A 44487-nucleotide genomic window follows, 5' to 3' on the forward strand; every position below is an offset into this window, starting at 1 on the left:
CACGCTGTTGAGTTCTCAAGGAACGGACGCTTCCTTCGGACCGCCTTCCAGCGGGCCCTCCGGGCTTCGTTCTTTCGTGTTTCCAGCTTATCAGACGTTTTCCGCTCCGTTTTTCCGGAGTTTCGTTCATCCGATTCCCGCTGGCGGGATTTCCTGCAAACTTCGCTCCGGAGCTTATCAAAGCTTTCGGTCTGCTCAGTCCGAGGGATTTGCTTCGTCGGAGGGCGCGCATTTCGTGAAACGCGCTCGCCTCGATTCGGCGGTGTCGTAGACACTAACGCCCGGGCCTGACCGTTGTCCAGTCAGTCCCAACCGTTCAAACCTACTAGCCCACCCCCACCACGTCAATGGTTTGGCCGGGATGAGAGAAGACTAGCAGGTCAGAGGAGTGTTGATCACATCGCCTCAGGCTGCGACGGGCTGCAGGTCCGCCCGGTCGGACGCGTCCACGTCGCCGAACTCTCCGCCTTCCGCGGCCCTTCGGCCCAGCACCAGGGCGTACAGGAGGAAGGCCACCTCCGCCAGCACGCCGATGGAGATCCGGGCCCAGGTCGGCAGGCCGGACGGGGTGACGAAGGCTTCGAGGACGCCGGAGACCGCCAGGACCGTGGTGAGCCCCATCGACATTCCGATGATCGCGCGGCCCTGTTCCGCCAGGGCCACCGCTCGCGTGCGCGGACCGGGGTCGATGACGGTCCAGCCGAGGCGCAGTCCGAGGCCGCCGGCCACGAAGACCGCGGTCAGCTCCAGCAGCCCGTGCGGGACGAGCAGGCCCAGGAAGGTGTCGAGGCGTCCGGCGGAGGCCATCAGCCCGACGCCGAGGCCGAGGTTCACCACGTTTCCCCACATCACGTAGAGCACCGGGACACCCAGCGCGACCCCGTACAGCAGGCACTGCACGGCGATCCAGGCGTTGTTCGTCCAGACCTGCGCCGCGAAGGAGCTGGCCGGGCGGTCCGAGTAGTACGCCTCGTACTGCCCGCCGGGGCGGGTCAGCTCCCGCAGGCGGTCGGGAGCGATCAGGCTGTTGCGGACCTCCGGGTGGGTGGCCACCCACCACGCGATCAGTGCGGTGGCGAGCAGCGAGAGGATCGCGACCGGCAGCCACCAGCGGCGCACGCGGTAGAGCGCGGCCGGGAAGCTCACCGTGTAGTAGCGGGCGACGTCCTGCCAGCCGTTGGTGCGGGCGCCGGTCACCGCGCTGCGGGCGCGCGAGACCAGGCCGGTCAGCCGGCTGAGCAGTGCCGGGTCCGGCGCCGCGGCCTGGACCTTGGCGAGGTGTCCGGTGGCGCGCTGGTAGAGGGTGACGAGTTCGTCGGCCTCCTCGCCGCTGAGTCGGCGCCTTCGGGCGAGGGCGTCCAGCCGGGCCCACTCCCCCTGGTGGGTGGCGACGAAGACGTCCAGGTCCATTCGGCGGCTCCATGATCGGCGGTGGGCGCGGACGTGCGTGCGCGGGTGGGCGAGCGGGCGGGTACGTACGGACGGACACGTGCGGCCCAGCATGCCAGCAGCGGCCCGGGCCGCGGCCTCCGGGGATCTCACTTCCCGTGCGCCCGCCGGGCCCCGTATGTTTGCGGCTGCGGATCAGACTGCGGAGAGCGGGTCGTGGGGGCCGATCCCGGACGATCCCCTCCCCGGCGCTGCCGCCCTCGGCGGTCCCGGCGTCTGCATGGGCGAGCCGTACGGGGGCTCCAAGAGCGTGAACGGACAGGTGTCTTGAGCGACCTGGTGACGGGTGAGGCGGTCGTCCTCGGCCTGCAGACGGCGAAGCTTCCGAGTCGGGCGCTGGCGGTCGTGCTCGACCTGCTCGTGGAGTTCGCCGCCATGCTGGTGGTCACGGTGCTGCTGAGCCTCCTCCTGGTCGACCTCGACGGCGCCGCGCTGGCCGCGACGATGATCGGTCTGATGGTGTTCTTCCTGGTCGCCGTCCCGGTGATGGTCGAGACGCTCAGCCACGGACGCTCGCTCGGCAAGGCCGCGCTCGGCCTGCGGGTGGTGCGCGCCGACGGCGGGCCGGTGCGGTTCCGGCACTCGCTGGTGCGCGGGCTGGTCGGCTTCTTCGAGCTGATCGCACTGTCCGGCTTCCCCGCGGTGATCACCTCGGCGGTGAACACGGAGGGCCGACGGCTCGGCGACCTCTTCGCCGGGACGGTGGTGGTCCGCGAGCGCACCCCAGGCGGTTCCGCCACTGCGCTGCCGCCGGTGCACCCGCACCTGCTGCAGACGATGGGCCATGAGCTGGTCGCGATGGACCTCTCCGCCGTTCCGGAGCCGCTCTGGCTCGCGGTTCGCCAACTGCTCGGCCGGATAAGCCAGTTGGACCCGGCGGTGATGGTCCGGATGACCTCCCGGCTGGCCGGGGACCTGTCCGACCGGATCGGGCAGCCGATGCCCCCGGGGCTGCACCCGGCGGCGTACCTGGGCGCGGTGCTCACCGAGCGCCAGCGGCGGGAGTGGGTTCGCGCCCAGGAACAGCTGTGGGCGGCCGGCCCGATACCCGGGCAGCCGTTCCCCGGACAGCCGTTCCCCGCGCAGGTGCCCGCTGTTCACCCGGTCTCCGGGCCGGTGACCGGCACGGCCGACGGACGGCCCCTGCGGGTCCTGGGCGTCCCGGCCGCAACCGCACCGACCGCGCCCACGACCGTCCCTGCACCGACCGGCCCGGCACCGACCGCCCCCACCCCGTCGGCCGCGCCGCCCGCCCCACCCGCGCCGCCGACGCCGACCGCCGCCCCCACGGCCCCCTCCTTCGAGAAGTCCGCCGCCGGCACCGGTTTCGCCCCGCCGTCCTGACGTTCCGGGCCTCCCGACGGCCGACGGCAGCACCCGCCCCCGGCTACTCCTCCGCCCCCACCCGCCAGGCGTTCGGCGGCGACTCCAGCTCCTCCAGCTCGACTCCGGCCGCCGACAGCACCACGTCCCCCGCCAGGTGCACGACCTGCTGTTCCCCCGTCTCCAGGTCCGCGACCTGGTACCGCTCGACGAGCAGCGGCCCGGAGTCCGTCCCGTGCGTGTCGACGCCCTCCAGCAGCCACCCCTGGTCGAGGGTGCGCGGCGCCAGCACCGGTTCGGTGAACGCCACCAGCCGCACCCGCGCGCTCGCCCCCTCGCGCAGTCTCAACAGCCGGGCGGTGGCGACCAGGAAGCCCGGGGAGCGGCCGGTGAAGGCGTGCGCCCGGTCGTGCCCCTCCACCGCGTGCTCGCCGGCCGGGTCCGCCGCGGCGGTGCGGACCCAGGCCACCCCGTCCACCGCCCCGCCGCGCACCTGCCAGCCGCCGGCCCGCAGTTCCATCCGCAGCGGCCGGGCCCGCGAGTCCAGCGTCAGGTCGACGCCGCCGATCACCCGGCCGTCCGGCGCGTAGGTCTTGGAGACGTACCGCCACCCGGCCGCCCCGGGCGCGCAGCTGAAGCGCTCCTCGCCGAGCAGGACGTGGTCGTGCGGGTCGTGGAGCGAGTATCGGCCGTTGGGCATGCCCGAAAGCCTACGTGCGCGTCCCGCATGCAACGTTCCCCGGTGGTCCGCGCATTAGGTGGGTGGACGGCACCGGACCGGTGCCGCCGCCATGACGAGAGGGGGTGCAGATGGCGAAGCAGACGCGCGACGAGGAGTTCACGGAGTACGTGGCCTCCAGGAGCGGCTGGCTGCGGAAGGTCGCCTATCTGCTGTGCGGGGACTGGCACCGGGCCGACGACCTGGTCCAGGAGACGATCACCAAGCTGTACGTGAACTGGGCGAGAGCCGGCCGGATGGAGAACCGGGACGGCTACGCCCGCCGGGTCCTGGTGAACACCTTCCTGGCCGAGCAGCGCTCCCCGTGGTGGCGGCGCACCGTGCGGTCGGGGGCCGGCCCGGACACGACGGCGGACGGCGGCGAGCCGGACGCGACCGCCCGCCACGTCGACCTGGACACCGCGCTCGACCTGCGCCGGGCCCTCGCCGCCCTGCCGCCCCGCCAGCGGGCCACGGTGGTGCTCCGCTACTACTGCGACCTGTCGATCGAGCAGGCCGCCGAGGCCCTGGGCTGCTCCTCCGGCAACGTCAAGAGCCAGAGCTCCCGCGCCCTGGACGCGCTGCGCGGCCACCTCGCCCTCCGTCCCACCGTCGCCGAGAGGACGCCATGACCAGCAAGGATCACGACGACCTGGCCACCAGGCTGACGGCCATCGCCGACGGGCCCGCGCCGCCGACGGGCATCGACGCCGGCCGGTCCATCGCCGAGGGCACCACCCGGCTGCGCCGCCGCAGGACCGCCCTGGTCGGCGCCGTGGCCGTCGTCACCGCCGCGGTGATCACGACCACCGCGCTGCTGGCCCCGGGGGGCGGTTCCGCCACCCCCGCCCCACCGGCCGGCCCCACCGCGACCACCTCGCCCTCGCCGTCCGCCTCCGCGGCCCCGACCCCGGTCGGCTTCGACCCGCTGACCACCGAGGTCCACTTCGGCTGGCTGCCCGACTGGGCCCACGGCGAGCGGAGCATCGGCTACGAGACCGGCTACCACGGCATCTACGCCCAGGCCCGCGGCGACGGGGACGACGCCCCGCGGATCCTGCTCTCGCAGTACAAGGCGGGAGAGGAACCGCCGATGACCGACTCGGTCGGCGACAAGTTCGCCAGGGTCGAGGCCGAACCGATCGACGGACGGACGGCCTACTACCTCATCGACGACCCGTCACACCGGGGAGCCCCCCGACAGCCCACGCTGCGCTGGCTGACCGCCTCCGGGCGCTGGGCGGAGATCAGCGGCTACGGCGGCAAGTCCGGCGACGTCACCCAGGAGGTCCTGCACCGGGCCGCCCAGGACGTGAAGTTCGGGAACTGGAAGGTCCCGCTGCCGGTGCAGTTCACCGGCCTGCCGGAGGCGTTCAAGGCCACCGACGTCCAGCTCTCGGTGCCGGACCTGGACGGTGCCGGCGCCTGGAGCCTGTGGCTGATGTTCCAGCTCGACGGCAAGAACGTCTCGGTCAACATGCGCCCCGACGGACCGCGCCCGACCTTCACCAGCACGGACGGCTCGCCCTACACGGACCCGAACCCGCCGCTGGTCACCGTGCAGAACGGGGTGGAGGTCTCCATCGGCGCCGGGGCCGGCATGCCCGCCACCCTGGAACAGCTCGGCGGCCTGCCCTGGTTGCTCGCCCACACCAGGGCCCTCGGTCCTGACCCGAGCACCTGGACCACCGCGGTCGTCCGCTGACCGACCGCCGGAGAACGCCGGTGGCCGGCACCCCGCGCTGCGGGGTGCCGGCCACCGGCGTTCGCGTCACCGCATCAGTAGCGGTACTGCTCCGACTTGTACGGGCCCTCGACCGGAACGCCGATGTAGTCGGCCTGCTCCTGGGTCAGGGTGGTCAGCTTCACGCCCAGCGCGTCGAGGTGCAGGCGGGCGACCTTCTCGTCCAGGTGCTTCGGCAGCACGTAGACGCCGATCGGGTACTGCTCGGTCTTCGTGAACAGCTCGATCTGGGCGATCGTCTGGTTCGCGAAGGAGTTGGACATCACGAAGGACGGGTGGCCGGTCGCGTTGCCCAGGTTCAGCAGGCGGCCTTCGGAGAGCACGATGATGGTGCGGCCGTCGGCCTTGCGCCACTCGTGGACCTGCGGCTTGATCTCGGTCTTCACGACGCCGTCGAGCTTGGCCAGGCCGGCCATGTCGATCTCGTTGTCGAAGTGGCCGATGTTGCCCACGATGGCCTGGTGCTTCATCCGGGCCATGTGGGAGGCCATGATGATGTCCTTGTTGCCGGTGGTGGTGATGAAGATGTCGGCGGTCTCGACCACGTCGTCCAGGGTGGCGACCTGGTAGCCGTCCATCGCCGCCTGGAGCGCGCAGATCGGGTCGATCTCGGTGACGATGACGCGGGCGCCCTGGCCGCGCAGCGACTCGGCGCAGCCCTTGCCGACGTCGCCGTAGCCGCAGACGACGGCGACCTTGCCGCCGATCAGGACGTCGGTGGCGCGGTTGATGCCGTCGATGAGCGAGTGGCGGCAGCCGTACTTGTTGTCGAACTTCGACTTGGTGACCGAGTCGTTGACGTTGATCGCCGGGAACAGCAGCTGGCCGTCACGGTGCATCTCGTACAGGCGGTGGACACCGGTGGTGGTCTCCTCGGTCACGCCCTTGATGGTGGCGGCGACCTCGGTCCACTTGGTCGGGGTGTCCTTGAGAGTGCGGTTGAGCAGCTCCAGGATGATCCGGAACTCGTCGTTGTCCGCGGTGGACGGGTCCGGGGCGGCACCGGCCTTCTCGAACTCGACGCCCTTGTGGATCAGCAGGGTGGCGTCGCCGCCGTCGTCCAGGATCATGTTCGGGGTCTTGCCGTCAGGCCAGGTCAGGGCCTGCTCGGTGCACCACCAGTACTCCTCCAGGGTCTCGCCCTTCCAGGCGAAGACCGGCACGCCCTGCGGGTTCTCCGGGGTGCCCTCCGGGCCGACGGCGATGGCGGCCGCCGCGTGGTCCTGGGTCGAGAAGATGTTGCAGGAGCACCAGCGGACCTCGGCACCGAGCGCCGTCAGGGTCTCGATCAGCACGGCGGTCTGGACCGTCATGTGCAGCGAGCCGGTGATGCGGGCGCCGGCCAGCGGCTGCGACTCGGCGTACTCCGCGCGGATGGACATCAGACCGGGCATCTCGTGCTCGGCCAGCTGGATCTCCTTGCGGCCGAACGGCGCCAGGGAAAGGTCGGCGACCTTGAAGTCACCGGTGATGTCGGTCGACATGCGTCTGCTCCTCGCTGATGGGGGTGGGGCCAAAGGTCCGGGTGTGTGTCGCGCGTGGCGGGCCGTACGGGTGCACGGCTACGCCCGGGCCGCCGGATCCCCGCGGTGGCGGACCGGCTCCCTACTGCGCAGCACAAACCGTCGGAGGACCTCTCTCCCTCGACCGGCGCACACCCTACGGGCACGGACCGCCGATCGACCGCCATCAGCAGCGACGTTCTGGCTCTGGTGACGAATCTACACCGATGGCCCCACCGGCCGTCCGTCGATGACCGATTTCGACCCCGGATGCGACCGGCGCTCAAGCCGGGCCCGAGGCCGCCGGGCGCGGGACCGGTGCGGCCCCGGCGGCGCCGGGCTCAGTGGGCGGCCTGCGGCCCCGGCCCACCGGGCGTGGCGGCCGGGTCCTCGCCGGCCGCGGCCTTCTCCGCGCTGTAGACGTCGGGCTCCAGGTAGATCGCGCGCGCGATCGGCACGGCGGCCCGGACCCGCTCCTCCGCGGCGTCGATCGCCTCCGCCACCCGGGCGGCGCTGTCCTCCGCGTTGACGGCGATCTTGGCGGCGACCAGCAGCTCCTCCGGGCCGAGGTGCAGGGTCCGCATGTGGATCACCCCGGTGACCGAGCGGCCGTCCACCAGCGCCTCGCGGATCCGCCGCACCGAGTCCTTGTCGGCGGACTCGCCGAGCAGCAGCGACTTGGTCTCCAGTGCGAGCACCACGGCGATCACCACCAGCAGGGCCCCGATGCACAGGGTGCCGACGCCGTCCCAGACGCCGTCACCCGTGATCACGGTGAGCGAGACGCCGAACAGCGCGAGCACCAGGCCGATCAGCGCGCCGGTGTCCTCCAGCAGCACGACCGGCAGTTCCGGCGCCTTGGCGGTGCGGATGAACTGCGCCCAGCTCTGACCGCCCTTGACCTTCGCCGACTCGCGCATCGCGGTGAGGAAGGACCAGCCCTCCATCGCGATGGCGAAGACCAGCACGCCGACCGCCCAGGCCCAGGAGTCCAGCGGTTCGGGGTGGTTGACCTTGTGCCAGCCCTCGTAGATCGCGAACAGGCCGCCGACGCTGAACAGCACGATGGCCACCAGGAAGCCGTACACGTAGCGCTCGCGGCCGTACCCGAACGGGTGCTCCTCGTCCGCCGCCCGCCGCGCCCGCTTGCCGCCGACCAGCAGCAGCACCTGGTTGCCCGAGTCGGCCACCGAGTGCACGCCCTCGGCCAGCATCGAGGAGGAGCCGGTGAAACCGAAGGCGGTGAACTTGGCCGCCGCGATCGCCAGATTCGCGGACAGCGCCGCCACCAGTGCCTTGGTGCCGCCTTCGGTACTCATGTTCGGGAAACCTCACGGGGTGTCGGATCGGCGTCGTCGAGCGCCTACCGTACCGGCCGGGCGGCCCGGCCCGGCCGACCGTCTCAGGACTGCGCGGCGGCGAGGCCCAGGTAGACGACCGCGAAGTCGGTCAGCGCGACCAGGTCGGCCAGCGCCTGCAGGGTGTCCGAACGGGCGGTCGCGTACTCGGTCAGCCGGACGTCGTGCGCGGCGGCCAGCCGGTGCGCCCTGGTCACGCCGAAGCTGCGCGGGCCCGCGTCCTCCTCCGGCACCTCGACCGGGCCGTCCTGCTCCTCCGCCGATCCGGCCGGCCCGGGGACGTGCCGCAGCAGCAGGACCTGCAGGTGCAGCGGGTCCGGCTCCTCGACCCGGTCGCGGAAGAAGTCGTCCGGATCGGCGCCGGCGCCCAACTGCCCGGTGAACATGCCGCGGTGGGCGGTCAGCACCTGCGGCAGCGATCCGGCCAGCGCGGGCCGCCCGGCCCGGTCGGCCAGCTGGGCGGCGAAGCGGGTGGCGGCGGCCCCGGCGACCGGGCCCTCGGCCCAGAGCAGCGGGACCGTCCCGGCCAGCCGCGCGGCCAGGCCCTTCGCCGGGTTGGTGTACGCGGCGGCGTCCGGGCGGCAGCGCACGGCGGTGGCGTCCAGCAGGTCGGCGACCCCGGGCAGCGCGTCGTACGGCAGCTGGGTCAGGCCGATCTTCTGGGCGAGCGCCAGCAGCGGGGTGAGGTGCGACCAGAGCGCGGCCGGGTCCTCGGCCGGCAGGTCGGGTTCGGCGGCCGCGGCGGGCGGGCCGTCCTCCGGCAGCACCGAGGTCACGTACGGCAGCGGCAGCGCGCGCACCTGCAGCGCCGCCTCGGCCAGCGGACTGCCGGCCGGGGCGGTCACGACGATCGCGCAGCCCCGCGCGTAGGCCTGCTCGGCGAGGCCGACCAGGCCCTGTTCGCCGCCGTCCGCGGAGCTGATCACCAGCAGGTCGAGCGGGCCGGCCCAGCCGGGCAGCTGCCAGCCGAGCCCGGCGGTGAAGACGGGCGGGGCGCCGGCCCGGTCGGCGCGCGGGGCGGCCGCCTCGGTCGGCGGCAGCGGCACGACCAGGCTGGCGGTGCCGGCCAGCGCGGCCAGCATCTCCGCCGCGGTCAGCGCGCTGCCGTGCCCGGCGACCAGGACGGCGCGCGGACGGCCGTCCGGGCGCAGCCGGTCGAGGCCGGCCGCCTCGGCCTGCCGCAGCGCGGTGCGGACCCGGGCGCCGGCGCCGGCCAGGGCCAGCAGGGCGCGGTCCTGGTCGGCGCGCTGGAGGGCGGCCGGGTCGTCGAGCAGGGTGTCGTCGAGCATGCGGCGGGCCTCCGGCTGCGGTCCTGGACGGCTGTGCGGGTGGGGCTGCGCCCCGGGGACACGCCCCCAGGATCAGGCCGGGCGGCGGGCCTCGTCCACCAGGAGGACCGGAATGCCGTCGCGGACCGGGTACGCGAGGCCGCAGTCCGGGCCGGTGCAGACCAGCTCGGGCCGCTCCTCGGTGCCGCCCTCGGCGAGCGCGGCCCGGCACTGCGGGCAGACCAGGATCTCCAGCAGGAAGGATTCGAGCTTCATGGGGGCTCTCCAAAGTTCGGGGGTGGCACGGAGGTGCCCCGGCCGATAGGCAACCCTACCGGCCGGGGCACCGCGCGCCGGGGTCAGGCGCGTCCGCCCGGGCGGGTCAGCCGCGGACGATGGCGAGCACGCCGTCGCGCAGCTCGGCCATCTTCGCCGGGTCCTTCGCCTCGACGTTCAGGCGCAGCAGCGGCTCGGTGTTGGAGGCGCGCAGGTTGAACCACCAGTCCGGGCCGGCCACGGTCAGGCCGTCCAGCTCGTCCACGGTGGTGCCCTCCAGGCCGGCGTACGCGGCGCGGACGGCGGCGGTGCTGGCGGCCTGGTCGGCGACGGTGCTGTTGATCTCGCCGGAGGCGGCGTAGCGGTCGTACTCGGCGGTGAGCGCGGACAGCGTGCCCGGCTGCCCGCCGAGGGCGGCCAGCACGTGCAGCGCGGCCAGCATGCCGGTGTCGGCGCGCCAGAAGTCGCGGAAGTAGTAGTGCGCGGAGTGCTCGCCGCCGAAGACGGCGTCGGTGACGGCCATCTCCTGCTTGATGAAGGAGTGGCCGACCCGGGTGCGCACCGGCTTGGCGCCCAGCTCGCGGACCACCTCGGGGACGGTCCAGGAGGTGATCAGGTTGTGGATGACCGTCGGCTCGGCCTCGCCGGCGGCCCGGGCGCGGGCGATCTCGCGGGCGGCGACCAGGGCGGTGATCGCGGAGGGGGAGACCGGCTCGCCGCGCTCGTCGACGACGAAGCAGCGGTCGGCGTCGCCGTCGAAGGCCAGGCCGATGTCGGCGCCGACCTCGCGGACCTTGGCCTGCAGGTCGACGATGTTCTTCGGGTCGAGCGGGTTGGCCTCGTGGTTGGGGAAGGTGCCGTCCAGCTCGAAGTACATCGGGACGAGCTCGATCGGCAGGCCGTCGAAGACGGTCGGCACGGTGTGGCCGCCCATGCCGTTGCCGGCGTCCACGGCGACCTTGAGCGGGCGGATCGCGGTGAGGTCGACCAGGCCGAGCAGGTGGTCGGCGTAGCCGCGCAGGGTCTCCTCGGTGGAGAGCGCGCCGGGCTTCACGTCCTTGGCCGGGACGGTGACGGTGTCGTCCTCGCCGGTCCAGGACTCGACCAGCTCGCGGATCTCGGCCAGGCCGGTGTCCTGGCCGACCGGGGCGGCGCCGGCCCGGCACAGCTTGATGCCGTTGTACTGGGCCGGGTTGTGGCTGGCGGTGAACATCGCGCCGGGCAGGTCGAGCTTGCCGCTGGCGTAGTAGAGCTGGTCGGTCGAGCAGAGCCCGATCTGCACCACGTCGGCGCCGTAGGCCGCGGCGCCCTCGGCGAAGGCCAGGCTGAGCGACGGGGAGGAGGGGCGCATGTCGTGGCCGACCACGATCGCGGTCGCGCCGGTGACCTGCACGAACGCGGCACCGAAGGCCCGGGACAGGCTCTCGTCCCACTGGTCCGGGACGACGCCTCGGACGTCGTACGCCTTCACGAGCTGCTTGAGGTCGCGCACTGCGGCTCCACCCTGGTCTCTGTACTGATCACGATACGTCGGGGTCACCACCCGTTCGGTCGACGGGCCGCGGTGACGGTAGACGGGCAGCGTACCCGGGGCCGGACGAACGTCCCGTGCCGGGAGAGGCGTCAGTTGTCGGGCGAGCGCAGGACCCGGAGGTGGCCGCGGCGGCCGGCCTCGGTGGACTCCCCCTCGGGCGCGCGGCCCTGACGGGGGGTCTGCGGGCGGGCGGCCTCGCGCACGGCGTTGGCGAGGGCCTCCAGGTCGTCACTGCTGCGGCGCAGCGGGCCGGCCTCGGCGGCGAGCCGGACGACCTCCCAGCCGCGCGGGGCGGTGAGGCGCTCGGCGTGCTCGGCGCACAGGTCGTAGCAGTGCGGCTCGGCGTAGGTGGCGAGCGGGCCCAGGACGGCGGTGGAGTCCGCGTAGACGTACGTCAGCGTAGCGACGGCCGGCCGGCCGCACGCGGTCCGCGAACAACGACGTACAGAGCTCACGAGGGTGGACGGTACCGCACTCCCCGCCGGGGAGCGAAGACCGCCTGCCCGGAGGGTGTGCCGTGTCGTCCTCCGAGCGCCGGGGCCGTGTCTCGACCGCCCCGGGCGATTCCCCGTCGGAGTGGTCCACTTCCGACCGTCCAAGGACTACTCTCGGCAGTGATATGGACAGCTCCGCACCGCAGTCATCGACAGGCCCCGCGCGCCGCCCCCGGCACCGCGACCGGCACGGCAGGGGGCTGCGCGGCCCGCTGGCGCCGCCGCAGGTGCCGATCTCGCTCACCCGTTCCGAACTGTTCGACGACTACGTGCGCGAGTCGGTGGAACGGCTGGAGCGGCGTTGGCCGCAACTGATCGAGGTGGAGTTCGCCGTCCAGGAGGTGCCGCTGCACGATCCGGACGGCGCCGACGCCGAGGACGGCGTGCCGCTGGGGCGGGTGTCGCCGGGCAAGCAGGGGCACAAGAGTCAGATCGTGGTGTACCGGCGACCGGTGGAGATCCGGGCGAAGACCCGGGAGGACCGCGCGGCGCTGGTGCACGAGATCCTGATCGAGCAGGTCGCCGAGCTGCTGGGGCTCTCGCCGGACGCCATCGACCCGCGCTACGACGAGGAGTGACCCGGGGCGTCGACGAGCAGGGGCGGCACCGGACGGGTGCCGCCCCTTTCCGTCGGCCGGTCAGCGCAGGACGACGCCCGGGTCCTGGGCGGCCTGCGGGACCTTGACGGTGCTGCGGTCGTCGCGCAGCGCCTGGACGGTGAACATCGGCACGTCCTTGGCCGGCAGGGAGAGCATCCGGGCCGCGACCACCGGGCCGCCGGAGACCGTCTCGACGGTGAGCGCGAAGACGCCGTTCAGTCCGGCGGGCTCGGGCGCCGGGAGGGCGACGGTACCGCCCGCCGGGATCTGCACCTCCTTGGTGGCGGGGGTGCCGCCGCCGCTGCCGGCCGAGGCGGTGACCCGGACGGTGGCGGCCTCGCCGGCCGAGGTCAGGTAGAGCGTCGAGGCGCCGGCCCGGTTGTCGGCGACGGTGGCGCGGGCGCCGACCGGGTTGGTCCCGGCGAGCCAGGCCGCGTCCGTCTTGCCGTTGGCCGCCGCCCGGTCGATCCGCAGCCCGGCCACGATCGGGGTCGGGTGCTTGTCGTCGCTGGGCGACAGCCGCAGCCCGGCGACCTCCTCACGGGTGACCTTGCCGAGGTCGACGGCGGCCACCATGCCCGCCTTGACGTGGATCGACTCGTTGCCGGCCGGGGTGAACCAGCCGTTCTTGCCGGAGAGCTGGATCTTCAGGTCGGCGTCGTCCTCCGGCGGTGCCCAGACCACCAGGCGGGCGGACGCGGTGTCCGCGGGCAGGCCGGGCATCACCTGGGTGGCGGCCGGGGCGGCGGAGGCCGGGATCCAGTCGGCGCCCTTGTTGCCGTCGGCGGCGTGCAGGGCGGCGCCGATCCGGCCGGAGCGGACCACCACGTGCACGGCGAGGTCGGTGACGGCGCCCTTGGTGAGGGTGGACAGCAGGACGGACTGGGAGCTGCCGGGGGCGACGGTGAGGCCGTTGGCGGCGTCGTTGTCGATCAGGCCCTTGTCGCCGTACAGCTTGATGTCGACCACGGCGGCGGACGGCTCGGTGTTGACCAGGCTGAGGTAGTCGACCCGGTCGCCGGCCGTGCTGGCGCCGGCGAACCAGAAGCCGGTGCCGGCCGGGGTGCAGGTGAGGCCGGACAGGCCGAGGCCGCGCTGCTCGGTGACGACGGTGGTCTGGGTGACGGTGAAGCCCGGGGCGAGGGCGCCGGTGGCGACGGCGCCGGTGCCGGGCGCGGTGTCGCCGTTGGCCGCCGGGCCGGTGGCCGGGGTACCGGGCTTGGCCAGGGTCAGCCGCGCGTCCGCGGGCGCCGCGTTCTTGTCCTGGGCAGCGGCGCCCGGCGCGCCCGAGCCGGTCGGGGCGGGGGTGGCCGGCGGGGTGGCCGGCGGGCTCGCCGCGGCCGAGGGGGTGCCGGAGGGCTGGGCGGCGGGCACCGCGGGCGCGGCCGCGTCGGCGAGCCAGCCGGCGCCGCCGGTGGCGGAGCCCGACCCGGGCGGGGTGTAGGCGCTGAGCGTGGTCGAGCCGGTCAGGCCCTGCAGCGGCTGCGGGCAGACCGCCGCCGTCCGCTCGACCTGCGCGGTGGTCGGGGCCGCCGCGCCGTCGGCCTTGGCCGGGGCGGCCGGCTGGCGCACCTGGGCGATCCCGAACACCGCCGCGAGCACCACGGCCGCGGCGAGCAGGGACTGCGTGGTCTTCGTCCCCCCGGCCTGTCCGGCGAACCGGCCGGGCCGGTCGGCCGCGGCGGGCGCGGCCGACTCCGTCGGGTACCCGGCCTCGACGGGCTCGGGAGCCTCGTCGGCGCCGGACTTCTTCCTGAATGCGGGCTTCTTCATCGCGGGTCAGCTCCCCGATCCGGGCTGGTGCGGGTACCGGCCGGTGCCGTTGGGGTCGTTCGGGTCGTAGTACGGGTCGGCCTGCTGCTGCCCCGGCAGCCAGGGCTGCTGGTGCTCCGGCTGGTACGGCTCGTAGCCGTACGGCTGCTGCTCCTGCTGGTAGGACTCGTAGCCGTGCTGCTCGTAGCCCTGCTGGGAGTGCGGCTGCTGCTCGTAGCCGTGCTGGGGGTGGGCCTGCTGCTGGGACCCCCAGTCGCCCTGGCCGCCGTACGGCGCGGCCACCGGCTGCTGGGCCGCGTACTGGTCGTAGCTGTACGGATCGGCCTGCTGGTAGGTCTGGTACGGGTCGGTGTACGGCTCGGCCTCCTGGACGGCGGCGGCCGCCTGGACCGCCTCCGTCACCGGCTCCCCGGCCGGCTGTGCCGGGACGGCTCCCGGCCGGCCGTCGTACACCCCGGACTCGTCGGCGCCGGGCTCGCCCTCGCCGCGCTCGGCCATCCGGCGGGCCCGGCGGCTGCCGGGGGCGGGGGCCTGTGCCTGGGCGGCGGCGGCCAGCGCGGCGGCGGCGACCACCTCCTCGGGCAGGTCGTCGTCCTTGTGGCTGCGGCGGCCGGGCAGGGCCAGCACCAGGATGGTCAGGCCGAGCAGCACCTGGGCCCAGATCCAGCCGGTGTGGGCCAGACCGCTCTCCCGGGTGACGGTGAGCTTGCCGCCGCCGGCCGGGAGATTGAAGCCCTGCGCCCAGCCGTCCACCGTGGTGGGCTCCAGCGCGGTGCCGTCCAGGGTGGCCTTCCACTCGGGGGCGGCGGTCTCGGCGAGCCGCAGCACCCGGCCGTCCGGACCGGCCGGGACGGTGGTCGCGAGGTCGCGGACGCCGGAGGGGACGACCACCGGCTTGGCGCCGGGGCCGGTGATCACCGCGCGGACCGCGGGGGCGCCGCTGACCTGCCAGAGCGCGCTGCCGTTGTCCTGGTTGGCCTTGACCAGCCCGGGGGTGGTGTCCAGGACGTCCTTGAAGACGTCGATCACCGGCTGCTGGACCAGCACGTAGGCGATGCCGTAGCCGGCCAGCGCGGTGGCCTGGTCGGCGCCGGAGCCGGCCAGCAGGCTGCCGACCGCCTTGTTCAGGTCGCCCTGGGTGCCGGTCGCCGGGTCCACGGTGGACTCGGCCTGGCCGAGCGTCAGCCCGGCGCCGCGCAGCACGGTGTAGCGGACGGCGCCGCCGGTCTTCTCCCCGGTGACGACCAGGGTGCGGGCCCGGTCGGTGGTGCCGGCCTCCTCGGCGATGAAGGCGGGCACCTGGCCGGCCTCGGCGCGGTGCAGCGGCTTGCCGGCGCCGGTCAGCGCCCACCACAGGCCGGTGCCCAGCGGGGCCAGCACGGCCGCGGCCACCACCAGGGCGGCCACCGGCTGGCGCCAGCCGAACGCGATCCCGGCCACGCGGGCGTTGGCGCCGTCGGCGCCGATCGCGGCCGCGGCCAGCAGGGCGATCCCGGCGAGCAGGGTGGCCGGGCCGGCCCAGGCGGGCACCGCCTGGCCCCCGGAGGCCGGGGTGACGGAGGTGCCCGCCACCACGACCGAGAAGACCAGGCCGGCCCCGGCCGCACCCCAGGCGGCGAGCACCGCGCGGCGGCGGTCGGCGCGCAGCAGCGCGGCGAGCGCGGCCAGCACGACACCGGCGGACAGCCAGACCGGCGGCACACCGGCGCCGCCCGGGTTGACCAGCAGCAGGCCGGCCGCGCTCGCACCGGTGCCGTGCAGGCCGGGCAGCCCGGCCTCCAGCAGCAGCCACTGCGGGTGCGACAGCACCTTCAGCGACCACGGGGCCAGCACGCCGACCGGGACCGCGAGGATCACCAGGACGCGCAGGCCGAGCAGCCGCAGCGCCGCACCGCCGGAGCCGAAGGCACCGCCGCGCAGCACCGCGACGACCAGCGTCGCCAGGCAGAGCGGCACCGCGAGGGCCCAGGTCAGCGGGACGAAGGCGGTGGCCAGGGTGAGCAGCAGGACGGCCATCCAGACCGGCCGCCAGCCCGGGCGGGCGCCCTTGGCGGCGCTCTCGTCCCGGATGCCGAGGCCGGCCGCGATCGCGGCGGCGCGGGCCAGCGGCGGCAGCAGCACGGCGAGGACGGCGGTGCCGATCCGGCCCTGGGCGAGCGCCCCGGTCGCGGCGGGCAGCAGCGCGTAGGTGGCACTGGCCCAGGCCCGGACCAGCTTGGAGTCCAGCAGCGGCCGGGACACCAGGTAGGCGCTGACCGCGGACAGCGGGACGGTGAGCACGACGAGCAGGGTGAGCGCGAGGTCGGCGTGGCCGAACAGCAGCCAGGAGAGGGCGGCGAGCACGCCGAGGTACGGCGGTGCGGCGGCGGTGGAGCCGGTGCCGAGCGGGTGCCAGGCGTCCGCGTACATGGACCAGAGGCCGCCCGCGCCGTCGGAGGCGGGCAGCAGCGCGCCGCCGAACAGCTCGCCGCTGCCGAACAGGTCGCGGCAGGCGACCAGGGCGAACACCAGCAGCGCGGCGAACAGCACCGGCGCCGGGCGCCGGGCGAGCTTCTTGATCAGCGCGAACTGCTCGACGACCAGGTCCTCGGCGTCCTCGTCGCCGCCGGCCTCGGCCGAGCCGTGCCGGCCGACGGAGTCGTCGCCGCCCCCTATCCCGAGCGAGCCGATGACGCCCTCGACGGCCAGCCGGGTGGTGGCACCGGGCGCCGGGAAGAGCGTGCGGTCGTCCAGGGCGTCCGCCGTCCTGGTCCGGGAGCGGCGTTTGCGGGCGGCCAACAGCCGTGGGAACCGGACGAGTTCGTGGCCGAGGCCGGCGAGTTCGTCGAAGGCCTGGCGCGGGTCCTTGCCGAGCAGGTTGGTGACGGCCCGCACCAGGGTGCCGAGCACCAGCCGCAGCAGGACGTACGGGAACAGCGCGCCCCGGCAGTTGGCGAGCAGGGTGTAGACGGCGCCGGCCTTGTCCACCCGGTGCGGGTGGGAGGCGCCGCAGTCGATGGCGCGCCGCTCGCGGCTGGCCGCCTCGGCGTGCCGCAGCACGGCGTCGGGGGCGATGACGACGCGGTGGCCGGCGGCGTTGACCCGCCAGCAGAAGTCGGTGTCGTCCCGCATCAGCGGGAGGGCCTTGTCGAAGCCGCCGAGTTCCTCGAAGACGTCCCGGCGCACCAGCATGCCGGCGCTGGAGACGGCGAGCACCGGGCGGACCTGGTCGTGCTGGCCCTGGTCCTGCTCACGCCGGTCGAGGCCGGTCCAGCGCCGCCCGGAGCGGGCGATCGTCACGCCGACCTCGAGGAGCTGGCGGCGGTCGTACCAGCTGCGCAGCTTGGGGCCGACCACCGCGGCGCTGGGGGTGGAGTCGGCGACCTGGAGCAGACGGCGCAGCGCGTCGGTCTGCGGCTCGCAGTCGTCGTGCAGCAGCCAGAGCCACTCGACCGGCTCGGTCTCGCGCGGGCCGCCGCGGCCGAGGTCGTCCTCCTGGGCGAGCGGGTCGCCGAAGTCGTCCCAGCCGCCGGTGACCGGGTCGTAGCCGGAGGGGTCGAGCCGGTACGGCAGGTCCTCCGGGCGCAGCGGCGGGCTGTTGAAGACGGCCTCGGCGACGGCGGTGCCGAAGCCCGCCCGACGGCCGAGGACGAGCGGACCGCTCTCCGGCAGCCAGTCGGCGAGGGTGTCCGCGAGCAGCTGCGGCGAGTTGTCGGTGGAGCCGGTGTCGACCGCGAGGACGCGCTGGACCTGGCGGTCCTGGCCGAGCAGGCCGGCCAGCGCCTGCGGGAGCCAGCGGGCGCCGTCGTGCGAGACGATCACCGCGGTGACCAGGTGGCGCGGGTAGGCGGGCGGCCGGGAAGCGGTGAAGCCGCTCTGGTGGCTGTAGACGGTCATCGAGTGCGCGGGCCCCAGTTCTCGGTGGACACAGCCGGTGAACGGCAACCGGATGGCGCACCACACTAACGGCTCCTGGTGGACGGTTCGTCCGGGGTGCCGGTGCGGAGACGGTGAAGGAGGGGCCCGGGCGGCGGCCGGGAGGGGCCGGCAGGAGCCGGGAACACGAAAGCGCCCCACCACCACGGTGAGGCGCCCGTACAGCTGTGCGATTGTCCGACGTTGTCGTCGTCGGAAGGTCAGCGGGAGTCGGGGGCCGCCCGCTCAGACCACGCTTCAGACCGCGCTCTTCTTGAGCCGGCGGCGCTCGCGCTCGGACAGGCCGCCCCAGATGCCGAAGCGCTCGTCATTGGCGAGGGCGTACTCCAGGCACTCGGAGCGGACCTCGCAGGCGAGGCAGACCTTCTTGGCCTCGCGGGTCGAGCCGCCCTTCTCGGGGAAGAAGGACTCCGGGTCGGTCTGGGCGCACAACGCGCGCTCCTGCCAGCCGAGTTCCTCCTCGTCCTCCGCGATGCCGTCCCCGATCAACAGCTCAAAGAGCTCGCTCATGTGGCGCGCCTCCTCTGCCCCTACTTGGCGTCCCCGTGGTTGCCGTTGCCTCGTGCGGCTGACGACACGAGTGAAATTACAGTTGCGTCACTCTGGCCCAGTCAAGCCGAGCTCTGGTATTGGGGCCAGGATTCACTCCCCGGCACCAAGCCGTTACGAATAGTGTACATATCCGGACACAACGGACCTTTTGCCTCAAGGCCCTGAACAGCGCCGAACCGTCCGCAACCATTCGCCAGGTGACGCTCGGTCACCGCCACAGGCCGGTCATCGGCCTGCCTTCCCGGCGATCTTCCCATCGAAACATAGAGAGTGATGAATCACCCCATCAGGGAAAGATCCGGACCTAATCCACTCGAATGCCGCATCGATCGGTTTGACACCGGCCGCACGGATGCGGTGTCCTTTTCCCTATGTCAGAGTTCGCCAGCCCCCGGAGCGGTTCCACGCTTCGCCGTGCCGTGAACTCTTGTTGTCGCCTCTGTTCCTGCTGTATCTAGGCGCCCGCGTCCCACCGCGCGCCGCCCCCAGGAAGCACAGAGGCCGCCCGCGATTCCCGCCCCAGGACATCCCGGATCCGGCTGATCCCGACGAACCAGCCGACTCATCCGAGGACGACTCCCGTGCGCATGATCCGCATCCGCAAGCGGAACCGCGACCGCAACAAGCTCGCCCGCCTGGGCCTCGCCCCCGCCCGTACCGTCCGCCCGGCGGACCGCCGCCGCTGGGCGGACGGGCTCAGCGACGTCTCCATCGCCGGCGACCCGCTCGCCTTCCCGCACCTCGCCCGCACCGACCTGCCGAGCCACCCCACCACCGTCGCCGAGTACGCCCGGCTGGTCCGCGAGATCGCCGCCGACCGCGCCCGCTGGGAACCGCTGGTCCGCTACGACGCGCTGACCCGCTGGTACGCCCGGCTGGAGACCGGCCCCGGCTACGAGGTCTGGCTGCTCAGCTGGCTGCCCGGCCAGAGCAGCGGCTTCCACGACCACGGCGACTCCTCCGGCGTGATGACCGTCGTCCGGGGCGAGCTCAACGAGCGCTCCCTCACCGGCACCGGCGAGGACGCCCGGACCCTCAAGCCCGGCGGGCAGCGGGTGTTCTCCCCCGGGTACCTGCACGAGGTGGTCAACGGCGCGCTCGAACCCGCCGTCTCCATCCACCTCTACACCCCCGGCCTCACCGCGATGAACCAGTACGGCGCCGCCGCCGTCCCCGAGCAGCACCCGGAGCCGCAGGCGCGGGCCGGGGCGCACCGATCGCTGGGCTGACGGGCAGTCGGGCCGTGGCAGGATGAGCCCCATGCGCATCGTGGCACTGGCAGGCGGAATCGGCGGGGCGCGCTTCCTGCGCGGACTCCTCGCGGCGGTCGGCCCTCAGGACGAGATCACCGTCATCGGCAACACCGGCGACGACATCCACCTCTACGGGCTCAAGGTCTGCCCCGACCTCGACACCGTGATGTACACCCTCGGCGGCGGCATCCACGAGGAACAGGGCTGGGGCCGGACCGACGAGACCTGGTCGATCAAGGCCGAGATGAAGGAGTACGGCGTCGGCCCGGAGTGGTTCGGGCTCGGCGACCGGGACTTCGCCACCCACCTCGTCCGCAGCCAGATGCTCACCGCCGGGTACAGCCTCAGCCAGGTCACCGAGGCGCTGTGCGTGCGCTGGAAGCCCGGCGTGCGGCTGCTGCCGATGAGCGACGACCGGGTCGAGACCCACGTGCGGATCACCGACGAGCAGGGCACCCGGGCGGTCCACTTCCAGGAGTACTGGGTCAAGCTGCACGCCGCCGTGGACGCCGAGGCGATCATCCCGGTCGGCGCGGACACCGCCAAGCCCGCCCCCGGCGTGCTGGAGGCGATCGCCGAGGCCGACGTCATCCTCTTCCCGCCGTCCAACCCGGTCGTCTCGATCGGCAGCATCCTCGCCGTCCCCGGCATCCGGGAGGCCGTCGCGGCCGCCCCGGCGCCGGTCGTCGGGCTCTCCCCGATCATCGGCGGGGCGCCGGTGCGCGGCATGGCCGACAAGGTCCTCGCCGCCGTCGGCGTCGAGGCCACCGCGGAGGCGGTCGCGCTGAACTACGGCTCCGCGCTCATCGACGGCTGGCTGGTCGACACCGCCGACGAGGCGTCGGTCGCCGCCGTCGAGGGCGCCGGGATCGCCTGCCGGGCCGTCCCGCTGCTGATGACCGACGTCGAGGCCACCGCCGAGATGGCGCGGGCGGCGCTGGCGCTGGCCGAGCAGGTCCGCGCGTGACGCTGGAGATCCTGGGCGTCGAGGGCATCCCCGAGATCGACGCGGGGGCCGACCTCGGCGCGCTCATCGCCAAGGCGGGGACGTACCAGGACGGCGACATCCTGCTGGTCACCTCGAAGATCGTCAGCAAGGCCGAGGGCCGGCTGCTGCACGCCGCCGACCGCGAGGCCGCGATCGACGCCGAGACCGTCCGGCTGGTCGCCCGGCGCGGGCCGGTCCGGATCGTCGAGAACCGCAACGGCTTCGTCATGGCCGCCGCCGGGGTCGACGCCTCCAACACCCCCGGCGGCACCGTGCTGCTGCTGCCCGAGGACCCGGACGCCTCGGCGCGCGAGCTGCGGGCCCGGATCCAGCGGCTGACCGGCCGTCGGCTGGCCGTCGTCGTCACCGACACCTTCGGCCGCCCCTGGCGCAACGGGCTCACCGACGTGGCGATCGGCGCCGCCGGGCTCCAGGTGCTGGAGGACCACCGCGGCCGCACCGACAGCCACGGCAACCGGCTGGAGATGACCGTCACCGCGACCGCCGACGAGCTCGCCGCCGCCGCCGACCTGGTCAAGGGCAAGGCCAGCGGCGTACCGGTGGCGGTCGTGCGCGGGCTCGGGCACCTGGTCACCGACGAGGACGGCGCCGGCGCCCGGCCGCTGGTCCGGCCCTCCGAGGACGACATGTTCCGGCTCGGCACCTCCGAGGCCCTGCGCCAGGCCGTCACCCTGCGGCGCACCGTCCGCTCCTTCACCGCCGAACCGGTCGACCCGGCCGCCGTCCGCCGCGCCGTCGCGGCCGCCGTGACCGCGCCCGCCCCGCACCACACCACCCCGTGGCGGTTCGTCCTGCTGGAGTCTCCCGAGACCCGCACCCGGCTGCTCGACGCGATGCTCGCCGCCTGGCGGCGCGACCTGCGCGAGCTCGACGGCTGGGACGACGCCAGGATCGCCCGCCGCACCGCCCGCGGTGACGTCCTGCGCGACGCGCCGTACCTGGTGGTGCCCTGCCTGGTGACGGACGGCTCGCACGACTACCCCGACGCCCGGCGGGCCGGGGCCGAACGGGAGATGTTCACCGTCGCGGCCGGCGCCGCCGTGCAGAACCTGCTGGTCGCCCTCACCGGCGAGGGCTACGGCTCCGCCTGGGTCTCGTCCACCATGTTCTGCCGCGACACCGTCCGCGCCGCGCTGGACCTGCCCGACGGCTGGGACCCGATGGGCGCCGTCGCCGTCGGCCGCCCCGCCGAGGCACCCCGCGAACGCCCGGAACGCGACGCGGCCGCCTTCATCGAGGTGCGGTAACCGCCACCCCCGACGCCCTCCGCCGCCCTCCGGTCAGCGGTGGCGGTGGTCGTTGGGGGTGAGGCGGGGGCCGTAGCGGGGAGCCCGGGCGCCCGCCGCCAGCAGCAGGCGGCAGACCCGGTGGCGGTGCGGGCGGTAGGGCTCCAGCAGGGCCAGCATCTGGGCGTCGTCGCTGCGCGGGCGGCCCGCCAGGGCCCAGCCGACCAGGTTGGGCAGGTGGAAGTCGCCGACCGAGACCGCGTCCGGGTCGCCGTTGCTGCGCTGCAGGGTCTCGGCCGCCGTCCAGACTCCGATGCCCGGGACGGCGGTGAGCCGGGCGAAGGCCTCCTCGTGGCCCATCGCGGACGCCTCCTCCAGCCGCGGCGCCAGCCGGACGGCACGCATCACCGTCGCGGACCGCTTCGGGTCCACCCCCGCCCGGTGCCACTCCCAGCTCGGGACCAGCGCCCACTCCCGGGCCGACGGCGCCACCCGCATCCCCTCGGCCGGGCCGGGCGCCGGGGTGCCGAAGTCCCGCAGCAGGGTGCGCCAGGCGCGGTAGGCCTCGTCGGTGGTGACCTTCTGCTCCAGGATCGCCGGGACCAGGGACTCCAGCACCAGGCCCGTACGGGTCAGCCGCACCCCGGCGGTACGGCGCTGGACGTCCCGCAGCGGGCCGGGCGGCAGCACCAGCGCCTCCGGCTCGTCCTGCGCGCCCAGCAGCACCGGGAGGCGGTCGAGCAGCCAGTCCGCGGCCGGGCCCCAGGCCCACGCCTCGACCTCGCCGGACGCCGGCCGGGACAGCACCCGCAGCGTGCCGACGCCCGCCGGGGTGCGGGAGGCGCGCCAGACGGCGCCGTCACCCGCGGTCCGGTACGACGGGTCGGCGGGGCCCCGGCGCAGCGGCAGCAGGGTCCGGGCCGCGTCCAGCGGGAAGCCCGGCCGCCAGCGCCGCACCGAGCCGCCGCCCGTACCGTCCGTCCCGCCCGTCACTGCCGTCGCCTCCCGCGCCGCCGTCGCCCACCATGGGGATATGAACGATACGCGGCTGCCGGACCTGCCCTCCGGGGACGAGATCGCGGTGCGGGCGCTGTACCGCCGGATGCTGGACGGGTGGAACCGGCGGGACGGCGCGGCCTTCGCCGGACCGTTCGCGCCGGACGGCGAGGTGATCGGCTACGACGGGAGCGGGCACCGCGGCCGGTCGGTGATCGCCGCCGAGCTGGGTCGGATCTTCGCCGACCACCCGACGCCCCGGTACGTGGCCTCGGTGCGGCGGGTGCGGGCGCTGGGGCCGGGGGTGGCCCAGCTGGAGGCCGTCGCGGGGATGGTGCCGGACGGCGCGGAGGGGATCGACCCCGGGCTCAACGCGGTGCAGACGGTGATCGCGGTGAACGCCGGGGCCGGGTGGCGGATCGCGCTGCTGCAGAACACTCCGGCGCGGTACGACCTCCGGCCGGACCTGGGGACGGAGCTGACGGAGGAGTTGCGCGCCTTGGTGCGCCGGTGGGGCGACGTGGGGCCGGCGCAGGAGCGACCGGCCCGGCCGCGCGGGTGAGGACGGGGGCTCAGCGGCCCTGGAGGTGGGCGGCCCAGGAGCGGATGTCGCCGAGCCGGTTGTAGAGCCCGTCGCCCGGGCACTCGGTGGCGAAGGCGTCCCGGTGGCCGGAGACGGTGTCGAAGGAGACGACCGTGCCCTTGGGGTAGCGGCTCTGCGAGGAGCCGGACGTCAGGTTGGTCTGGCCGGACGCGTCCTGGCCGGTCAGGCCGAGCTTCCAGGCCGCGATCTTGCTCACGCCGTCCACCAGCTGCTGCGGCGGGCCGTCGGAGGTGAAGGTGCCGAGCGCGGCGACGCCGGTCGAGTCGGTGTTGAAGCCGAGGGTGTGCGCGCCGAGGACGGGCTGGGCGACGCCGCCGGCCCGGCCCTCGTAGATGGTGCCGCAGCGGTCGACCAGGAAGTTGTAGCCGATGTCCCGCCAGCCGTTGCTCTGGACGTGGTACTGGTAGATCGCCCGGATCATCTGCGGTGCGTCACTGCACGCGTAGTCCGTGGCGGTGGCGGTGTGGTGGACGAAGACCGCCTTGACCGTCCCGGTGTAGACGAAGCCCGGCTCGCGCAGCGACTCGTCGGCGCCCCAGCCCGCCCGGGTCACGATGCCCGGCCGCGGCCCCTCGTGGTCGGCCACGTCCCGGTGGGTCGCCGTTTCGCCCGGCAGGGTGCGCGGGGCGGAGGCCGGCGCGGAGGCGCCCTTGCCCGGGTCGACCAGTTCCGCGCGCAGGCCGGCGGGCAGCCCGTTCGGCCCTGGGGTGACCTCGATGGCCACGCCGTTGCTGGGACCGGTCCACAGCGGTGCGGTGGAGCCGCGGATGCCGGACCGGCCGTCCCGCTCGTCGGGGGCGTCCTCGCCCTCGACGTCCAGTCGGCGCCAGTCGCCCCAGGTGCCGGTGGCGAGGCTGCGGGTGCGGACCCGGATCGAAGTGCCGGCGAGGGACTGCCGGGGGTCGTCCCAGCTCACCCCGACGAGCGAGAACGGCTTGGTGGCGCGCTGGGTGACGCTGTGTTCGGCCGAGGCCAGCGACAGGCTCGTCACGGTGCCCCCGCCCGCGGAGGTCTGTTCGGTCGGCACCGGCTCCGCGACGGCGGCCGGGGCGAGGGTCGGTGGGAGGAGCAGGGCGGCGACGCAGCTCGCGGCGGCACCGACCAGAAGTGAGATACGCATAAAACGGATATTGAATGCAAATCCCCCCTGACGTCACCTCGGCTTGCGCCGCTCGCGTGCGCCGCCAGGCACCCCTCCCGGCCTCCCGCCCGAAGGCCTTAGGCTGGGGCGCACCATGACTGCGCCTTTCGCTGCCGATGCCCGCACCCCCGTCGAGCTGCTGCACGCATTCCTGCGCGGCGGCACCCCTTCGGTCGATCCCGCGGCCCCGCTGGTCACCTTCTACGACGACGCCACCGGCGAACGGGTGGAGCTCTCCGCCCGGACCTTCGACAACTGGGTGGCCAAGACCGCCAACCTCCTGCAGGACGAACTCAACGCCGGCCCCGGCGACCGGGCGGCGCTGCTGCTGCCCGCCCACTGGCAGAGCGCCGTCTGGCTGCTCGCCTGCTGGTCGGTCGGGGTGACGGCGGTGCCGGGCGGCGACCCGGCCACCGCCGACCTGGTGGTCAGCGGCCCGGACGGGCTGGCGGCCGCCCAGGCCTGCGAGGGCGAGCGGGTCGCGCTCGCGCTGCGGCCGCTCGGCGGCCGCTTCCCGCAACGCCCGGACGGCTTCCTGGACTACGCCGCCGAGGTGCCCGGCCAGGGCGACCGCTTCGCGCCGTACTCCCCCGTCGTCCCGGACGGGCAGGCGCTGGAGACCGCGGTGGACGGGCTGCCGCTGAAGCTGACGGGCGAGCAGACCGTCGCGCTGGCCCGGGAGGGGGCCGTCCGGCTCGGCCTCAAGCCCGGCGACCGGGTCCTGTCCACCCTCTCGTACGACGACTGGGCGGGCCTGGAGGCCGGCCTGCTGGCGCCGCTGGCGGCCGGCGCCTCGGTGGTGCTGTGCCGCAACTCGCAGGCCCTGGACGCCGAGCAGTGGGAGAAGCGGACGGAATCCGAACGGGTGACACTGCGCCTCGGGTGACCCCCGGGCCGGGGCCGGGCGGGTAGGGATCCCTGCCATGGCCGAGGACGAGACCGAGCACCCCCCGACCGCCGATCCCCCGACCAACGGTCCCCCGGCGGACACTCCCCCCGAGGACGCTCCCCCGGACGGGCCCGAACGCCCGCGCAGGCGCCGGCGGTGGCTGATGATCACCGCCGGCGTCGTCGCGTTCCTGCTGGTCGCCGGCGGGGTGCTGCTCTGGATCGCCTACCGCAAACTGGACGGCAACATCCGGACCGACGCGACCACCGACCGGCTGCTCGCCAAGCTGGAGGCCGAACGGCCCAGCCGCTCGGCCGGCGCGCGGGGCGCCGAGAACATCCTGCTGATCGGCAGCGACGACCGCTCCGGCACGAACGGCGCCTACGGGGGCCAGCCGGGCACCCAGCGCTCGGACACCACGATCCTGCTGCACCTGTCGGCCGACCGGCGGCACGCGACCGCGGTGTCCGTACCGCGCGACGTCATGGTCTCCGTGCCCGCCTGCGAGCGGCCGGACGGCACCCACAGCAAGCCGGGCCTGATGCAGTTCAACTGGGCCTTCGAGACGGGCGGTCCGGCCTGCTCCATCCGGACCGTCGAACAGCTCAGCGGGATCCGGATCGACCACTACCTGATCCTCGACTTCAGCGGCTTCAAGACGATGGTGGACGCGATCGGCGGGGTCGAGGTGTGCGTGCCGCAGCCGATCCACGACAAGGACGCCAAGCTCGACCTGCCCGCCGGCCGGCACACCCTGCACGGCGAGCAGGCGCTCGGCTACGTCCGGGCCCGGGAGAGCCTGGGGGACGGCAGCGACACCCAGCGGATGGGCCGTCAGCAGCAGTTCCTGGCCGCGCTGATCCGCAAGGTGGAGTCGCAGGGGGTGCTGCTGAACCCGGCCAGGCTGTGGCCGGTGCTGGACGCGGCCACCTCCTCGATCCAGGCGGACGGCGGGCTCTCCTCGCTCGGCGCGCTGTACGACCTCACCCAGGACCTGCGCGGCATCCCGTCCGCGGACGTGGTCTTCCTGACCGCGCCGCGCCGCCCGTACCGCTACGACTCGGACCGGGACGAGTTCGTGCAGCCGCAGACCACCCAGCTGTTCACGGCGCTGCGGGACGACCGGCCGGTGGCCGTCCGGCCGCCCGGGCCGACGCCGTCGGCGGGCCCGAGCGCGGGGCCGGGTGCCGGGCCGAGCGCGAGCCCGAGTGCGACCCCGAGTGCGGGCTCGGCGGAGGCGGCCTTCGCCGCGGCGTCACCCTCGGCGGGCGCCTCGCCCACGTTCGAGGGACGCACCGCCGACGTGGACGCCTGCGCGCAGCACTGAGCGCGGCCACGCGGGCCCGCTCCGGCCGGGCCGGACCGCGCCGCAGGTCGGCGCGGGTGTGCCGGTCGAACGCGTGGGAACGGACGGGATCCACCCCTGCTTCGTTCACACATGATGCAGATCACACCAGGAACGATTCCCCCGTTCGGCTCGTCTAGTGTGTCCGGATCGGCCCGTCAGGACGGGCGGGCCGGAGCCGTGACCGGTCGAAGGTAGGGAACCCCCGTGCACGAGGAGCAACCGGAAACCGGGCGGGCCCGGGTCGACCCGGCCCCCGGGGTCCCCCGGCAGCGCCGCCGCCGGGCCGCCGACGCCCCCGCGGCGCCGGCCGGGGAGGGCCGTCGGGACAGCCGGCGGCGGGCGGCCGCCGCCAAGCGGAACCGGCGCCGACGGGTGCTCAAGTGGACGGCCGGAACCGGCGCCCTGGTGCTGGTCGCGGGCTGCGGCGGGGCGTACTACCTGTACAAGCACTTCAACGACAACATCACCTCGGTCAAGGTCCAGCTGGGCGACGAGGCCGAGCGCCCCAAGGCCGCCGGGGACGCGCTGAACATCCTGGTGATCGGCACCGACAGCCGGGAGGGCCTCGGACGCCAGTACGGCGACGAGGGCAGCACCGGGCACGCCGACACCACGCTGCTGTTCCACATCGCCAAGGACCGCACCAACGCGACGGTGGTCAGCCTCCCGCGCGACCTGATGGTGCCGATCCCGGACTGCCAGACCGCCCAGGGGAAGAGGATCCCGGGCTCGCCGCGGGAGCAGTTCAACGAGAGCCTCGGCCAGGAGGGGCGGGACGCCGGCTGCACCTGGAAGACCGTCGAGAAGAACACCGGGATCCGGGTCGACCACTTCGTGCAGGTCAACTTCGAGGCGGTGAAGACCCTCTCCACCGCCGTCGGCGGGGTCGAGGTCTGCGCGGCCAAGGACATCGACGACTCGGGCTCCCACCTCAAGATGAGCAAGGGCCGGCACGTGGTCCAGGGCGAGGAGGCGCTGGCCTTCGTCCGCACCCGGCACGCGGTCGGGTTCGGCGGCGACCTCTCCCGGATCCCGCTGCAGCAGCAGTTCATCAGCTCGATGATCCGCAAGATCAAGAGCGACGACACCCTGACCAGCCCGACCAAGCTCTACAAGCTCGCGGACGCCGCCACCAAGGCGCTCACCGTGGACTCCGGCATCGGCAGCGTGGACAAGCTCAAGGACCTCGCGCTCGACATCAGCAAGGTCGACACCAAGAACATCACCTTCACCACCGCGCCCGTCCTGGACGACCCCAAGGAAAAGGGCCGGGTGATCTTCAAGCAGCCGGACGCCGGGCAGCTGTTCGCGATGGTCGCGGGCGACCGCTCGCTGACCGAGACGGCCGCCCCGCCCGCGCCCGCGGACACCGGTTCCGCCGCGCCGGGCACACCGGCCGCCACCGCCCCGGCGGTGGACACCAAGGACGTCCAGGTGACGGTGCGCAACGGCAGCGGCAAGCGCGGGCAGTCCGGGCCGACCGTCGAGAAGCTCCGCACGAAGGGCTTCGCCAAGGCCGAGGTCGGCAGCGACGCGCCGGTCGCCGCGGACACCACGGTGTCCTACCAGCCGGGCCAGGAGGCCGCGGCCGGTGCCCTGGCCACCGCCCTCGGGCTGCCGGGCGACGCCGTCCGGCCGGCCGCGAAGGCGGACCCCAAGGCCGGGCTGCTGCTGGTGCTCGGCAAGGACGTCCTGACCGCGTCCGCCGCCCCGTCGGCGGTGCCGACCGAGGCGCCCGAGGACCTGCAGAAGGTGCAGGCGGACGACACCGACGCCTGCGCCAAGTAGCCACGCCCGCACCCACGGAGGGGGGCGGGCGCGACGGGGCGTCAGCCGGTCTTGCGACGGGGGCGTCAGCCGGTCTTGGAGAGCACGTCCTCGGAGGCCGGGCCGACGCTGGCGATCACCCGGCGGGCCAGCGAGCGCGGCGAGGTGAGGAAGCCGAAGCCCCAGCTGAGGTGCATCGTCCCGAAGGCCACCGGCAGCATCGCCCTGGCCTTGAGGGACAGTCCGCGGCCCTCGGTCACGGCCCCGCCGACGATGCCCGCCAGATAGGCGCCGGGGACCGCGAGGAAGGCCGGGTGGACGGCGGCGCCGAGCACCAGCCCCAGGGTGACCGCGAGCAGCGCGGCCGGCGGGGCGAGGTAGCGCAGGTTGACCGAGCCGCGGTGGTAGCGGGTGACGACCCGGCGCCAGCGGCCGTAGTCCTTGTACTGCTTGGCCAGCGCCCGCACCGAGGGCCGGGGCCGGTACGTCACCTTGAGCTGCGGGGTGAACCAGACCAGGCCGCCGTCCTGGCGGATCCGGTAGTTCAGCTCCCAGTCCTGGGCGCGGATGAACTCCTCGTTGTACCCGCCGAGCTTCTCCAGCACCTCGCGCCGGAACACGCCGAGGTACACGGTGTCCGCCGGTCCGGCCAGGCCGCCGGTGTGGAAGGCCGCGTTGCCGACGCCGAGCTTGGAGGTCATCGCGGCGGCGACCGCGTTCTCCCACTCGGTCTCGCCCTCGGCGTGCATGATGCCGCCGACGTTGGCCGCCTCCATCTCGCCCAGCAGCCGGACGGCGGTCGCGATGTAGCCGGGGGTGAGCAGGCCGTGGCCGTCCACGCGCACCACTATCGGGTGGCGGGAGCCCCGGATCGCGGCGTTCAGCCCGGCGGGCGTCCGGCCGGTGGGGTTCGCCACCGTCCGCACCCGCGGGTCCTCGGCCACCAGCTCGGCGGCGATCTCGTCGGTCCGGTCGCCGGAGGGACCGAGGGCGATCACCACCTCCATCGGCCCCGGGTAGTCCTGGTCCAGGATGCGCCGGACGGCCGTGCGCAGGTGACGTTCCTCGTTGAGCACCGGCATGATCACGGAAACAGCCGGAAGCTCCTCAGCAGCCTTGGTGTTCATCGGGGCCCACCGTACCGGTGCGGACGCGTCCCCGTCTCGTCCCGGTCCGGGCGGCCGCGCGCACCTCGCGGCGCGGCACCGGCACTGTGATCGAGAACACGTCGCCAGGCCGCCGGTGCGGGCCTCCACCAGGGGGTACGACCCGGCTCGGAGCCCGGCTCAGATCGCGTAGTGGGCCACGGTGAACACCGCGTAGCCGACCAGGGCGAGCCGGTTCAGCAGGTGCTGCGGGGCGCCCAGCCGGTCCGGCAGGACGCCGGCCGGGCGCAGGTCCGGCCGGTGCGCGGCGGTGGCCACCGTCCTGGCCAGGGCCACCGGGTCGTACCGGTCGCCGAAGTGGCCCGCCAGCCAGACCGCCGGGCGGCTGGCGAAGGAGAACTCCCGGCCGCCGCGCAGCCGGATGGTGAGCAGGCCCCGGTGCACCGCCGCCGCGCTGATCTCCGGCCACCGGAAGGTGCGGGTGCGCAGCGCGGTGGCCACCCGCAGGCCGTTGCGGTCGGCCGCCATCTGCCAGGACAGCGTCTGGGCGCAGGCGAGGATCGCCAGCGAGCCGATCCAGAGCGGGCGCACCAGGTTCTCCCACCAGCCGTCGTCGTCCAGCAGCACGACGGCGGCGGCGACCAGCAGCGCCGTGACCGGCCCGGCCGCCGCCCGCAGCGGCAGCGGCATCTCCCAGCGGCGGGCGGCCACCGGCTCGGCGTCCGGCCCGGCCTCGGGGGCGGCCGCCACGGTCTCGGCGGTCAGCGCGGCGACGGCGAGCTCGCGCTCGCGGTAGCGCTCGGTGCGCCGACTGAGCCGCGGGGCCCGGGCGGCGGGCGCGACCAACGCCGCCACCCAGTACGGGTCGGTGTCCAACAGGCCCGGGCGGACGAGGAGTTGGCGGTCGGGGCCGTCGGGGCCGCGGTACAGCACGGCGGGCACGCTGCGGCCGGCGTGGGCCAGCCAGGCGGCGGCCTCGGCCGGGGTCGCCCGGTCGAAGAGCTCCTCGTGCTCCTCGTGCTCCTCGTACTCCTCGTCCTCGTACTCCTCGTCCTCGTCGGGGTCGAGGACCGGGTCGGGGTAGTCGTCGTCCTCGCTGCCGGTGTCCGCGTACTCGGGCACCCAGGCCGGGCCCTCCCGGCCCGGGACACCGCGCTGGGCCCAGCGGTAGCGGTCGCGCTCGACCAGGCGCCAGAGCCCGGGCCCCTCCGCCGGGCCGTCCAGCGGCTGGACCAGCAGGTCGCCGCGGGCGTCGGCGCGGACCCGGACGGCGAGCGCGGGGGCGGAGCCCTCGAAGGACGGCCGGGCGCGGCGGGCGCCGGCGACGGCGGCCGAGCCGAGCAGCACCAGGCCGGGCAGGGCGATCAGGCCGCCGGCGGCCAGCTGGCCGGAGAGGTCGTACTCGTCGCCCAGGGCGCGCACCGAGTCGCCGTCCACCAGCAGCGGGACGGGCTCGCCGGGCTGGGGCTGCCGCTGCCACCAGACGTCCAGGGCGGCGGTGCGCTCGGGGCCGCCGCCGGGCGGCTGGAAGCGGACGGTCAGGACCTCGTCCCGGTCGGTCGTGCCCGCGGTGCCGGTCACCCGGACGGCCCGCTCGGCGACGGCGTCCGCCCGGGCCTGCGCCCAGAGCCCGTACAGCGGGAAGGCCGCGGCGACCACGAGCAGCAGCACGCCGAGGGCGCGGCGCAGCACCGGCGGGCCGTCCCGCAGGACCGGCGAGGGCGCGCCGGCGGCCGTCCACGGGAAGGGGACGGGCGGGGCCATCAGCTCGTCCAGCTGCTGGCGGGCCCGGCGGCGGCCGGCCTCGGCGCCGAGCAGGACGGCGGTGAGCAGCACGTGGAGCAGCACCGCCGACCAGCGGGCGAGCGGGGTGACCAGGCCGTCCGGGAGGTACCAGAGCAGGGCCAGGACGACGGGCGGGACCAGCGCCCGGACCCGGACCCTGGCCGCCAGCAGGACGACCTCGGCCAGCACCGACCAGCCGGCCAGCGCCGAGCCCCAGGTGTCCCGGCAGATGCCCTGGGCGTTGCAGCGGGCGGCGCTGGGCTCCACCGCGGTGGCCAGGACCGCGAACGCGACCGGCAGCAGCGCGAGCCAGCGGCTGTCCAGCCGCCAGGCCGTGCGGGCGGCGCGCCAGCGGGCGGCCGTCGCGGCGGTGAGGGGCGCGGCGCTGGGCAGCGGCGGGGCGTCCGAGGGGAACATCGGACGATCATCTCAGCCCTCCGGAGACCGGACGTGCCGCAGGGGCCGGGCGCTGTGCGCACCCGGCCCCCGGCCCCGTGTTCCCCGATCCGGCGCCCCCCGGCGCCGGCTCAGTCCGTCGCGATGGCGGCGAGGACGTTCATCCGTCCGGCCCGGAAGGCCGGGACGAGCGCGGCGACCAGGCCGATCAGCACCGAGGAGACCAGGGTGATCGCGATCGTGGCGGTCGGCACGGAGAGCGTGCCGAGGCCCTGGTCCCGCAGGACGCCCTGGACGGTGACGCCCCAGGCGAGGCCCAGCCCGGTGCCGAGGACGGCGCCGAACAGCGCGATCACCACGGACTCCAGCCGGATCATCCGGCGCAGCTGGCGGCGGGAGAGGCCGATCGCCCGCAGCAGGCCGATCTCCCGGGTCCGCTCGACCACCGACAGCGCCAGGGTGTTGACCACGCCGAGCACGGCGACCGTGATCGAGAGGGCGACCAGCCCGTAGATCAGGTAGAGCAGGGTGTTGACCTGGGACTGCACCAGCTCCTTGTAGCCCGCCTGGTCCTTGACCGACAGCTGCGGGTACTCCTTGAGCGCGTCCTCCAGGGCGGTCAGCGTCCTGCCGGTGTCGGCGCCGGAGGAGGCCTTGGCGAAGAAGGTCCGGGGTTCGGGCACCTCGGCGGCCGGTACGGCCTCGGCCATGGTGGCGACGTCGACGAAGGAGGCGCCCCCGTAGAGCGAGCTCTTCGCGAACACGACCCCGACCTGCAGCACCTGGGTACGGCCCTTGAGGTAGGTGACGGTGACGCTGTCGCCGACCTTGAGGTTGTGGTCCTTGGCGAACTTCTCGCCGATCCCCAGCGCTCCGCGTCCGATCGAGTCGACCGTGCCGGAGGCGACCGGGAGGCGGAAGTCCGTGCCGAAGAAGGTCGGGGGCACGGCGGCCAGTCCGGTCCGCTCGGTCCGGCCGTCCGGCAGCTGGACCTTGGCGTCGAAGTCCTTCTCGGCGGTGACGTGGTCGACCCCCGGGGTCCTGCGGACCGCGTCCAGCATCTCGGCGGTGACCGCGGTGCGACCGCCGCTGATGATGTAGTCCACGCCCACCGACCGGTCGATCTGCTCGCTGGCGGAGGTGACCGCGGAGGAGCTGAACACCGAGGAGGCGATCACCAGCGCCAGGCCGATCATCAGCGCGGCGGCGGTGGCGCCGGTGCGGCGCGGGTTGCGCATCGCGTTGCGCTGGGCGAGCTTGCCGGACGGGCCGAACAGGGCCGGCAGCAGCGCGCCGAGCACCCGGATGACCGCGGTGGCCAGCAGCGGGCCGAGCACCACGAAGCCGATCAGGGTGAGCAGCACGCCCAGGCCGAGGTACTGGCCGCCGGTCGCCGCCTTCTCCGCCTTCGCGGCGAGCACCAGCAGACCGCCGCCGCCGGCCGTCAGGACCAGCCCGAGAACCGTACGGACCACGTTGGCGCGGGCCTCGGCCGGGGTGCCGTGGTCGCGCAGGGCGGCCATCGGCGAGATCCGGCTCGCCCGGCGGGCCGGGATCCAGGCCGCCACGACGGTGATCAGGATGCCCACCGCGTACCCGGCGACGAACACGTCCGGCCCGATCTGCAGGTCGCTCGCCCGCAGGTCCATGCCGATCGCGTTCATCAGCGCGATCAGGCCGACCGCGATGCCCAGGCCCGCCGCGATCCCGAGGGTCGAGCCGAGCACGCCCAGGATCAGCGCCTCGACCAGCACCGAGCGGTTGACCTGCCGGCGGCTGCCGCCGAGGGCGCGCAGCAGGCCGATCTCCCGGGTGCGCTGGGCGACCAGCATCGAGAAGGTGTTGATGATCAGGAAGCCGCCGACGATCAGCGAGACGCCGGCGAAGCCGAGCATCGCGTACTTCATGAAGTCCAGGCCGCTGCCGACGCTCTTGTTGTTCTCGTCCTTCTGCTCGGCCGCGGTCTTGACCTGGTAGCCGCCGCCGAGCTTGGCCAGGGCGTCGGCCTTGAGGCCGTCGTCGCTGCGGCTGCCGTCGCCGAAGGCCTCGATGGAGGTGAACGCCGGCTCGCCGAGCAGCACCTGCTGCGAGGTCGCGGTGTCCAGGAAGGCCAGCGCCGCGCCCGGGTTGGTGGTGGTGAAGGTGGCGATGCCCGCGATGGTGAACTCGTGCTTGCCGCCGGCGTTGTCGACCCGCAGCTTGTCGCCGAGGCCGAGCTTGGCCTTCTTCGCGGTGTCGGCGTCCAGCACCAGCTCGCCCGCGCCCCGCGGCACGTGGCCGGAGGTGATGGTGACTGGGTTGCGCGGGGTGTCGGTCCAGTTGCCGACCAGGGTCGGCGCCCCGCTGGTCGGGCCGACCAGCTTGTTGGTGGCCGGGTTGACCAGGGTCGCGTTGTGGACCATGACCTGGCCGACGGCCGTCTTGATGCCGGGCACCGCGGCGACCTGCCCGGCGAGCGCGGCCGGGACGGTGGCCGGCTTGTCGGCGAGCTCCGGGTCCTCGTCCTCGGCCGACTTGGGCGGCTGGACCGAGACGTCGGAGGCGGTCGCGGCGAAGAGCTTGTCGAAGGTACTGGTGGCGGTGTTCGAGAACACCAGGGTGCCGGAGACGAAGGCCACCGACAGCACGACGGCGATGAGCGAGAGCGCCATCCGGCCCTTGTGGGCGAAGAAGCTCCGCAGGGAGGTCTTGAGCAGCATGGTCGTGTCGCCCGCCGCTCAGCTGGTGCGCTTGCCGTCGAAACGGCGCATGCGTTCGAGGACGGAGTCGGCGGTGGGCGCGTGCATCTCGTCGACGATCACGCCGTCGGCGAGGAACAGCACGCGGTCCGCGTAGCCGGCGGCGACCGGGTCGTGGGTGACCATCACCATGGTCTGGCCCAGCTCGTCGACCGAGCGGCGCAGGAAGGTCAGCACCTCGGCGCCGGCCCGGGAGTCCAGGTTCCCGGTGGGCTCGTCGCCGAAGATGATCTCGGGGCGGGCGGCCAGCGCCCTGGCCACCGCGACGCGCTGCTGCTGGCCGCCGGAGAGCTGGGTCGGGCGGTGCTTGAGCCGGCCGGCCAGGCCGACGGTCTCCACCACCTGGTCCAGCCAGGCCTGGTCGGGCTTGCGGCCCGCGATGTCCATCGGCAGCGTGATGTTCTCCAGCGCGTTCAGGGTGGGCAGCAGGTTGAACGCCTGGAAGATGAAGCCGATCTTGTCCCGGCGCAGTCTGGTCAGCTGCTTGTCCTTGAGGCCGGTGATCTCGGTGTCACCGATCCAGATCCGACCGCCGCTGACCGTGTCCAGCCCGGCCAGGCAGTGCATCAGGGTGGACTTGCCGGAGCCCGAGGGGCCCATGATCGCGGTGAACCGGCCGCGCTGGATGTCGACGTCGACCGCGTCGAGCGCGGTGACCTTGGTCTCGCCGGAGCCGTACGCCTTGGTGACCTGACGGGCCGATGCGGCGACGGCGGAGGCTCCGCCGGGAAGCTGGGGGTCGTACACGGCTGCTGCTGCCGTCGTCACTGGAGTCTCCTATGGAAGATGCGCTCACCCGTTGCCCCCCAGCCTCACGGGTCCGCCCGCCGCGCGACATGGCGCAAGCGGTAGTCCTCGACCGGGAGTTGTCTCCACCCTCCCGGTGGACCTGGCCACCGGACCCGACCTGATCGGGTCGCTTCCTGGCGGGTGGGGATGTGAGAACCACCGTAGGAGCGGACGGCGGACGGCTCGTCATCCGACGGAATGAAGCGGCTCAACCAAGGTTCTACGGGGCGCGGCGTGTCTCCCCCTAGGGGGCGCCGCGGCCCGTCTCGGGGACGCCCCGTACGGGCCGCGGCCGCGGTCGCGCCGCCGGTCAGCAGCCGGACAGCAGCCGGACAGCGCCGGTGCGGCCAGCCGCTCCAGCGCGGTGGCGAAGCCGTCGACGACCGGGGCGAGCAGGTCCTCGGTCCCGTGCTCGAGCAGGGTCGCACCGTCCTCCCGGGCGGTGATGTGGCGGTCGAGCACGAACCAGCCCTGGGTGATGTGCCCGGCGCCCATCGAGCTGAGCACCGGACGCAGCGCGTAGTCCACCGCGAGGACGTGCGCGGGCGAGCCCCCGGTGGCCAGCGGCAGGACGGTCTTGCCCGCGAGCGCGTACTGCGGGAGCACGTCCAGCAGGGCCTTCAGCAGGCCCGAGTAGGCCGCCTTGTAGACGGGGGTGCCGATGACGACGCCGTCGGCCCGGGCGAACAGCTCGGCGACGGCGACGATCTCGGGGTGGTCGAAGTCGCCGGAGAGCAGCGGGTGCGCGGGCAGGCTGCGGGCCTCGAAGGGGACGACCTGGTGGCCGCGCTCCACCAGGAGCGCGTCGACGTGGCGCAGCAGGCGGGTGGTGCGGGAGGTGGCGGACGGGGAGCCGGAAACGGACAGGACGACGGCCATGGGTTCACCTCTGGCTGGAAGCGGGGCGGCGCGGCGCGGTGGGGAGGCGCTGCGGCGGGGGTCACCGGGGTGGGGTCCGGCACCCGGGGGCACTGCGTCCGTGGACGCGGGACGTGCGGGGTTCCGACGGGCGCGCGTCAGCCGCGACAGAGCGAACAGGCCACACCACGCCGCAGGTCGACGTGCCGCCGACGCGTGAGTGCCCAACGCTGGTCCATGTCCGGAATGCAAACACGGGCCGTTCGGGCCGGTCAAGAATCGTTTCAGCCGCTGGAACGCCGGGTGTCCGGACGTTGCGGCGGAACGATCCGGTACGTGCATCAAAACTGCTACAAGAGGCCTGGTGGGCCCCCCGGGGGGAGTCAGGCGGAGCCGGGTCGGGCATCCTCGACGGCATGAACACGTGGCAGGAGGGCCGCCCGGGGGGCGGCGGGAACCCGTACGGCGGCACCGGGGGCGGCGGCGCGGCGGCCGAGCCGCCGCTGCCGGCCTCGCTGAACCCGCGCGGGCCGGGGGCGTCCGCGCCGCGGCAGCCGGCCCAGCCGCCGGCGCCGTCCCGGCTCGGCGGTGTGCCGCAGCAGGGGGCCGGTGTGCCGCAGGGCGCCGGTGTGCCCGGCGGCCACCCCGGTGGACCGGCCGGTCCCGGACATCCGGGCGGACCCGGGGGGCCCGGCGGCCCCGGCGGACCGGGCGACGCCCGGCCGGCCGCCCCGCAGGCCAGGCGCTGGCCTCGGCGCCGGATCGTCAAGTGGTCGGTCTTCGGCCTGCTGATCGCCGTCATGGTGACCGCCGTCTCCACCTGGTTCTGGGCGGACTCCAAGCTCAACCACGAGAACGTGCTCGCCGACTACCCGGGCCGCCCGGCCGCCGGCAAGGGCACCAACTGGCTGATCGTCGGCTCCGACAGCCGCCAGGGCCTCACCGAGGGCGAGCAGGACGACCTGCACACCGGCCACGACGAGGGCAAGCGCAGCGACTCGATGATGATCCTGCACGTCGGGGACAACGGGAACACCCTGATGAGCATCCCGCGCGACTCCTGGGTGCCGATCCCGGAGCACGCGGGCAGCAACGGCAAGCCGGTCAAGGGCACCACCGCGAAGATCAACTCTGCCTTCGGCGCGGGCGGCGGGCGCCTGCTCGTCCAGACCGTCGAGACGAACACCGGCATCCGGATCGACCACTACGCCGAGATCGGCTTCGCCGGCTTCGTCGGCATCGTCGACTCCATCGGCGGCGTCGAGATGAAGATCGACCAGCCCGTCAAGGACAAGGACTCCGGCCTCGACCTCCAGGCCGGCGACCAGACCCTCACCGGCAAGCAGGCCCTGGCCTTCGTCCGCCAGCGCCACCAGATGGCCGACCAGGACCTCGGCCGGATGCGCAACCAGCAGAAGTTCCTCGGCGCCCTCGCCCACCAGGCCTCCTCCCCGGGCAACCTGCTCAACCCGTTCACCTTCTACCCGCTGGTCGACTCCGCGCTCGGCACCCTGATCGTCGACGAGGACTGCGGGCTGACCGACCTCGGATCGATGTTCCTCGCCATGAAGGACATCAACGGCGGCAGCGGCAAGTCGATGACCGTGCCGATCGGCAACGCGGACTTCCGGACCAAGACCGGCGAGTCGGCGGTGCTGTGGGACGCCACCAAGTCCAAGCAGGTCTTCGACGCCTTCAAGAACGACACGCCGGTGCCGGACGTCAAGTAGCCGATGACCTGCGATAGTCGCTCCATCGCCATGGGTGGATGTCACTCGTCACCGCGCTGATGGGCCGCCGTCGCCACCGCCTCCTGGGCCGCCTGGTCCAGGAGGCGCTCGCGCTCCACGGGATGGACGTGCCGGCCGCTTGCGATATCGGGCCCGGCCTCACCGTCCTCCACCGCGGCTTCGGCACCGTGCTGCACCCGCACACCACGCTCGGCGCCTCGACCGGGCCCGGGGAGATCCGGGCCGGCGCGCGGGCCCGCAAGGTGGGGGCGCGGGAGGGGAGTCGGGGGGTGCCGCCGATCCCGGTCCAGCCGGGGGCGGGTCGGCCGGGGGTGGGTCGGCCGAGTCCGGCCCGGCCGGAGGGGTCCTACCCCGCCTCGGGCTGACCGGCGTACGGCAGCAGCCCGGTGCCGCACTCCGGGAAGCGGACCAGCCACTCGCCCTCGCCGCCCTCGGCCTCGGTGGCGCCCGCGTAGCCGTAGTGGATCGGCTGCCCGTCGCCACCCAGCCAGCGGGCGTGCGCCAGTTGCACCGACAGGGCGGCCGGGCGGTGCGGCGCGGCCTGTTCCAGCACCAGCTCGTGTTCGGTCTCGCCGGGCCGGAAGACCACCGCGGTCTCCGTGCTCGGGCGACGCCCGAAGACGCGCGCCCCGTCCGTCCAGTAGGCGGCGACCGTCACCGCGAGCGTGCCGGCCAGGCTGCCGGTGCCCGGCCGGACGTACTCCTCGTCGGCGACCCAGCGGGCGTGGTGGCGGATCTCCTCGCCGCCGCGGCGCTCGTCCCAGCGCACCCAGTAGCCCGCCACCCGCTTGACCGTCATGCCCTCGCGGACGACCCGGACCACGAACCGCGCCGGGCCGGCCGGTTCACCGGACAGCCGGTCGCCCGACACCGGACCGCCGGACGCCGGACCGCCGGAGACCGGTTCGCAGGAGACCGGTTCGCAGGAGGCCAGGGAGACCACCGTCACCTGCTCGTACGTCACCTCGCCGTTGTCGGCGCTCTGCTCGATCATCGGTGAACCGCCTTGCCGGGGAGTCGAGTTCGGCCGCGGATCGGCCCGCGCCCGAGGAGAGCGTAGGGCGGTGGCGGAACCGGCCGGAGGGATTGCCCGGTTCCGGCCCGGGTGGTCGCGCGCCCGGCTACTCTGCCCCTCCGCCGGCCCGCCCGGACAGCCCGGGCAGCCGGTCGAGCGTGATGCCGAAGTGCTCGCGGTAGGCGGTGAGCGCCTCGGCGTCGGTGAGCTGCCGCTCGGTGCGGGCGCCGTCGGGGGCGGTGCGGATGAGCCGGCTGCCGCTGAGGGTGGTCCGGCCGCCGTCCTCGGCGAGCAGCGAGCAGGTGGTCGAGCGGGTGAAGTGCGAGTCCGGCGAGGTGCTCTGCCACCAGCAGGTCGGCCCGAAGTCGGCGAGCGGGTACGGAAGCGGGTCGAGCCGGTACTGCGGCTCGCCGTTCATCAGGACGTCCAGCTGACCGTGCGCGCCGTACGGGACGACGGTGAAGGTGCCCTGGGGGTCGGACTGCGGGCCGCGCTCGTCGAGGCGCAGCGGCAGCAGGCTGAACCGGCCGAAGCCGACGTCGACCAGCCAGGGCTCGTCCAGGTCGACCCGCAGCGCCAGGTGGTCGAACGGCGGGCCGGGGCGCTCCCCGTCGAAGACCCGGCCGGCCAGCAGGCCCACCCGGTAGCCCAGGGAGCGCAGCAGCTCGGCGAAGGCGCCGTTCAGTTCGTAGCAGAACCCGCCGCGGCGCCGGTCCACCACCTTGGCCACCAGGGCCGCCGGGTCCAGGACGACGGGCTCGCCGAGGTGGATGCTGAGGTTCTCGAAGGGGACGGACCCCAGGTGGGCCCGCTGCAGCCGCGCCAGGGCCTGCGCCGACGGCTCCCCGGGCTCCGGTACGCCGATGCGCGCCAGGTACGCCGCCCGCGCGGCGGGTGTCAGGCCCTCGTACGCCGTGTCGTGATCCATCCGCCCATTCCAGCCCGGCCGGGGCGGCGCGGGCCATCGGTCCTTGGGCCTAGGACTCTCCTCGGGCCTCTCCTCGGGCGTCTCCTCGGGAAAGGCCGCCGCCCCGGAGCGGGAAGTCGGCGGATCCGACTTCCCGCTCCGGGGCGGCAGGCACACGAGGGGCAGCGGTGGTTACTCGACCACGCCGGACTTGGCGATCTTGATGGAGGCCGAGGTGCGGCCGCTCTGCGAGCCGAGCGACTCGACCTTCTTCACGACGTCCATGCCCTCGACGACCTCGCCGAAGACGACGTGCTTGCCGTCCAGCCAGTCGGTGACGATGGTGGTGATGAAGAACTGCGAGCCGTTGGTGTTGCGGCCGGCGTTGGCCATCGACAGCAGGCCCGGGCGGTCGTGCTTGAGCTGGAAGTTCTCGTCCGCGAACTTCTCGCCGTAGATGCTCTTGCCGCCGGTGCCGTTGTGGTTGGTGAAGTCACCGCCCTGCAGCATGAAGGCGGGGATCACGCGGTGGAAGCCGGAGCCCTCGTAGCCGAAGCCGTGCTGGCCGGTGGCCAGCTCGCGGAAGTTCTGGGCGGTCTTCGGAACGACCTCGTCGAACAGCTTGAAGACGATGCGGCCGGCCGGCTCGTCGTTGATGGTGATGTCGAAGAAAACGTTGGAACTCATACAGGGATCATGGCACGAACGTTCGGCTCCCGCGTGGTGCACCCGGGAGGGCCGGAGCGGAGCGGCGGAAGCTACCATCGATGTCAGGTTCAAGTCCCATCGGGACGCGGACCCTTCGACGATCGGACCGACGACGGGACGGGCGGCGTGCGGATCGGTGAACTGGCCCGGCGGACGGGCGTGAGCGAGCGCTCGCTGCGCTACTACGAGCAGCAGGGCCTGCTGGTCGCCCGCCGCACCGGGGGCGGCCACCGCGAGTACCCGGAGACGGCGGTCGACCGGGTGGTGCACATCCAGGAGCTGTTCGCGGCCGGGCTGCACAGCCGGACCATCTACAAGATCCTCCCCTGCATGCGGGACTCCGACGGCGGCCCCAACGAGACCGCCACCCCGCTGCTGGTGGAGGAGCTCACCGCCGAGCGCGAGCGGATCGACCGGATGATCAACGACCTGCTGCGCTCGCGCGAAGTGCTGGACGAGGTGATCCAGACCGCCTCCGGGTCGCCGTCGCCCGAGGCGGCCTGACCGGGCGGCCCGACCGGGCCCGGGGGCCGGGACGGCGGCGGCCCGGGCCCGCCCGCTCAGGCCGCCGGCTTGCGGGCCAGCAGGTACGCCTGCGGGACCTTCTCCTCACCCTCCGGCTCACGGACCGTACGGGAGGTGACCGGCAGGCCCGCCGCCCGGGCCAGCTCCTCGACGCGCTCCGGCCGCAGGCGCCGGAAGTCCAGCGACACCGGGCGCCCGAAGGGCTCCTCCAGACGCAGCGGCTCGTCGCCGACCTGGAACGCGAGCAGCAGCCGGCCGCCGGGGGCGAGCACCCGGGCGAACTCGGCGAACACCTCCGGCAGGCGCTCGGCCGGGGTGTGGATGATCGAGTACCAGGCCACCGCACCGGTCAACTCGCCGTCCCGGAACGGCAGGTCCAACAGCGAGCCGACGCCGAACGGCACCTCGGGACGCTCCGCCCGGGCCAGCTCGACCATCCGCGGCGAGAGGTCGATCCCGCACGCGTCCAGACCGAGCCCGTGCAGGTGGCCCGCCACCCAGCCCGGGCCGCAGCCGAGTTCCGCCACCTTGGCCTCGGGGCGCTCCGCCCGGACCAGTTCGGCGAACAGCCCCAGCACGGCCCGGTCCGTCGGCATGGTGTCCAGCGCGCCCCGGAAGCGATCGGCGTAGTCGGTGGCGATGGCGTCGTAGAACGCCCTGGTCGTGGCGAGGAAGTCCGGCTCGGTCATGGCCCGGCACCCTACCCCGCGGCGCCGGAACGTAGCATCGCCTTCGTCAACAAGCCTGAGGGGAACGGACGATGAGCACCATCGGGGTCTACCTGGCGCATCCGCGGCCGGGCAGCTTCAACCACGCGCTGTACGCGGCCGTGCAGGACGAACTACGGGCGCACGGCTGCGAGGTGCGGGCCCACGACCTCTACGCGGAGGGCTTCGGACCGCTGCTGACCGCCGAGGAGACCGGCACGGTCGACCCGGCCGACCGCTCCCCCGACGAGCAACTCGCCCTGCACCGCGCCGAAGTGGCCACCCTCGACGCGATCGTGCTGATCCACCCCAACTGGTGGGGCATGCCACCCGCCGTCCTGGCCGGCTGGGTGCAGCGGGTACTGGCCCCCGGCGTCGCGTACAAGCTCGGCACCGCCGACGGCGAACCGGCCGGGCTGCTGCGGGCCGGGCGGGCCCTGGTGCTGAACACCTCGGACACGCCCGAAGCCCGCGAGCGCGACGAGTTCGGCGACCCGCTGGAGCGGATCTGGGCGGCCTGCGTGCTGCCGTACGTCGGCGTCACCGACGTACGGCGCACGGTGTTCCGCACGGTCACCGACTCCCCCGCCGAGCTCCGCGCCGAGTGGCTGCGGCAGGCCCGGGAGCAGGCGGCGGCACTGCTCGGCTGAGCGGGAGCGCCGGGCGGAGCCGAGGTGGGCCCGAGGTGGGCCCGGGGTGGGAGGACGGACCCTAGGCCGCGGTCTGGAGGTCCAGCTCCGCCACGGTCTGGTCGCCGCTGAGCTCGCCGGTCGGGCGGAAGCCGAGGCGGGCGTAGAACTCCGCCGGTCCGTCCGGGCCGGGCACGTACGTGACGGTGGCGCGGGTGCCGCCGCGACGGCGGATCTCGGCGCAGACCTGCTCCACGGCGAAGCGGCCGTAGCCGCCGCGCTGCGCCTCGGCGTCGACCAGCAGGCGCCAGAGCCCGGAGCGGGGGCGGTCGTCGGGCCGTTCCGGGTTGAAGCGGATGTCGAAGAAGGCCATCACGAAGCCCACCGGCCGCTCGCCGTCCAGGATCAGCCGGGGCCAGGCGGTCTCCCCGTACGCGTACGCCTCGGCCAGCGACTTCACCACCGGCGCGACCAGGCCCTCCTGCTCGGGGCGCACCCGCAGGGCCAGGGCGGCGTCGATGTTGTCGGGGGTGATGGCGGCCAGGCTGAGCGCGGCGGGTGCGGAGGTCATGGCGGGCAGCCTAGGGAACCGGCTGCCCGCCGTCGCGCGGTTTTCCGGCGCCCTGGCCGGCTCCCGGACGGCAGCCGGGGCCGCCACCCGGTTACGCGCCACCGCTTACGCGCCACCGGTCACGCGCCGGCCGGGTAGTCGGTGCCGCGGCCGACCTCGGCCCAGGCCTCGGCCTCCTGCCGCGCGCCGTCCAGGTGGCCGAGCACGCCGTCCACCGCGTCGCTGCCGAGCGCGAGCCGCAGCGGGGTCCGCTCGGCGGCCAGGGCGGCGAGGATCGCCGCAGCGGCCTTCTCCGGGTCGCCGGGCTGCTTGCCGTCGGAGTCCGGCAGCCCGGTGCGGACCGGGCCGACCACCGGCTCGTACGCGGCGATCGGGGTGGCGTGGGCGAGCGCGCCGCCGCCCGCGAAGCCGGTCCGGAACGAGCCCGGCTCGACGACCAGCACCTTGATCCCGAACCCGGCGACCTCCTGGGCCAGCGCCTCGGACAGCCCCTCCAGCGCGAACTTGGTGGCCGAGTAGGCGCCGACACCGGGGAAGGAGAAGCGGCCGCCCATGCTGCTCATCTGGACCACCGCGCCCGAGCCCTGGGCCCGCATGTGCGGCAGCACCGCGCGGGTGAGCGCGGCCGGGCCGAAGAAGTGCAGCTCCATCAGGTCCCGCAGCTCGCGGTCGGTGTACTCCTCGACGGCGCCGATCAGGCCGCGCCCGGCGTTGTTGACCAGGACGTCGACCCGCCCGTACCGCTGCACGACCTCCTCGACCACGACGGGGATCCGCTCCTGGTCGGTCACGTCCAGCTGGACCGGGACCAGCCGGTCCGGGTGCGCGGCGGCCGACTCGGCCAGCGTCTCGGGGCGCCGGGCGGCCGCCACGACGGTGTCGCCGGCCGCCAGTGCGGCCTCGGCAATCGCCTGGCCGAAGCCGGAGTTGGCGCCGGTGACCAGCCAGACCTTGCCGGCGGGGTGCTGCTCGGAGGTGTCGCCCATGATCCGTGATCTCCCACGATCGTCGTGCTCTGCCTGTGAGTTGACGATCATTTATGACATCGGAGGCACGGATCCGTCCAGGACGGTTCGACACCGGACGACAGACGGCCCCCGACCGCGGACGGGCGGTCGGGGGCCGTGGGCACCGGGGCCGTGGGCACCGGGCCGCGCATTGCGGCCGGGCCGTCGGGGCAGGTCAGGCCTGGTTACGGGAGGTTGCGGGCCATCACGATGCGCTGGACCTGGTTGGTGCCCTCGTAGATCTGCGTGATCTTCGC

General features: G+C 74.2%; 38 protein-coding genes and 1 pseudogene. 15 read left to right on the forward strand and 24 right to left on the reverse strand.

Annotation, left to right across the window (positions count from 1 at the left end; genetic code table 11):
* Positions 1–405 precede the first annotated feature (405 nt).
* Complete coding sequence (locus tag ACIRD3_RS38335) at positions 406–1410, reverse strand: stage II sporulation protein M (RefSeq protein ID WP_402226189.1); 1005 nt, start codon at positions 1408–1410, stop codon at positions 406–408.
* A 306-nt stretch (positions 1411–1716) separates the two neighbouring features.
* Between ACIRD3_RS38335 and ACIRD3_RS38340 the strand changes: the two genes are divergently transcribed.
* Positions 1717–2793, forward strand: coding sequence for an RDD family protein (locus ACIRD3_RS38340; protein ID WP_402226192.1), 1077 nt, complete (start codon positions 1717–1719; stop codon positions 2791–2793).
* A 43-nt stretch (positions 2794–2836) separates the two neighbouring features.
* On the opposite strand, the gene ACIRD3_RS38345 is transcribed toward ACIRD3_RS38340, so the two are convergent.
* Positions 2837–3472 carry a hypothetical protein gene (locus tag ACIRD3_RS38345; protein ID WP_402226194.1) on the reverse strand — a complete coding sequence of 212 codons (636 nt, stop codon included), beginning with the start codon at positions 3470–3472 and terminating at the stop codon, positions 2837–2839.
* 110 nt (positions 3473–3582) lie between these two features.
* Between ACIRD3_RS38345 and ACIRD3_RS38350 the strand changes: the two genes are divergently transcribed.
* Complete coding sequence (locus ACIRD3_RS38350) at positions 3583–4122, forward strand: SigE family RNA polymerase sigma factor (RefSeq protein WP_402226197.1); 540 nt, start codon at positions 3583–3585, stop codon at positions 4120–4122.
* Positions 4119–5195 carry a hypothetical protein gene (locus ACIRD3_RS38355; RefSeq protein ID WP_402226199.1) on the forward strand — a complete coding sequence of 359 codons (1077 nt, stop codon included), beginning with the start codon at positions 4119–4121 and terminating at the stop codon, positions 5193–5195. The genes ACIRD3_RS38350 and ACIRD3_RS38355 overlap by 4 nt, the downstream gene beginning before the upstream one ends.
* Positions 5196–5269: 74 nt before the next feature.
* Here ACIRD3_RS38355 and ahcY read toward each other — a convergent pair whose 3' ends face one another.
* The 6 genes from ahcY to ACIRD3_RS38385 all read right to left on the reverse strand — a co-directional run bounded on the left by ahcY (position 5270) and on the right by ACIRD3_RS38385 (position 11627).
* Complete coding sequence (ahcY, locus tag ACIRD3_RS38360) at positions 5270–6718, reverse strand: adenosylhomocysteinase (RefSeq protein ID WP_402226202.1); 1449 nt, start codon at positions 6716–6718, stop codon at positions 5270–5272.
* Positions 6719–7077: 359 nt separating this feature from the next.
* Positions 7078–8055, reverse strand: a complete 978-nt coding sequence (locus tag ACIRD3_RS38365; protein WP_402226204.1) for a cation diffusion facilitator family transporter — start codon at positions 8053–8055, stop codon at positions 7078–7080.
* A gap of 83 nt (positions 8056–8138) precedes the next feature.
* Positions 8139–9383, reverse strand: coding sequence for an SIS domain-containing protein (locus ACIRD3_RS38370; protein WP_402226206.1), 1245 nt, complete (start codon positions 9381–9383; stop codon positions 8139–8141).
* A 72-nt stretch (positions 9384–9455) separates the two neighbouring features.
* Entirely contained in the window at positions 9456–9638 is a 183-nt protein-coding gene (locus ACIRD3_RS38375) for a Trm112 family protein (RefSeq protein WP_402226209.1), read from the reverse strand.
* Positions 9639–9744: 106 nt separating this feature from the next.
* Positions 9745–11130, reverse strand: coding sequence for a phosphomannomutase/phosphoglucomutase (locus ACIRD3_RS38380; protein WP_402226212.1), 1386 nt, complete (start codon positions 11128–11130; stop codon positions 9745–9747).
* Between the two features lie 131 nt (positions 11131–11261).
* The gene (locus ACIRD3_RS38385) at positions 11262–11627 is read right to left on the reverse strand and encodes a DUF3499 domain-containing protein (RefSeq protein ID WP_030245497.1); all 366 of its coding nucleotides are present in this window, start codon (positions 11625–11627) and stop codon (positions 11262–11264) included.
* Positions 11628–11791: 164 nt separating this feature from the next.
* Between ACIRD3_RS38385 and ACIRD3_RS38390 the strand changes: the two genes are divergently transcribed.
* Entirely contained in the window at positions 11792–12244 is a 453-nt protein-coding gene (locus tag ACIRD3_RS38390) for a metallopeptidase family protein (RefSeq protein WP_402226215.1), read from the forward strand.
* Between the two features lie 60 nt (positions 12245–12304).
* Here ACIRD3_RS38390 and ACIRD3_RS38395 read toward each other — a convergent pair whose 3' ends face one another.
* The 3 genes from ACIRD3_RS38395 to ACIRD3_RS38405 form a co-directional block, all read right to left on the reverse strand.
* Positions 12305–14038, reverse strand: a complete 1734-nt coding sequence (locus ACIRD3_RS38395; RefSeq protein WP_402226217.1) for a DUF5719 family protein — start codon at positions 14036–14038, stop codon at positions 12305–12307.
* Positions 14039–14044: 6 nt separating this feature from the next.
* Positions 14045–17914 (reverse strand): glycosyltransferase, encoded by a 3870-nt coding sequence (locus tag ACIRD3_RS38400; protein ID WP_402226220.1) that lies wholly within the window; start codon positions 17912–17914, stop codon positions 14045–14047.
* Between the two features lie 276 nt (positions 17915–18190).
* Positions 18191–18463, reverse strand: a complete 273-nt coding sequence (locus ACIRD3_RS38405) for a WhiB family transcriptional regulator (protein WP_030062195.1) — start codon at positions 18461–18463, stop codon at positions 18191–18193.
* Positions 18464–19086: 623 nt separating this feature from the next.
* On the opposite strand from ACIRD3_RS38405, the gene ACIRD3_RS38410 reads away from it, so the two are divergent.
* The 3 genes from ACIRD3_RS38410 to ACIRD3_RS38420 are packed head-to-tail and all read left to right on the forward strand — an operon-like array spanning position 19087 to position 22014.
* Positions 19087–19734, forward strand: a complete 648-nt coding sequence (locus tag ACIRD3_RS38410) for a cysteine dioxygenase (RefSeq protein WP_402226224.1) — start codon at positions 19087–19089, stop codon at positions 19732–19734.
* Between the two features lie 31 nt (positions 19735–19765).
* Positions 19766–20725, forward strand: a complete 960-nt coding sequence (gene cofD, locus ACIRD3_RS38415) for a 2-phospho-L-lactate transferase (RefSeq protein WP_402226227.1) — start codon at positions 19766–19768, stop codon at positions 20723–20725.
* Positions 20722–22014, forward strand: a complete 1293-nt coding sequence (locus ACIRD3_RS38420; RefSeq protein WP_402226230.1) for a coenzyme F420-0:L-glutamate ligase — start codon at positions 20722–20724, stop codon at positions 22012–22014. The genes cofD and ACIRD3_RS38420 overlap by 4 nt, the downstream gene beginning before the upstream one ends.
* Before the next feature lie 33 nt (positions 22015–22047).
* Here the strand turns inward: ACIRD3_RS38420 and ACIRD3_RS38425 are convergent, their stop codons facing one another.
* Entirely contained in the window at positions 22048–22986 is a 939-nt protein-coding gene (locus tag ACIRD3_RS38425; protein WP_402226233.1) for a DNA-3-methyladenine glycosylase family protein, read from the reverse strand.
* A gap of 40 nt (positions 22987–23026) precedes the next feature.
* Here ACIRD3_RS38425 and ACIRD3_RS38430 point away from each other — a divergent pair, with 40 nt between their 5' ends.
* Entirely contained in the window at positions 23027–23551 is a 525-nt protein-coding gene (locus ACIRD3_RS38430; RefSeq protein WP_402226236.1) for an SgcJ/EcaC family oxidoreductase, read from the forward strand.
* Between the two features lie 10 nt (positions 23552–23561).
* Here the strand turns inward: ACIRD3_RS38430 and ACIRD3_RS38435 are convergent, their stop codons facing one another.
* Positions 23562–24713, reverse strand: coding sequence for a peptidoglycan recognition protein (locus tag ACIRD3_RS38435; protein WP_402226239.1), 1152 nt, complete (start codon positions 24711–24713; stop codon positions 23562–23564).
* Between the two features lie 115 nt (positions 24714–24828).
* Between ACIRD3_RS38435 and ACIRD3_RS38440 the strand changes: the two genes are divergently transcribed.
* The 3 genes from ACIRD3_RS38440 to ACIRD3_RS38450 all read left to right on the forward strand — a co-directional run bounded on the left by ACIRD3_RS38440 (position 24829) and on the right by ACIRD3_RS38450 (position 28759).
* Positions 24829–25620 carry a TIGR03089 family protein gene (locus tag ACIRD3_RS38440; RefSeq protein ID WP_402226241.1) on the forward strand — a complete coding sequence of 264 codons (792 nt, stop codon included), beginning with the start codon at positions 24829–24831 and terminating at the stop codon, positions 25618–25620.
* Between the two features lie 37 nt (positions 25621–25657).
* The gene (locus ACIRD3_RS38445) at positions 25658–26950 is read left to right on the forward strand and encodes an LCP family protein (RefSeq protein WP_402226243.1); all 1293 of its coding nucleotides are present in this window, start codon (positions 25658–25660) and stop codon (positions 26948–26950) included.
* Positions 26951–27175: 225 nt separating this feature from the next.
* Positions 27176–28759, forward strand: a complete 1584-nt coding sequence (locus ACIRD3_RS38450) for an LCP family protein (protein ID WP_402226245.1) — start codon at positions 27176–27178, stop codon at positions 28757–28759.
* Between the two features lie 65 nt (positions 28760–28824).
* On the opposite strand, the gene ACIRD3_RS38455 is transcribed toward ACIRD3_RS38450, so the two are convergent.
* The 5 genes and pseudogenes from ACIRD3_RS38455 to ssuE all read right to left on the reverse strand — a co-directional run.
* The gene (locus tag ACIRD3_RS38455; RefSeq protein WP_402226247.1) at positions 28825–29865 is read right to left on the reverse strand and encodes a glycosyltransferase family 2 protein; all 1041 of its coding nucleotides are present in this window, start codon (positions 29863–29865) and stop codon (positions 28825–28827) included.
* 159 nt (positions 29866–30024) lie between these two features.
* The gene (locus tag ACIRD3_RS38460) at positions 30025–32046 is read right to left on the reverse strand and encodes a hypothetical protein (protein WP_402226250.1); all 2022 of its coding nucleotides are present in this window, start codon (positions 32044–32046) and stop codon (positions 30025–30027) included.
* 110 nt (positions 32047–32156) lie between these two features.
* Complete coding sequence (locus tag ACIRD3_RS38465; protein WP_402226253.1) at positions 32157–34724, reverse strand: ABC transporter permease; 2568 nt, start codon at positions 34722–34724, stop codon at positions 32157–32159.
* An 18-nt stretch (positions 34725–34742) separates the two neighbouring features.
* Entirely contained in the window at positions 34743–35531 is a 789-nt protein-coding gene (locus ACIRD3_RS38470) for an ABC transporter ATP-binding protein (protein WP_402226255.1), read from the reverse strand.
* Between the two features lie 378 nt (positions 35532–35909).
* Positions 35910–36431 (reverse strand): annotated as a pseudogene (gene ssuE / locus ACIRD3_RS38475) (NADPH-dependent FMN reductase); the annotation flags it as partial.
* Positions 36432–36826: 395 nt separating this feature from the next.
* Here ssuE and ACIRD3_RS38480 point away from each other — a divergent pair.
* Both ACIRD3_RS38480 and ACIRD3_RS38485 read left to right on the forward strand, forming a co-directional pair.
* A complete protein-coding gene (locus ACIRD3_RS38480) occupies positions 36827–38140 on the forward strand; it encodes an LCP family protein (RefSeq protein ID WP_402226258.1) in 1314 nt (437 codons plus the stop codon).
* A gap of 38 nt (positions 38141–38178) precedes the next feature.
* Positions 38179–38526, forward strand: coding sequence for a hypothetical protein (locus ACIRD3_RS38485; RefSeq protein WP_402226260.1), 348 nt, complete (start codon positions 38179–38181; stop codon positions 38524–38526).
* Here ACIRD3_RS38485 and ACIRD3_RS38490 read toward each other — a convergent pair.
* From ACIRD3_RS38490 to ACIRD3_RS38500, 3 genes are all read right to left on the reverse strand, one after another.
* Positions 38508–39155 carry a hypothetical protein gene (locus ACIRD3_RS38490; protein WP_402226262.1) on the reverse strand — a complete coding sequence of 216 codons (648 nt, stop codon included), beginning with the start codon at positions 39153–39155 and terminating at the stop codon, positions 38508–38510. The genes ACIRD3_RS38485 and ACIRD3_RS38490 overlap by 19 nt on opposite strands.
* Positions 39156–39282: 127 nt before the next feature.
* The gene (locus ACIRD3_RS38495) at positions 39283–40104 is read right to left on the reverse strand and encodes an arylamine N-acetyltransferase (protein ID WP_402226265.1); all 822 of its coding nucleotides are present in this window, start codon (positions 40102–40104) and stop codon (positions 39283–39285) included.
* A gap of 171 nt (positions 40105–40275) precedes the next feature.
* The gene (locus ACIRD3_RS38500; RefSeq protein ID WP_402226267.1) at positions 40276–40770 is read right to left on the reverse strand and encodes a peptidylprolyl isomerase; all 495 of its coding nucleotides are present in this window, start codon (positions 40768–40770) and stop codon (positions 40276–40278) included.
* Between the two features lie 147 nt (positions 40771–40917).
* On the opposite strand from ACIRD3_RS38500, the gene ACIRD3_RS38505 reads away from it, so the two are divergent.
* On the forward strand, positions 40918–41295 hold the full coding sequence (locus tag ACIRD3_RS38505; protein ID WP_402226269.1) for a MerR family transcriptional regulator: 378 nt from the start codon (positions 40918–40920) through the stop codon (positions 41293–41295).
* A 56-nt stretch (positions 41296–41351) separates the two neighbouring features.
* Here ACIRD3_RS38505 and ACIRD3_RS38510 read toward each other — a convergent pair whose 3' ends face one another.
* Positions 41352–42005, reverse strand: a complete 654-nt coding sequence (locus ACIRD3_RS38510) for a class I SAM-dependent DNA methyltransferase (protein ID WP_402226272.1) — start codon at positions 42003–42005, stop codon at positions 41352–41354.
* A 71-nt stretch (positions 42006–42076) separates the two neighbouring features.
* Between ACIRD3_RS38510 and ACIRD3_RS38515 the strand changes: the two genes are divergently transcribed.
* Positions 42077–42673, forward strand: coding sequence for an NAD(P)H-dependent oxidoreductase (locus ACIRD3_RS38515; RefSeq protein WP_402226274.1), 597 nt, complete (start codon positions 42077–42079; stop codon positions 42671–42673).
* 61 nt (positions 42674–42734) lie between these two features.
* Here ACIRD3_RS38515 and ACIRD3_RS38520 read toward each other — a convergent pair whose 3' ends face one another.
* Together ACIRD3_RS38520 and ACIRD3_RS38525 are read right to left on the reverse strand one after the other, a co-directional pair.
* The gene (locus ACIRD3_RS38520; RefSeq protein ID WP_402226277.1) at positions 42735–43223 is read right to left on the reverse strand and encodes a GNAT family N-acetyltransferase; all 489 of its coding nucleotides are present in this window, start codon (positions 43221–43223) and stop codon (positions 42735–42737) included.
* A 119-nt stretch (positions 43224–43342) separates the two neighbouring features.
* Positions 43343–44209 carry an oxidoreductase gene (locus tag ACIRD3_RS38525; RefSeq protein WP_402226279.1) on the reverse strand — a complete coding sequence of 289 codons (867 nt, stop codon included), beginning with the start codon at positions 44207–44209 and terminating at the stop codon, positions 43343–43345.
* Between the last annotated feature and the right edge of the window lie 278 nt (positions 44210–44487).

This window comes from Kitasatospora sp. NPDC093550, assembly GCF_044764985.1.
In the GTDB taxonomy this organism is placed as follows: Bacteria; Actinomycetota; Actinomycetes; order Streptomycetales; family Streptomycetaceae; genus Kitasatospora.

Excerpts from the sequence above, each read along its gene's own strand:
- ACIRD3_RS38335 (WP_402226189.1), bottom strand. The coding sequence starts at position 1,410 with ATGGACCTGGACGTCTTCGTCGCCACCCACCAGGGGGAGTGGGCCCGG.
- ACIRD3_RS38345 (WP_402226194.1), bottom strand. The coding sequence starts at position 3,472 with ATGCCCAACGGCCGATACTCGCTCCACGACCCGCACGACCACGTCCTG.
- ACIRD3_RS38350 (WP_402226197.1), top strand. The coding sequence starts at position 3,583 with ATGGCGAAGCAGACGCGCGACGAGGAGTTCACGGAGTACGTGGCCTCC.
- ACIRD3_RS38355 (WP_402226199.1), top strand. The coding sequence starts at position 4,119 with ATGACCAGCAAGGATCACGACGACCTGGCCACCAGGCTGACGGCCATC.
- ahcY (WP_402226202.1), bottom strand. The coding sequence starts at position 6,718 with ATGTCGACCGACATCACCGGTGACTTCAAGGTCGCCGACCTTTCCCTG.
- ACIRD3_RS38365 (WP_402226204.1), bottom strand. The coding sequence starts at position 8,055 with ATGAGTACCGAAGGCGGCACCAAGGCACTGGTGGCGGCGCTGTCCGCG.
- ACIRD3_RS38370 (WP_402226206.1), bottom strand. The coding sequence starts at position 9,383 with ATGCTCGACGACACCCTGCTCGACGACCCGGCCGCCCTCCAGCGCGCC.
- ACIRD3_RS38375 (WP_402226209.1), bottom strand. The coding sequence starts at position 9,638 with ATGAAGCTCGAATCCTTCCTGCTGGAGATCCTGGTCTGCCCGCAGTGC.
- ACIRD3_RS38390 (WP_402226215.1), top strand. The coding sequence starts at position 11,792 with ATGGACAGCTCCGCACCGCAGTCATCGACAGGCCCCGCGCGCCGCCCC.
- ACIRD3_RS38395 (WP_402226217.1), bottom strand. The coding sequence starts at position 14,038 with ATGAAGAAGCCCGCATTCAGGAAGAAGTCCGGCGCCGACGAGGCTCCC.
- ACIRD3_RS38400 (WP_402226220.1), bottom strand. The coding sequence starts at position 17,914 with ATGACCGTCTACAGCCACCAGAGCGGCTTCACCGCTTCCCGGCCGCCC.
- ACIRD3_RS38405 (WP_030062195.1), bottom strand. The coding sequence starts at position 18,463 with ATGAGCGAGCTCTTTGAGCTGTTGATCGGGGACGGCATCGCGGAGGAC.
- cofD (WP_402226227.1), top strand. The coding sequence starts at position 19,766 with ATGCGCATCGTGGCACTGGCAGGCGGAATCGGCGGGGCGCGCTTCCTG.
- ACIRD3_RS38430 (WP_402226236.1), top strand. The coding sequence starts at position 23,027 with ATGAACGATACGCGGCTGCCGGACCTGCCCTCCGGGGACGAGATCGCG.
- ACIRD3_RS38435 (WP_402226239.1), bottom strand. The coding sequence starts at position 24,713 with ATGCGTATCTCACTTCTGGTCGGTGCCGCCGCGAGCTGCGTCGCCGCC.
- ACIRD3_RS38440 (WP_402226241.1), top strand. The coding sequence starts at position 24,829 with ATGACTGCGCCTTTCGCTGCCGATGCCCGCACCCCCGTCGAGCTGCTG.
- ACIRD3_RS38445 (WP_402226243.1), top strand. The coding sequence starts at position 25,658 with ATGGCCGAGGACGAGACCGAGCACCCCCCGACCGCCGATCCCCCGACC.
- ACIRD3_RS38455 (WP_402226247.1), bottom strand. The coding sequence starts at position 29,865 with ATGAACACCAAGGCTGCTGAGGAGCTTCCGGCTGTTTCCGTGATCATG.
- ACIRD3_RS38460 (WP_402226250.1), bottom strand. The coding sequence starts at position 32,046 with ATGTTCCCCTCGGACGCCCCGCCGCTGCCCAGCGCCGCGCCCCTCACC.
- ACIRD3_RS38465 (WP_402226253.1), bottom strand. The coding sequence starts at position 34,724 with ATGCTGCTCAAGACCTCCCTGCGGAGCTTCTTCGCCCACAAGGGCCGG.
- ACIRD3_RS38480 (WP_402226258.1), top strand. The coding sequence starts at position 36,827 with ATGAACACGTGGCAGGAGGGCCGCCCGGGGGGCGGCGGGAACCCGTAC.
- ACIRD3_RS38485 (WP_402226260.1), top strand. The coding sequence starts at position 38,179 with ATGTCACTCGTCACCGCGCTGATGGGCCGCCGTCGCCACCGCCTCCTG.
- ACIRD3_RS38490 (WP_402226262.1), bottom strand. The coding sequence starts at position 39,155 with ATGATCGAGCAGAGCGCCGACAACGGCGAGGTGACGTACGAGCAGGTG.
- ACIRD3_RS38495 (WP_402226265.1), bottom strand. The coding sequence starts at position 40,104 with ATGGATCACGACACGGCGTACGAGGGCCTGACACCCGCCGCGCGGGCG.
- ACIRD3_RS38500 (WP_402226267.1), bottom strand. The coding sequence starts at position 40,770 with ATGAGTTCCAACGTTTTCTTCGACATCACCATCAACGACGAGCCGGCC.
- ACIRD3_RS38510 (WP_402226272.1), bottom strand. The coding sequence starts at position 42,005 with ATGACCGAGCCGGACTTCCTCGCCACGACCAGGGCGTTCTACGACGCC.
- ACIRD3_RS38515 (WP_402226274.1), top strand. The coding sequence starts at position 42,077 with ATGAGCACCATCGGGGTCTACCTGGCGCATCCGCGGCCGGGCAGCTTC.
- ACIRD3_RS38520 (WP_402226277.1), bottom strand. The coding sequence starts at position 43,223 with ATGACCTCCGCACCCGCCGCGCTCAGCCTGGCCGCCATCACCCCCGAC.
- ACIRD3_RS38525 (WP_402226279.1), bottom strand. The coding sequence starts at position 44,209 with ATGGGCGACACCTCCGAGCAGCACCCCGCCGGCAAGGTCTGGCTGGTC.